This window comes from Pseudoxanthomonas sp., from assembly GCF_027498035.1.
Taxonomy (GTDB): domain Bacteria; phylum Pseudomonadota; class Gammaproteobacteria; order Xanthomonadales; family Xanthomonadaceae; genus Pseudoxanthomonas_A.
Genome location: NZ_CP114978.1, coordinates 4,075,280 through 4,132,950 on the forward strand (window position 1 = coordinate 4,075,280; position 57,671 = coordinate 4,132,950).

The 57,671-nt window shown below is 67.3% G+C and carries 45 protein-coding genes, 1 tRNA gene and 4 pseudogenes (1 of these 50 cut by a window edge); 23 read left to right on the forward strand and 27 right to left on the reverse strand.

The genetic code is table 11. The annotated features are described in order from the left end of the window. The 3 genes from rnc to recO form a co-directional block, all read left to right on the forward strand. On the forward strand, positions 1 to 71 hold the end of the coding sequence (gene rnc, locus O8I58_RS18055) for a ribonuclease III (RefSeq protein WP_298319168.1). 616 nt of this gene lie to the left of the window's left edge; the window shows 71 of its 687 coding nt (coding positions 617-687); its start codon lies off the left edge, out of view; its stop codon occupies positions 69 to 71. Between the two features lie 171 nt (positions 72 to 242). Further along, entirely contained in the window at positions 243 to 1,151 is a 909-nt protein-coding gene (gene era, locus O8I58_RS18060; RefSeq protein WP_298319171.1) for a GTPase Era, read from the forward strand. Between the two features lie 32 nt (positions 1,152 to 1,183). After that, a complete protein-coding gene (recO, locus tag O8I58_RS18065; RefSeq protein WP_298319174.1) occupies positions 1,184 to 1,927 on the forward strand; it encodes a DNA repair protein RecO in 744 nt (247 codons plus the stop codon). Between the two features lie 246 nt (positions 1,928 to 2,173). Here the strand turns inward: recO and O8I58_RS18070 are convergent, their stop codons facing one another. Then, positions 2,174 to 2,869, reverse strand: coding sequence for a response regulator (locus O8I58_RS18070; protein ID WP_298319177.1), 696 nt, complete (start codon positions 2,867 to 2,869; stop codon positions 2,174 to 2,176). 114 nt (positions 2,870 to 2,983) lie between these two features. Between O8I58_RS18070 and rlmD the strand changes: the two genes are divergently transcribed. The 10 genes and pseudogenes from rlmD to O8I58_RS18120 all read left to right on the forward strand — a co-directional run bounded on the left by rlmD (position 2,984) and on the right by O8I58_RS18120 (position 13,548). Continuing rightward, a complete protein-coding gene (rlmD, locus tag O8I58_RS18075) occupies positions 2,984 to 4,324 on the forward strand; it encodes a 23S rRNA (uracil(1939)-C(5))-methyltransferase RlmD (protein WP_298319180.1) in 1,341 nt (446 codons plus the stop codon). 90 nt (positions 4,325 to 4,414) lie between these two features. After that, on the forward strand, positions 4,415 to 4,933 hold the full coding sequence (locus O8I58_RS18080) for a CYTH domain-containing protein (protein WP_298319182.1): 519 nt from the start codon (positions 4,415 to 4,417) through the stop codon (positions 4,931 to 4,933). Between the two features lie 15 nt (positions 4,934 to 4,948). Next, positions 4,949 to 5,950 (forward strand): beta-N-acetylhexosaminidase, encoded by a 1,002-nt coding sequence (nagZ, locus tag O8I58_RS18085; RefSeq protein WP_298319184.1) that lies wholly within the window; start codon positions 4,949 to 4,951, stop codon positions 5,948 to 5,950. Further along, entirely contained in the window at positions 5,950 to 6,516 is a 567-nt protein-coding gene (locus O8I58_RS18090; protein ID WP_298319187.1) for a hypoxanthine-guanine phosphoribosyltransferase, read from the forward strand. The genes nagZ and O8I58_RS18090 overlap by 1 nt, the downstream gene beginning before the upstream one ends. Next, on the forward strand, positions 6,513 to 7,259 hold the full coding sequence (locus O8I58_RS18095; protein ID WP_298319189.1) for an S-methyl-5'-thioinosine phosphorylase: 747 nt from the start codon (positions 6,513 to 6,515) through the stop codon (positions 7,257 to 7,259). Before O8I58_RS18090 ends, O8I58_RS18095 begins: the two co-directional genes overlap by 4 nt. 92 nt (positions 7,260 to 7,351) lie before the next feature. Beyond that, positions 7,352 to 7,561, forward strand: a complete 210-nt coding sequence (locus O8I58_RS18100) for a cold-shock protein (protein WP_298319192.1) — start codon at positions 7,352 to 7,354, stop codon at positions 7,559 to 7,561. A 20-nt stretch (positions 7,562 to 7,581) separates the two neighbouring features. Next, the gene (locus O8I58_RS18105) at positions 7,582 to 7,710 is read left to right on the forward strand and encodes a hypothetical protein (protein WP_298319195.1); all 129 of its coding nucleotides are present in this window, start codon (positions 7,582 to 7,584) and stop codon (positions 7,708 to 7,710) included. 290 nt (positions 7,711 to 8,000) lie between these two features. Continuing rightward, entirely contained in the window at positions 8,001 to 10,967 is a 2,967-nt protein-coding gene (locus tag O8I58_RS18110) for a TonB-dependent receptor (protein ID WP_298319198.1), read from the forward strand. A gap of 73 nt (positions 10,968 to 11,040) precedes the next feature. Then, a complete protein-coding gene (locus O8I58_RS18115) occupies positions 11,041 to 12,603 on the forward strand; it encodes a tetratricopeptide repeat-containing sulfotransferase family protein (protein ID WP_298319201.1) in 1,563 nt (520 codons plus the stop codon). 89 nt (positions 12,604 to 12,692) lie between these two features. Beyond that, positions 12,693 to 13,548: pseudogene (locus tag O8I58_RS18120) on the forward strand (pirin family protein). A gap of 148 nt (positions 13,549 to 13,696) precedes the next feature. Here the strand turns inward: O8I58_RS18120 and O8I58_RS18125 are convergent. The 8 genes and pseudogenes from O8I58_RS18125 to O8I58_RS18160 all read right to left on the reverse strand — a co-directional run bounded on the left by O8I58_RS18125 (position 13,697) and on the right by O8I58_RS18160 (position 20,993). Then, positions 13,697 to 14,158, reverse strand: coding sequence for a hypothetical protein (locus tag O8I58_RS18125; protein WP_298319203.1), 462 nt, complete (start codon positions 14,156 to 14,158; stop codon positions 13,697 to 13,699). 250 nt (positions 14,159 to 14,408) lie between these two features. Further along, a pseudogene (locus O8I58_RS18130) lies at positions 14,409 to 15,271 on the reverse strand (pirin family protein). Between the two features lie 91 nt (positions 15,272 to 15,362). Next, positions 15,363 to 16,064, reverse strand: coding sequence for a deoxyribonuclease V (gene nfi / locus O8I58_RS18135; RefSeq protein ID WP_298319207.1), 702 nt, complete (start codon positions 16,062 to 16,064; stop codon positions 15,363 to 15,365). Then, positions 16,061 to 16,624, reverse strand: coding sequence for a histidine phosphatase family protein (locus O8I58_RS18140; RefSeq protein ID WP_298319210.1), 564 nt, complete (start codon positions 16,622 to 16,624; stop codon positions 16,061 to 16,063). The genes nfi and O8I58_RS18140 overlap by 4 nt, the downstream gene beginning before the upstream one ends. A 225-nt stretch (positions 16,625 to 16,849) precedes the next feature. Beyond that, on the reverse strand, positions 16,850 to 18,643 hold the full coding sequence (locus O8I58_RS18145) for an ABC transporter transmembrane domain-containing protein (RefSeq protein WP_298319212.1): 1,794 nt from the start codon (positions 18,641 to 18,643) through the stop codon (positions 16,850 to 16,852). Positions 18,644 to 18,736: 93 nt separating this feature from the next. After that, entirely contained in the window at positions 18,737 to 19,348 is a 612-nt protein-coding gene (locus O8I58_RS18150; RefSeq protein WP_298319215.1) for an IMPACT family protein, read from the reverse strand. Continuing rightward, on the reverse strand, positions 19,345 to 20,442 hold the full coding sequence (locus O8I58_RS18155) for a hypothetical protein (protein WP_298319218.1): 1,098 nt from the start codon (positions 20,440 to 20,442) through the stop codon (positions 19,345 to 19,347). Before O8I58_RS18155 ends, O8I58_RS18150 begins: the two co-directional genes overlap by 4 nt. Then, positions 20,439 to 20,993, reverse strand: a complete 555-nt coding sequence (locus O8I58_RS18160) for an RNA polymerase sigma factor (protein ID WP_298323179.1) — start codon at positions 20,991 to 20,993, stop codon at positions 20,439 to 20,441. Before O8I58_RS18160 ends, O8I58_RS18155 begins: the two co-directional genes overlap by 4 nt. 248 nt (positions 20,994 to 21,241) lie before the next feature. Between O8I58_RS18160 and O8I58_RS18165 the strand changes: the two are divergent. Then, positions 21,242 to 24,143, forward strand: a pseudogene (locus O8I58_RS18165) (EAL domain-containing protein). 211 nt (positions 24,144 to 24,354) lie between these two features. Here the strand turns inward: O8I58_RS18165 and O8I58_RS18170 are convergent. Then, positions 24,355 to 26,100 carry a vWA domain-containing protein gene (locus O8I58_RS18170; RefSeq protein WP_298319221.1) on the reverse strand — a complete coding sequence of 582 codons (1,746 nt, stop codon included), beginning with the start codon at positions 26,098 to 26,100 and terminating at the stop codon, positions 24,355 to 24,357. A gap of 224 nt (positions 26,101 to 26,324) precedes the next feature. Then, positions 26,325 to 27,659, reverse strand: a complete 1,335-nt coding sequence (xseA, locus tag O8I58_RS18175; RefSeq protein ID WP_298319223.1) for an exodeoxyribonuclease VII large subunit — start codon at positions 27,657 to 27,659, stop codon at positions 26,325 to 26,327. A 152-nt stretch (positions 27,660 to 27,811) separates the two neighbouring features. Here xseA and ispG point away from each other — a divergent pair, with 152 nt between their 5' ends. Then, positions 27,812 to 29,098, forward strand: coding sequence for a flavodoxin-dependent (E)-4-hydroxy-3-methylbut-2-enyl-diphosphate synthase (ispG, locus tag O8I58_RS18180; RefSeq protein WP_298319226.1), 1,287 nt, complete (start codon positions 27,812 to 27,814; stop codon positions 29,096 to 29,098). Then, positions 29,091 to 29,774: a phosphatase PAP2 family protein gene (locus O8I58_RS18185; protein ID WP_298323182.1), complete on the forward strand. Its 684-nt coding sequence runs from the start codon at positions 29,091 to 29,093 to the stop codon at positions 29,772 to 29,774. Before ispG ends, O8I58_RS18185 begins: the two co-directional genes overlap by 8 nt. A gap of 130 nt (positions 29,775 to 29,904) precedes the next feature. On the opposite strand, the gene O8I58_RS18190 is transcribed toward O8I58_RS18185, so the two are convergent. The 15 genes and pseudogenes from O8I58_RS18190 to O8I58_RS18260 form a co-directional block, all read right to left on the reverse strand. After that, positions 29,905 to 30,303 (reverse strand): hypothetical protein, encoded by a 399-nt coding sequence (locus O8I58_RS18190; protein WP_298319229.1) that lies wholly within the window; start codon positions 30,301 to 30,303, stop codon positions 29,905 to 29,907. 41 nt (positions 30,304 to 30,344) lie between these two features. Further along, positions 30,345 to 31,037: an aspartate/glutamate racemase family protein gene (locus O8I58_RS18195; protein WP_298319233.1), complete on the reverse strand. Its 693-nt coding sequence runs from the start codon at positions 31,035 to 31,037 to the stop codon at positions 30,345 to 30,347. Positions 31,038 to 31,076: 39 nt separating this feature from the next. Further along, the gene (locus O8I58_RS18200) at positions 31,077 to 32,180 is read right to left on the reverse strand and encodes a TPM domain-containing protein (protein ID WP_298319235.1); all 1,104 of its coding nucleotides are present in this window, start codon (positions 32,178 to 32,180) and stop codon (positions 31,077 to 31,079) included. A 59-nt stretch (positions 32,181 to 32,239) separates the two neighbouring features. Then, positions 32,240 to 33,127 carry a DMT family transporter gene (locus O8I58_RS18205; protein WP_298323185.1) on the reverse strand — a complete coding sequence of 296 codons (888 nt, stop codon included), beginning with the start codon at positions 33,125 to 33,127 and terminating at the stop codon, positions 32,240 to 32,242. Between the two features lie 20 nt (positions 33,128 to 33,147). Beyond that, positions 33,148 to 34,188 carry a UDP-N-acetylmuramate dehydrogenase gene (gene murB / locus O8I58_RS18210; RefSeq protein WP_298319237.1) on the reverse strand — a complete coding sequence of 347 codons (1,041 nt, stop codon included), beginning with the start codon at positions 34,186 to 34,188 and terminating at the stop codon, positions 33,148 to 33,150. Beyond that, complete coding sequence (locus tag O8I58_RS18215) at positions 34,185 to 35,240, reverse strand: quinone-dependent dihydroorotate dehydrogenase (RefSeq protein ID WP_298319240.1); 1,056 nt, start codon at positions 35,238 to 35,240, stop codon at positions 34,185 to 34,187. The genes murB and O8I58_RS18215 overlap by 4 nt, the downstream gene beginning before the upstream one ends. A 4-nt stretch (positions 35,241 to 35,244) precedes the next feature. Next, a complete protein-coding gene (locus O8I58_RS18220; protein ID WP_298319242.1) occupies positions 35,245 to 35,529 on the reverse strand; it encodes a DUF4190 domain-containing protein in 285 nt (94 codons plus the stop codon). Continuing rightward, positions 35,526 to 36,317, reverse strand: coding sequence for a class I SAM-dependent methyltransferase (locus O8I58_RS18225; protein ID WP_298319244.1), 792 nt, complete (start codon positions 36,315 to 36,317; stop codon positions 35,526 to 35,528). The genes O8I58_RS18220 and O8I58_RS18225 overlap by 4 nt, the downstream gene beginning before the upstream one ends. Positions 36,318 to 36,701: 384 nt before the next feature. Further along, on the reverse strand, positions 36,702 to 38,489 hold the full coding sequence (locus O8I58_RS18230) for a Mur ligase family protein (protein WP_298319248.1): 1,788 nt from the start codon (positions 38,487 to 38,489) through the stop codon (positions 36,702 to 36,704). A 207-nt stretch (positions 38,490 to 38,696) separates the two neighbouring features. Then, on the reverse strand, positions 38,697 to 41,498 hold the full coding sequence (cphA, locus tag O8I58_RS18235; RefSeq protein ID WP_298319251.1) for a cyanophycin synthetase: 2,802 nt from the start codon (positions 41,496 to 41,498) through the stop codon (positions 38,697 to 38,699). 8 nt (positions 41,499 to 41,506) lie between these two features. Then, positions 41,507 to 42,349 carry a cyanophycinase gene (locus tag O8I58_RS18240; RefSeq protein ID WP_298319254.1) on the reverse strand — a complete coding sequence of 281 codons (843 nt, stop codon included), beginning with the start codon at positions 42,347 to 42,349 and terminating at the stop codon, positions 41,507 to 41,509. 207 nt (positions 42,350 to 42,556) lie between these two features. Continuing rightward, positions 42,557 to 45,103 carry a beta-galactosidase GalA gene (galA, locus tag O8I58_RS18245; RefSeq protein ID WP_298319257.1) on the reverse strand — a complete coding sequence of 849 codons (2,547 nt, stop codon included), beginning with the start codon at positions 45,101 to 45,103 and terminating at the stop codon, positions 42,557 to 42,559. Further along, positions 45,100 to 46,158, reverse strand: a pseudogene (locus tag O8I58_RS18250) (arabinogalactan endo-1,4-beta-galactosidase); the annotation flags it as partial. The gene galA and the pseudogene O8I58_RS18250, both read right to left, overlap by 4 nt. A gap of 118 nt (positions 46,159 to 46,276) precedes the next feature. Next, positions 46,277 to 48,910, reverse strand: coding sequence for a TonB-dependent receptor (locus O8I58_RS18255; protein WP_298319259.1), 2,634 nt, complete (start codon positions 48,908 to 48,910; stop codon positions 46,277 to 46,279). Positions 48,911 to 49,209: 299 nt separating this feature from the next. Next, complete coding sequence (locus O8I58_RS18260) at positions 49,210 to 50,154, reverse strand: LysR family transcriptional regulator (protein ID WP_298319261.1); 945 nt, start codon at positions 50,152 to 50,154, stop codon at positions 49,210 to 49,212. Positions 50,155 to 50,463: 309 nt separating this feature from the next. Between O8I58_RS18260 and O8I58_RS18265 the strand changes: the two genes are divergently transcribed. The 7 genes from O8I58_RS18265 to O8I58_RS18295 all read left to right on the forward strand — a co-directional run bounded on the left by O8I58_RS18265 (position 50,464) and on the right by O8I58_RS18295 (position 56,516). After that, positions 50,464 to 51,204, forward strand: coding sequence for an SDR family oxidoreductase (locus tag O8I58_RS18265; RefSeq protein WP_298319263.1), 741 nt, complete (start codon positions 50,464 to 50,466; stop codon positions 51,202 to 51,204). A gap of 5 nt (positions 51,205 to 51,209) precedes the next feature. Beyond that, complete coding sequence (locus O8I58_RS18270) at positions 51,210 to 51,830, forward strand: 2-dehydro-3-deoxy-6-phosphogalactonate aldolase (protein WP_298319265.1); 621 nt, start codon at positions 51,210 to 51,212, stop codon at positions 51,828 to 51,830. Continuing rightward, entirely contained in the window at positions 51,827 to 52,975 is a 1,149-nt protein-coding gene (gene dgoD, locus O8I58_RS18275; protein WP_298319267.1) for a galactonate dehydratase, read from the forward strand. Before O8I58_RS18270 ends, dgoD begins: the two co-directional genes overlap by 4 nt. A 4-nt stretch (positions 52,976 to 52,979) precedes the next feature. Further along, positions 52,980 to 53,879, forward strand: coding sequence for an SMP-30/gluconolactonase/LRE family protein (locus tag O8I58_RS18280; protein WP_298319269.1), 900 nt, complete (start codon positions 52,980 to 52,982; stop codon positions 53,877 to 53,879). Then, positions 53,876 to 54,757: a 2-dehydro-3-deoxygalactonokinase gene (locus O8I58_RS18285; RefSeq protein ID WP_298319271.1), complete on the forward strand. Its 882-nt coding sequence runs from the start codon at positions 53,876 to 53,878 to the stop codon at positions 54,755 to 54,757. The genes O8I58_RS18280 and O8I58_RS18285 overlap by 4 nt, the downstream gene beginning before the upstream one ends. Before the next feature lie 19 nt (positions 54,758 to 54,776). Further along, the gene (locus O8I58_RS18290; protein WP_298319273.1) at positions 54,777 to 56,342 is read left to right on the forward strand and encodes a sodium/sugar symporter; all 1,566 of its coding nucleotides are present in this window, start codon (positions 54,777 to 54,779) and stop codon (positions 56,340 to 56,342) included. A 97-nt stretch (positions 56,343 to 56,439) separates the two neighbouring features. After that, a tRNA-Arg gene (locus O8I58_RS18295) sits at positions 56,440 to 56,516 on the forward strand. Positions 56,517 to 56,611: 95 nt separating this feature from the next. Here O8I58_RS18295 and O8I58_RS18300 read toward each other — a convergent pair. Next, the gene (locus O8I58_RS18300; RefSeq protein ID WP_298319276.1) at positions 56,612 to 57,601 is read right to left on the reverse strand and encodes a tyrosine-type recombinase/integrase; all 990 of its coding nucleotides are present in this window, start codon (positions 57,599 to 57,601) and stop codon (positions 56,612 to 56,614) included. Positions 57,602 to 57,671: the final 70 nt, after the last annotated feature.

A 57,671-nucleotide genomic window follows, 5' to 3' on the forward strand; every position in this document is an offset into this window, starting at 1 on the left:
AGGGCAATTCGCGCAGGGTCGCCGAACAGGCGGCCGCGGCCGGTGTCATCAGCCAGTTGCCACGCAAATAGACCTGCCCCCCGATGCCGATCGCGCGCCCTGTAGAGCGGAGCTTGCTCCGCTGGGGGCATTCCCGGCAAAGCTCCAGCCGAGTCCCCAAAAGGGGATCGCCACAAGCTCGGCTCTACAGGGAAGATCACGATCATTCGCACTCATTCCCCGTACGCTCTAAGCTTCCTGCCATGAATACCCCAGCATCCCACCGCAGCGGCAGCGTTGCGGTCATCGGCCGTCCCAACGTCGGCAAATCCACCCTGACCAATGCGCTGGTCGGGGCCAAGGTGTCCATCACCTCCAGTCGCCCGCAGACTACGCGGCACCGGCTGCTGGGCATCGCGACCTTCCCGGAGGGGCAGATCGTGTTGGTCGATACACCCGGCCTGCACAAGCAGCAGGGCAAGTATTCGGCCTCGGCGATGAGCCGGGTGATGAATCGTGCCGCGCGCGGTGCGCTGGAAGGCGTCGATGCCGGCCTGCTGGTGATCGAAGCCGGCCGCTGGGACGAGACCGACACCCTGGCCTACAACGTCCTCAGCGATACCGGCATCCCGGTGGTGCTGGTGATCAACAAGGTCGACCGGCTCAAGGAAAAATCCGAGCTGCTGCCGTTCCTGGCCCAGATCACCGAAGGCCGCATCTTCGCTGCCGTGCATCCGATCTCGGCATTGAAGAAGAACGGCCTGGAGGCTCTGGTGCGTGACGTGCTGTCGCACCTGCCCGAGGCGCCGGCGATGTTTGGCGAGGACGAAATCACCGACCGCAGCGAACGTTTCCTGGCCGGTGAGCTGATCCGCGAGCAGCTGATGCGCCAGCTCGGCGCCGAGCTTCCATACGCCACGACCACCGAGATCGAAAGCTTCACCGTGGACGGCAACATGCTGCGCATCGGAGCGGTGATCTGGGTCGAGCGCGAAACCCAGAAGGCCATCGTCATCGGCAAGGGCGGCGCCCGCCTGAAGGACATCGGTACCAAGGCGCGCCAGCAGATGGAGCACCTGTTCGACCGCAAGGTGTTCCTGGAAACCTGGGTCCGCGTGCGCGAAGGCTGGTCGGATGACGAAACGGCGCTGAAGGCGTTCGGTTACGAGTGACGTCGTCGGGAGCGCCGAGTTCCGAGCCCCCCATGCAACTCGATGACGTCACTGCCTTCGTCCTGCACACCCGCCCTTGGCGCGAGACCAGCCTGCTGGTGGAAGTGCTGACCGACCAGCATGGTCGGGTCGGGCTGATCGCGCGCGGCGTGCAGGGGCCGAAGCGGCATGTGCTGCGGGCCGCGCTGCAGCCGCTGCAGCACATCCGCCTGAGCGCGCAGCTGCGCGGCGAGCTGGGGCGGCTGGTGTCGGCCGAAGCGCTGGATGCGGCGCCGCGGCTGGAAGGCGAGGCGATGCTCTCGGCTTTCTACGTCAACGAGCTGATGCTGCGGCTGGTGCCGCGCCAGGACCCGCAGCCGGACCTGTTCGTGGCGTATGCGAAAGTGCGCGCGCGGCTGGCGCATGGCGCGGCGCTGGGCTGGACGTTGCGCCGGTTCGAACGCGACCTGCTGGATTCGCTGGGATTCGGCGTCGGCCTGGACATCGATGGCGATGGCGAGCCGATTGATCCAGCGGCGCGCTACCGGCTGGACCCCGAACACGGCGCGCGTCGCTTGCTCAGCGAGCGCGCTGGCGAGCGCCAGTCCGCACCGACCGGGCAGGCGTTGCTGGCACTGGCGAACGACACGCTGCCCGAGCCATCGGATCTTGCCGACCTGCGCCGCGCCATGCGCCAACTGCTCTCGCATCATCTCGGCCCGCGTGGACTGAAGTCCTGGGAAATGTTGGCTGCGCTGCCGCGCGCTCCACGCTTGCCGGACCCGGATGCTGCCTAGCGGGATTGCGCGGGATTGGGATGGATGGACTCGCTCGATGCCTGTAGAGCCGAGCTTGCTCGGCTGAAGCTCCGCCGGGAAGGCCTCAGCCGAGCAAGCTCGGCTCTACAGACGAGCGAGGGCCGCCTGCAAAACGTCTCGCGAGCCCTGGATGCGCCGGGTTTACCCGGGGCTGTGTGCTGAACCGCACGGCCACAGGGGGCGATGTGGCTTTATCGGTCAAGTTCTCGAGCCGATGGCCCGCTCCTACGCGCGGGTCTGCTGCCAGGCGGCCTGGAACGCGGGTTCACCAGAAAGATCGGGCAGGCCGGCGTCCAGGGTCTGGGCTGCGGCCTGCAGCCGTGCGGCACCGACGAAACCGGTGCTCGCGCGCAAGCGATGCAGCTGCTGGTGTGCGGTAGCCCAGTCGCCGCTGGCCAGGGCCGTGATGATGGCCGCAGCCTGCACGTCGAGCTCCTGCAGGAACAGGTCGCGCAGCGTCTGCAGGTGCGTGGCGTTGCCGCCCAGGGCGGCCAGTGCGCTGGCGTCGTCCCAGACCGGCAGGTCATCGCTGCCTGCCTGCACCGCGGCGGTGGGTCGCGGTGCGCGGGATTCCAGTACGCCCAGCGCGGCCTGGCGCAGCGCGGCGGCGGCGACCGGTTTGACCACCACCGCGGCGAAGCCTGCTTCACACAACGTGGCGTGCAGGGCTGGCGAATGATCGGCGGTGTGGGCCAGCGCGGGCAGGCCAGGCTGGCGCGTGCGCAGGCGTTGCAGCAGGTCTTCGCCGCGGCCGTCGGGCAGGTTGGCGTCCACCAGGCACAGGTCGAAGGTCTGCGCCAAACCCAGGGCTTCGGCCTGGCTGCGCGCGGTCTGGACCGTGGCGGGCAGGGCTTCCAGCGCCACGCGCATGAATTCGGCGGTGGTCGGGTCGTCCTCGACCAGCAGGATGCGGGGTGTCATGACCTCATTCCTCCGTGAAAGGGTGCCTGTCGGCGCGCGCTGGAACCGCGCCGGCTGCCGCGCCCGGCGCATCTGCGACAATACGCGATTCCCTGCACGCAGCCAGACCGCCACGTGGCCCGTTCCCCGCGCATCGACAAGACCCCTTTTGAACTCAACGTCCACGACCTGAGCCATGACGGCCGGGGCGTGGCCCGCCGCCCGCCGCTGGTGGAGGGCGAATCCGGCAAGGCCGTGTTCGTCCGTGGCGCCCTGCCGGGCGAGCGCGTGCTGGTCGAACAGACCGCCAGGAGCCGCCATTTCGATGAAGCCCGCACGCTGGAAGTGCTGGAGGCCTCGCCGGACCGGGTGACCCCGCGCTGCCCGCATTTCGGCACCTGCGGTGGCTGCGTGCTGCAGCACCTGGACGAAACCAAGCAGATCGCCGCCAAGCAGCACACGCTGATGGAAAACCTGGAGCGCATCGGCCACGTCAAACCCGAATCGGTGCTGGCGCCGCTGTGCGAAGGCAGCTGGGGTTATCGCCGCAAGGGCCGCTTCTCCGTGCGTCGCGTCGAGAAGAAGGGCAAGACCCTGGTCGGTTTCCGCGAGCAGGATCCGCGCTTCGTCGCCGAGCTGCGCGAATGCCACACGGTGATCCCGGAGATCGGCTTCAAGATCGACGTGCTGGCACAGTTGGTCGACAGCCTGGACGGCCGCGCCGACATCCCGCAGATCGAGTTCATCGCCGGCGACGACGCCATCGCGTTCGTGTTCCGCCACATGAATCCGTTGACGCCCGGCGATATCGAGAAGCTCACTGCGTTCGCACAGGCCGAGAACTTCGCCATCTTCCTGCAGCCCGGTGGCAACCACACCGTGCATCCGCTGTGGCCGGCGGAAGTGCCGCTGTCGTTCCGGTTGGCGCCGTGGGATGTTGAGCTGACGTTCCGGCCACTGGACTTCATCCAGGTCAACGCCAAGCTCAACGAGACGATGATCGCCCACACCTTCAAGCTGCTGGACCTGCAGCCGGGCGAGCGGGTGCTGGACCTGTTCTGCGGGCTGGGCAACTTCACCCTGCCGATGGCGCGACTGGTGGGCGAAGTGGTGGGCGTGGAAGGCGAGGCCGGCCTGGTTGCGCGCGCGCAGGAAAACGCAGTGCGCAACGGGCTGGCCAACGCGCAGTTCTTCGCCGCCGACCTGACCCAGGACCAACGCAACGCGCCTTGGATGAAGCAGGGCTTCGACAAGCTGCTGCTGGACCCGCCGCGCTCGGGCGCGATCGACGTGCTCAAGCAGCTACCGCTGAAGAACTTCAACCGCATCGTCTACGTCAGCTGCCACCCGGGCTCGCTGGCGCGCGACGCCGGCTATCTGGTCAACGAGTGTGGCTTCCGGCTGGTCAGTGCCGGGGTGATGGACATGTTCCCGCACACCGCGCACGTGGAATCGATTGCGTTGTTCGAGCGCTGAAATCTGCTGCTTGGCTAGCGCTCCGGTAACGGGTGCTGGTCTAGGCTATCGGCCCGGCGTTGCCGGGCCTTTCTTCATCTGGTGTCGCACATGGGTCTGGAAATCGAACGCAAATTCCTGCTGGCCAACGAGGCCTGGCGCGCAGCGGCGCACCGGGCCATCCCGATGGCGCAGGGCTACCTCAACGATCTGTCCGTGGTGGCCGGCGGGGCGCAGAAGGCCTCGGTGCGGGTGCGGATCGAAGGTGACACCGCCGCGCTGAACCTGAAATCCCGCGAGACCGGCCACACCCGCCAGGAATTCGAATACCCGATCCCTGTGGCTGATGCACAGGCCCTGCTCAAGCTGTGCGTGGGTGGGCTGGTCGAAAAGACCCGCCACCTGGTCACCGTCGGCGAACATCTGTGGGAAATCGACGAATTCGCCGGTGAAAACGCCGGGCTGGTGGTGGCCGAGATCGAGCTGGGCCACGCCGACGAGGCCTTCGAGCGCCCGGCCTGGCTGGGCCGGCAGGTGACCGACAGCCTGCGCTATTACAATCTCGCCCTGGCCGATCGTCCGTACTCGCAGTGGAGCGAGGACGAACGCCGCGCCGCAGACGTCGCCTAAGAGGATTGCTTTGACATGCTTGTGATCGGCATCGCCGGCACCAAACTGGCCGCCAACGAACGCCACTGGCTGCAGCACGATGCCGTGGCCGGGGTGATCCTGTTCGCACGCAATTTCGCATCGCGCCAGCAGGTGACCCAGCTGGCTGCTTCGATCCGCGAAGCCGCGCCGCGCCCGCTGCTGGTCTGCGTGGACCAGGAAGGCGGCCGCGTGCAGCGCTTCCGCGATGGCTACGCCGCATTGCCGCCGCTGGAAACCTTCGGCGCCCAGTACGCCACCGATCCGAAAGGTGCGCTGGAGCAGGCCCATGACCACGCCTGGCTGATGGCCAGCGAAGTGCGCGCCAGCGGCGTGGACCTGAGTTTCGCGCCGGTGGTGGACCTGGGCCGTGGCAACAAGGCGATCGGCAACCGCGCCTTCCATGCCGATCCGCAGGTCGTGGCCGCGTTCACCCGCGCCTATGTGCGCGGCATGCACGACGCCGACATGGCCGCCACGCTCAAGCACTTCCCCGGGCACGGCACGGTGCTGGAAGACACGCATTTCGACGATGCAACCGATCCGCGTCCGCTGGCCACGTTGCAGGCCGAAGACCTGGTGCCGTTTGCCGCGGGCATCGATGCCGGCGCCGACGCCGTGATGCTGGCGCACGTGGTGTATCCGGCCGTGGCGCCGGAGCCGGCGGGCTATTCGCCGCGCTGGATCAACCTGCTGCGCCAGGACATGGGATTCCGTGGCGTGGTGTTCTCCGACGACATCTCCATGGCGGCCGCCCATTCGGCCGGCGGCGTCGCCCAGCGCGTGGCATTGCACCTGGATGCCGGTTGCGATGTCGTGCTGGCCTGTCACCCTGAAGTCGTCGAGGACGCCCTGCGCGCCGTCGAAGGCCGCAGTCTCAATACCGCCGCGCTGATCGGACTGATCGGCCGCGGCCCACGCGCGTGGGAAGGCCTGCTGGCCGACACGCGTTACGAACCGGCGCTCGCGCGCCTGCCATCCTCCAAGGGAACCGCCTGATGTCTGATACCGCCCCCACCATCCGCCAGGCCCTGGCCAACGCCGACCTGCTGGTGGACCGTCCCACGCTGGATGCCGCCATCGCCGCCATGGCTGACGCTATCGCCGCCGACTACGCCGGCGAAGTGCCGATGTTCCTGACCATCATGCATGGTGGCCTGCAGTTCGCCGGCCAGCTGTCGCTCGAGCTGGGCGCGCGCAACCAGGACCTGCAGTTCGATTACCTGCACGCCACCCGCTACCGCGGCGAGACCGAAGGCGGCGAGCTGGTCTGGAAGCATCGCCCCGCCACCGCGCTGTACGGCCGCCGCGTGCTGCTGGTGGACGACATCCTGGACGAAGGCCACACCCTGATGAACGTGCGTGCCTGGTGCCTGGAGCAGGGCGCGACCGACGTGCGCATCGCCGCGATGACGGTCAAGCAGCATGATCGCTGCGTGCAGGGCATCAAGGCCGACTACGTGGGCGTGACCGTGCCGGACCGCTACGTGTTCGGCTTCGGCATGGACGTGCACGAGTTGCTGCGCAACCTGCCTGCGATCTACGCCATGAAGGAGGACGCGTGAGCCAGCACATCGACCTGGCGATCATCGGCGGCACCGGCGTCTACAAGCTGGCCACGCTGGATGACGTTGACACCCGCCATGTCGAGACGCCCTACGGTGCGCCGTCCGGCCCGGTCCGGGTCGGCACCGTGCTGGGCAAGCGCGTGGCCTTTCTGGCCCGGCATGGCGAAGGCCATTCGCTGCCGCCGCACAAGGTGAACTACCGCGCCAACCTGGCCGCGCTGAAGAGCCTGGGCGCGACCCGCGTGCTGGCGCTGAACACCGTCGGTGGCATCACCGAGCGCTTCGGCCCGCGCGTGCTGGCCTGCCCGGACCAGCTGATCGACTACACCTGGGGACGGATCTCGACCCTGTGCGAGGAGGGCGGCGACGTCCTGCACGTGGACTTCGGCGACCCGTACACGCCAATGCTGCGCCACAAGATCCTGGCCGCCGCGCGCGTCACCGGGGTCAAGGTGGTCGATGGTGGCTGCTATGGCGCCACCCAGGGCCCGCGCCTGGAAACCAAGGCTGAAATCGCCCGCCTGCGCCGCGACGGCTGCGACCTGGTCGGCATGACCGGCATGCCCGAAGCTGGGCTGGCACGCGAGTTGGGGCTGGACTATGCCTGCCTGGCGATCATCGCCAACTGGGCGGCCGGCTGCGGCACCGGCGAGGAGATCACCATGGCCGAAGTGCTGGCCAATGTGGACGCTGCATCGGCCGGCATGGCCGAGCTGGTGGGGGAATTGGCACGCGGGTGATTGTCAACGCGCCCGGGTCTTTGCATACTCGGCCTGGTACGGCTACCCAGCCGTGCCACCACCACCGATCCATTCTGGGGAAACAAAGAGCTATGCCGTACGGTACCGTCAAGTGGTTCAACGATGCGAAGGGCTTCGGATTCATCGCGCCGGAAGATGGCAGCGCCGATGTCTTTGCACATCACACCGCCATCAACGCCAAGGGCTTCCGCACCCTGCTGGAAGGCCAGCGCGTCAGCTATGAAGTGACACAGGGCCCGAAGGGCGCCCAGGCATCGAACATCGCGCCGGTCACTGAATAACTAAAGTCACAAAGATTTCCTTGAACCCCGCTTCGGCGGGGTTTTTTGTTGGTGGGGTGGTGAAGATCGCGCTTCAGGCCCGCGTCCTGATGGCGATGACGGTCGTCGATTGGCTGCTGCGCCTGTGTATGCAGGTTGCCGGAGCATAAAGCCGTTGTGCCGGCGCGGGATCGGAGACGCCATTAGCGACCCGGATTCAAGGTGTCGAATGTTGATCATTTTTGTCATGTGTCAGCGCATGTCGTTGAGCGCCAGCGACATTGGATCGCTAATTTCCCGTTAAGCCTGTGGTGGGAAAGCGTTAAGCCACCGGCGACATCACTGTGTGCCCGGGTGCAACGCCCGGAGTGCAATCAACGATCTTGGGGATACGCGATCAATGAAGAAGAAAGACAACATCCGTCGGAAGATGCTCTGCAAAGCAGTCATTTCGGTTCTGTTGAGTGGCTCCGTGGTACCTGTCACGCTGTATGCGCAGTCGACCACGGGCTCGGTCTATGGTTCGGTGACGGCTGCGCAGGGTGACAACATTCTGATCCAGGGTGCTGGCGTCAATCGCGTGGTTTCCATTGATGCCAGCGGCCGCTACAGCATGGGTTCGCTGCCGGTTGGTACGTACAAGCTGACCCTGCGCAAGGGTGACCAGATCGTTAGTACCCGATCGGATGTGGAGCTGCGCGTCAATACCGGTACCGAGGTGAGCTTTGGCGATGCGGCAGAGCTGGGAACCGTGACCGTCCACGGCACGCGTTCGGCGGCGCTGGATATGAGCAGCGTAAGTAGTAGCTCGGTGGTCACCGCGAGGGAGTTGGCGATTCTGCCGGTCGGTCGCAGTGCCGAAGCGATCGCCCTGCTGGCACCGGGCGCAATCCAGTCTGCAGGTGTGTTCACTGGTCCCACGGGTACCTCGCTGGTCTCCCTGGGTGGTGCGTCCGTCACCGAGAATGCTTACTACATCAATGGGTTGAATACGACTGATCCCATCAGCGGTTTCGGTGGTATTACCCTGCCGTATGGCGCCATCGACCAGCAGGAAGTCCTGACCGGCGGCTACGGTGCCCAATACGGCCGCGCCGACGGTGGCGTGATCAGCCAGGTCGGTAAACGCGGTACAGACGAGTGGCACTACGGCTTCAGTGCCGAATGGACGCCGGCTTCCCTGCGCAGCGATCAGACCGATATCTATTACCCGAACAATGGCCGCACCACCGATGGCAAGATCTATCAGCGCCGTTCGGGAAGCAGCAATTATCAGACTCGCTACAGCGCCTATGCGGGTGGTCCGCTGATCGCAGATCGCTTGTACTTCTTTGGCGCCATCGAAGGCGCACGGCAGGCAGGCAACAGCGTCGCTTCGACCAGTTACGGATACAACACCGAATACGCCTACACGGATCCGAAGGCTTATGTGAAGCTCGATTGGCACATCAACGACAACAATCTTCTTGAGTTCACTGGCATCAAGAACAAGCATCAGTACAGCGGTATCCAGTACGATTATGATTCCACGACCGGGACGACGGGGGATTTCCTGGCCTACGACACACACACCAAGGTCAACGCGACCGACTGGGTGTCAAAGTGGACCAGCTACCTGACTGATGATTTGACCTTTACTGCTCAGTACGGTCGCCAGCGTGTCAACTATGCGTCGGTGACACCGGGCCTGGATAACTCGCTGACCTACGTCTCGAACATTACCAATCAGAATCTTGCACTGACCCCGGACGGTGAGTACGTCAGTTCGGCACAGACCTCCGCGTACGCCGACAACACCAGCAAGGTGGCGGGCGTCAAGGATCTGCGCCTTGAGTTGAACTGGAAGCTTGGCAACCACGACATCACCGTCGGTATCGACAACCACGACACCTACGACTACAACGATGGCGATACCTACAGTGGCAGCGGCTACATCTGGTCGTATGGCTACGACACGTCAGGTGCCTATCTGGTGGGTGATGACAGCAGCTCGACGGTATGGGTGGATCCGGTACCGGCAAGCGCCAATGGCTATTACGTAAGCAAGGTCACCTACAGCACCAGTGCCTCGGTCGAGGTGAGGCAGCGCGCGCAGTACATCCAGGACAATTGGCAGTTCACCGACAACCTGCTGCTGAGCCTGGGCCTGCGCAATGACCAGTTCACTAACTACAACAGCGACGGGCAGGCATATGTCCGCCTGACCACGCCACAGTGGGCGCCGCGCCTGGGCTTCAGCTGGGACGTCAAGGGTGACCAGTCCATGCGCATCTACGGTAATGCCGGTCGCTACTACCTGGCCATGCCCACCAGTGTTGCGTTGCGCGGCGCGTCTGGCTCGCTGTACACCACCGAATACTTCACCTACACGGGCATTGACTCCAACGGCATTCCGACTGGTCTGACGGCTATCGATTCAAGTACGGGTGGTGCGGTTTCGGCCAACAATGAGTACGGTCAGGCCCCGGATGCGGCGACGGTGGCTGCTTCCAGCCTGGAAGCGCAATACCAGGACGAGTACATGTTGGGCTTTGGCAGCAAGCTGGGTGACACCAGCTGGGTCTATGGTGCCAAGGCCACCTATCGCCAGCTGAAGAACGCGATCGAAGACACCTGCGACATGACCACCCTGAGTGCGGTGGCCACCGAGAAGCTGGGCTATGACGTCGACCTGGCCGCGGACGGCTACGGTTGCCTGCTGTTCAACCCGGGCAAGACCAACACTTTCCGCGTCGCCAACAGTTCGGGTGGTTACGACAGTTTCACCGTGACCAGCGACGAATTGGGCATGGGCAAGGCCAAGCGCAACTACAAGGCGCTGGAGTTGTTCCTTGAGCGTCCGTTCGACGGCAAGTGGTATGCCAAGGTCGACTATGTGTGGTCCAAGTTGCAGGGCAACACCGAGGGTCAGGTCAACAGCAACACCGGGCAGGACGACGTCAGCATGACGGTCGATTTTGACTACGCACGCCTGATGGAGTACTCCAATGGTTATCTGGCGAATGATCGTCGTCACACCCTGAAGGCATACGGTTCCTACCAGCTGACCGACGAGTGGTTGCTGGGTGCAAACCTGACCGTGGCATCTGGTACTCCCAAGACCTGCCTGGGTTATTACGGTACCGACCAGAGTGCGGCCGAATACGGTACGTACTATCACTGGTGCGCCGGCAAGCCTTCACCGACGGGTAGCGCGGGTCGCTTCCCGTGGTCGGAGATCCTGAGCCTGAGTGCGGAGTATCGTCCGGAGTGGGGCAAGAAGCGCTTGGCGTTCACTGGGATGGTCTATAACGTGCTCGACCAGCAGCGTGTGACTCGCTGGTACCCCTACTACGGGACCAGCAGTTCGGTCAATGCCAGCTACGGGAGGACGATGGCGACCACCGCCCCGCGTTATTTCCGTTTTGGCGTGCAGTACGACTTCTAAGCGATCAGGAAGTCCGGTTGTGTAGTCTGGATGGCCGCCTTTGGGCGGCCATCCTTTTGATGGAGGTGTGGTATTGGGCGTCACGACATTTCTTCAACAGGCTCAGGCTGCGGTGACGCGCCAGGATTGGGGGCACGCGCGGCAGCTTTATCAGGCCGCCATGGCGCTGCAGCCGGATGAGCCCGGACTGCTGTTGCAGTACTCGCAGATGGAGTCCCGGGCGGGTCGTTACACGTCGGCGCGCGACAGCACGCTGAAGGCTGCGCTTTCCCCCGGGGGCGATCCGGGGCTGGCTTTGGCAGTGGCGTCCCGATTGCGCATGTTCAATGAAGGGCCAGCGCTGTTGATCTACCTGCAGCGCTTCTTGCCTGTGCAGCGCATGCCGTTGCCCTTGTTGCTAGGCTTCGCGGCACAGTTGAGCTATCTGAACTTGCAGGAGCGCGCCCTGGAGTTGCTGGACGAAGCATGGCGCGCGGACCCTGATTACCCTCCCACGCTGGTATCGCGGGCCCAGGTCCTGATTTATCTGGGGCGTTTCGACACGGCGCGCACGGCTCTTCAACACTGCGTGCGTCGAGCGCCGGAACTGGCTCAGGCCTGGTGGCTTCTGGCACAGATTTCCGCAAAGGAAGAGGCGTCCGCGCAAATCGGGGCGATACGCCGGGTCATGGCCAAAGGTCACTGGCAAGCGCGGGACGCGGCGTTTTTCCAGTATGCACTGCATCACCACCTGGATCGGTTGGGCGACCACGAGGCCGCCTGGTCGGCCCTTCAGGGTGCCTGCATGGCCATGCGGGCGCAGGTCGCATATGACCCGGCGCAGACGCACGATCTGTTCCGTGCACTCATGGCTCGTTCTCCACGGACGACACCTGGTGCGGCGGATACCAGGCGGACTCCCATCTTTATCGTCGGACTGCACCGGTCGGGCACGACGCTGCTGGAACAGTTGCTGGATGGCCATGATGGCGTTCGGGGCATTGGCGAGCTTTACGACTTCACCAGCCAATTGCGTCTGGCAACTGATCACCACTGTCGTGGGGTCCTGGATACGCGCGTGATCCAGCTCAGCCAGGAAGCCGACCTTGGCGCGGTGGGCCATGGCTATCTCCAAGGGTTGGCATGGAGGTTGGGTGACGCGCGCCATTTCACCGACAAGTTGCCGTCGAATTTGCTCAATGTCGGATTGATTTGCGAGGCGCTGCCGCAGGCGAAGATCCTGCGCATGGTGAGAGACCCGGTGGAAACATGTTTTTCCAATCTGCGCGAGGTGTTTTCCGATACGAACCCATGGTCGTACGACCCCTTGGAAATGGCCAATTACCATCGCTGGTCGGACACACTGGCGATGCACTGGAAACTGGCTTATCCGGGACGTGTGCTGGATGTCGACTACGCCGCATTGACCCGGAGTCCTGAGCGCGTACTAAGGGAGGTCGTCGCATTTTGTGGGCTGGATTACCAGGCCGGCATGCTGGACATCGGACGGCGCACCCGGGCGGTGGCGACTGCAAGCGCGGTGCAGGCCAGGCAGGGTGTCAGGTCTTTGGAAGTGCCCAAATGGGCACCGTACCAGCACCATTTGGCTCCCATGATCGAGATCCTGCAGCGGGAAATGCCTGGAATGGCGCTGTGACATTCTCCTGGAACGGATAGTTGCGACCGGCGGCGCTTTTGGTGCCGCCAGCGTGGTGCCATGTTGTACGCAGTTAACGGAGTCATCCCATGAATACCCAAGCCAGTTCCGCACGCATCCTGCGTACCGTGCGTGGCCAGCCGACCTCTGATGGGGCTGGCGTCAAGCTCACCCGTGTCATCGGCACCCAGCAGTTGCCTGACCTGGACCCGTTCCTGATGCTGGACGAGTTCGGCACCGACAAGGCCGAGGACTACCTGGCCGGTTTCCCGGAGCATCCACATCGCGGGTTCGAGACGGTGACCTACATGCTGGACGGGCGCATGCGCCATCGCGACAACCACGGCAACGAAGGTCTGCTCACGCCGGGCAGCGTGCAGTGGATGACCGCCGGCCGCGGCCTGGTCCATTCGGAGATGCCCGAGCAGGAGTCCGGCCGCATGCGCGGGTTCCAGCTGTGGGTGAACCTGCCGGCCAAGGACAAGATGACCGACCCGAAGTACCAGGAATTCGCACCCGACAGCATCCCCGTGGCAACCCCTGCGCCGGGCGTGCAGGTCAAGGTGATCGCCGGTGCGGTAGGCGAAGTGCTCGGCCCCATCGTGCAGCCGGCGACCGATCCGGTGTACCTGGACATCACCCTGGATGCTGGAGCCAGCTGGGAATACGCGCTGCCGGAAGGGCACAACGTGTTCGCCTACGCCTACGAAGGTGCGGTCACGGTGGGCGAGGGCGACGCTGCGCGCGCGCTGGAAACGCAGACCCTGGCGGTGCTGGGCGGTGGCGAGCAATTGCAGCTGCGTGCCGGGCCAGGCGGGCACGCGCATGATCCTGGTGGCGGGCCGTCCGCTGCGTGAGCCGGTGGCGCGCTATGGGCCGTTCGTGATGAACACCAAGCAGGAGCTGATGCAGGCGTTCACCGATTTCCAGGAAGGTCGCTTCTAGGGGCATCGTTAGGGCTGCATCGGACGAGAAAGGCCGCCCATGGGCGGCCTTCAGGTTCTTCCATGTCCGGGTGCGCGCCACTTCATGTCGGGGACTGACCGGTAGCGCCGAGCAGCCGGGCAAGCGCAGCGTACAGACAGCAGGTGCCTCAATCTGTGCTGTGGTTGTCGGCGACCGGGCGGTCGCCGTCGAACTGCAGGTTCCTGGCGATGGACATCGCCGCTTCCAGCACGTCGTCCGAAGGTGCGTCGATCCAGATCTGCGCGTAGCGGTCGTCATCCAGTTCGACCACCGCCATGCGGGTCTTGGCATCCGGGCGATTGGCAATCGACGAGCGATACCAGCGGACCTTGTGGCCGTCGATCTTGCCTTTCTCCTCGCGCGCGCCGCTGGGCTTGTCTGGCTCCTTGCTGGTCAACATGACGCCGAAGGCCTGCACGCCCTGCGGGTCGAAGGCCTTGCAGATCACCAGGCTCGACGAGCCGCTCTGCTCCCACTGCAGGTTGGTGCCGGTCGGCAGGATGGGGCAACCGCTGGCGGTCTGGGCCAGGCTGAGGGGTGTGGCCAGTGACAGCAACAGGCCAGCGACGGCAACAAGGCAGGCTTTCATCGAACGATTCCCCAATCGTGCAGCGCCGGCCAACCGGCGGTGCGGAATGATGTGTGGACGCAACGGCCGGGAGCGCCTGCTTTCCCCGAATCCCCTGCAGGCGCTGATGCGTCACTCCGGCCGACGCGTGGTGCTGGGCGGCGCATCGCGACGTGCGGACACGTCACGGTTACCCCGCGCCGCACCATAAGGCATGACACAGCAGGGTGACAAATCCGGGACAGTCCAGCCTTGTGGACTGTGCGCTGGTTCAATGTTCCGGCAGGGGGATGAATTCCGGGTCGCCTTCGATCTTGCCGAAGCGGCCTTCCAGCCAATCCTGCTTGGCCTGTTCCAGGCGCTCCTTCGAACTGGACACGAAGTTCCACCACAGATGGCGCGGGCCATCCAGTGGTTCGCCGCCCAGCAGCATCGCCTTGAGCGGCGTCTTGGCGCGCAGCACCGGCCGGGTGCCGCGGTCCAGCACGATCAAGTGGCGGTTGGGGATGTCGACGCCATCCAGCTGGGCCTCGCCTTCCAGGATGTAGAGCGCACGCTCCACGGCGCGATCGTCGATGGCCAGCTCGGCCTCGGGCAGCAGATCTAGGGCGACGTTGAAGGTGTCGGCGAACACGCGCACCGGTGACTCATGGTTCCAGGCACGGCCGGCGATCACGCGCAGGGTCGCGCCGCCCTGCTGCCAGTGCGGCAGGGTGTCGGCGGCGTGGTGGTGGAACTCCGGCGCGATCTCTTCATCCGGCTTGGGCAATGCGCCACCCAGGTCTGCATGCCGTGCAGCGGCGCGTGGTCCACGCGTTCCAGCGCCGGCGTGCGTTCGGAGTGGGCGATGCCGCGGCCGGCGGTCATCCAGTTCACATCGCCGGGGCGGATCACGGTGTCCGAGCCCAGCGTGTCGCGATGGCCGATGGCGCCAGCCCACAGGAAGGTCACCGTCGCCAGGCCGATGTGCGGGTGCGGGCGCACGTCGATGCCCTTGCCGGCATCGAACTCGGCCGGACCCATGTGGTCGACGAAGACGAACGGCCCGACGCTGCGCGCCTGGATGCTGGGGACGGCGCGGCGGACCTGGAACCCGCCCAGGTCATGGACGCGGGGAGCGATCACGGTGGTCATGGCGAAGATCCTGCTGTGACGAAGGCGCGCAGGATCGCATGGGGGCGGCGCGTGGTCGTACGCGCCCGGCACAACGGATTGTTGCAATCGCTCAGCACGGGAGCGGGTCGCCACGCTGGGGCATCGGCCCGCGCCGCGACGCCAGCCGGTCGGCCAGGCGCGTGGGCTCGGGCAGGCGATAGCCGCGCAGCAGCGCCATGACGATGCCGACGGCATGGTCCATCGACACGCGGTGGCCCGGTGACACGACCAGCGGATTGCAGCGCAGCTTGCTGCGCAGCATCCAGGCGATCTGCTCGCCCTGATGGATCAGCGGCGTGCGCGCGCCGACTTCAGGACCCGGTGGCGCGAAGCGGCCGCACAGGACCTTCTTGGCTACGCCGATCGTTGGCAGGCCCGTGACCACGCCGAAGTGCGCGGCGATGCCCAGCCGACGCGGATGGGCAATGCCCTGGCCATCGACCACCACCAGCTCAGGCGTCGCCGGCAGGCGTTCCAGCGCCAGCAGCAGTGCTGGCAGCTCGCGGAAGCTCAGCAAACCGGGGACATACGGCATCGTGGTCGGGGTGCGCTCGACCACCGAATCCAGCAGCTGCAGCGTCGCGCCATCCAGCAGGACGGCGGCCGCACGCGTGGTGGCGCCGTCGTCTTCGAAACCGACATCGAAGCCGGCGATGGTGCGCGGCGACGCGGAAACTTCATCGACCAGGCTGACCTGTGCGGCCAGTTGGCTCTGCAGGGCGCGTGCGCCTGCGATGCTGCCATCCCAGTCGCCGAACGCGACCGGGTTCATGGCAGCTGCCCGCCGTAACGCCCATCGTCTGCATGCGGACTGCCGGCCGCCACGCGATCGACGCGGATCAGCCGGTCCGTTTCGTCGGCGCGCAACGGTCGAACCCGGCAGTCGCACAGCGTGTCGGCCAGCGGTGCGATGGAGGCTGGCTCGCCGACCACCAGCACGGTGCCGGTGTCGAAACGCTGCAGCCATTGCCGTGCGGTCTCGTCCAGCGGGCCACGCGAGAAATAGCGCTGCGGTGTCAGCCCGGGTCTGGCTTCCAATGTGGGAAGCACGGTGTCCTGGGTGGCGCGGAACTCGTCGACGTAGACCGCGGCCAGGTCACGACCGGCCAGCATTGCGTTAAGTGCCTGCGCACGCTGCTGGCCAGCGCTGGACAGTGGCGGGTCGTCGAGCAGGTCATCCATGGTGTCGGCGTGCGGCACCAGGATGAAGGTCAGGGTCGCCGACTGTTTGGCCGGGGCTTCGGGCGGCAGCGACGCGCAGGCGCCCAGCAGCAGGCAGGACACTGCGACCAGCAGCCTGCAGATTCCATTGCGCGTGCGCTGGAGGGTCATCGTCGTCTCAGGGTCTGCTCACGATCTTCTCGTCGAGTTTTGTAGCGCCGAGCTTGCTCGGCTGGGGACTTCCCCGGTAAAGCCCCAGCCGAGCAAGCTCGGCGCTACACGACTGCGCCATCTGGTCGTCAGGGAGGCGGGATTCCGATGCGTTGCTCATGGCGGGGGCTTGTCCAGGGTCTGCGCCCAGCCTGCGAAACGGCGCCGTAAAGCCGTGTGACCGGCTCAGTCGATGAACTGCAGGCGTGCCAATTCTGCGTACAGGCCGCCTTCGGCCATGAGTGCTTCGTGCGTGCCCTGGGCGACGATCCGGCCGCGGTCCATCACCACGATCCGGTCCGCCTTGAGTACGGTGGCCAGGCGATGGGCGATGACCAGCGTGGTGCGGCCGGCCATCAGCCGTTCCAGCGCGCTCTGCACGGCACGTTCGCTTTGTGCGTCCAGTGCGCTGGTGGCTTCGTCCAGCAGCAGGATCGGCGCGTCCTTGAGCAGCGCCCGGGCAATGGCGATGCGCTGCTGCTGGCCGCCGGACAGGCGCGCGCCGCGCTCGCCCAGCTGGCTGCCGTAGCCCTCGGGCAGTTCGCGCAGGAAGCCGTCGGCCTCGGCCGCCACTGCGGCGGCTTCAAGCTGTTGCGGCGTGGCATCCAGGCGGCCGTAGCGGATGTTCTCGGCGGCGCTGGCGGCGAAGATCGTCGGCGCCTGTGGCACCAGCGCGATCTGTTCGCGCAGCTGGGCCATGTCCAGCTGGCGCAGGTCCAGGCCGTCCACCCGGATCGCACCGGACTGCACGTCGTGGAAGCGCAGCAGCATCGACAGCACGGTGCTCTTGCCGGCGCCGGACGGGCCGACCAGCGCCACGGTTTCGCCAGGTTCGATCGACAGGGTGAAGTCGTCCAGCGCCGCCATGTCCGGGCGCGTGGGGTAGCGGAACGCCACATGGTCGAAGCGGATCTGGCCGCGCACCGGCAGCGGCAGGGCAAGCGTCTGCGCAGGTGTCTGCACCTGCGGGGTCTCGTCGAGCAACTCGCCGATGCGGCCCATGCCGCCGGCCGCGCGCTGCAGCTCGTTCCACACCTCGGCCAGCGAACCGACCGAGCCACCGCCGATCAGCGCATACAACACGAACTGGCCGAGCGTGCCGGCGCTCATGCCGCCGGTGATCACGTCGTGCGCGCCCGACCACAACACCAGCACGATCGCGCCGAACACCAGCGTGATCGCACCGGCAGTGACGAAGGACTGCGCGCGGATGCGCTTGCGTGCGGTTTCGACCGAAATGTTGACCGCGGTTTCGAAGCGCGCGCGCTCGTAGGGTTCGCGCGCATGCGCCTGTACCGTGCGCACCGCACCCAGGCTTTCGCCGGCCAGGGTGTTGGCATCGGCCACGCGGTCCTGGCTGGCACGCGAGATTTTCCCGAGCTTGCGCGCGCCCAGGATGATCGGCACCACCGCCAGCGGAATGCCGACCAGCGCGAACGAGGCCAGGCGCGGGCTGGCGATGAACATCATCACCACCGAGCCGATCACCGTGACCGAGCTGCGCACCGCCACCGACATCGCGCTGCCAACCACGCTGCGCAGCAACTCGCTGTCGGCCGACAGGCGCGAGACCAGCTCGCCGCTGCGATTGCGGTCATGGAACTGCGCGTCCAGTTCCAGCAGGTGGGCGTAGAGCTTGCGGCGCAGGTCGGCGACCACGCGTTCGCCCAGCAGCGAGACGAAATAGAAGCGCGCCGCGCTGGCCAGGGCCAGCACCACGGCCACGCCGAACAGGCCCAGGAACGCCTTGTCGATATTGGCGCCGCTGCTGAAGCCATGGTCGATCATTTGCTTGACCGCATACGGCAGGCTCAGCGTCGCGGCGGAGGCTACGGCCAGGGCGACGATCCAGCATACGAACAGCCCCATGTGCCGGCGCACGAACGGCCACAGCGCGCGCAGGCTGCCCAGCTTCGGTTTGGGGCGCGTTGCCTCGGTGGCGCCGCTGGCGGGGAGCGTGCTGGCTTCGGGGGAGTTCATGGGTATTCCGGCAGGAGGAGAGAGCATTGCAGCGGGGACATCGACCGTCGCCAGCCGTGCAGGTTCCCGGAACGGGCGCCTGCCGGGCCAGGATCAATCCCGGGCAACAGGGACGGCATCGGCTGGGCCAGCGCATCGCACCCGGTCACGGGTGGCGTCGCGCAGATGGTTTTTCAAGGCTTGGGCCTGGTCGGCGGGCAGGCGCAGACGCAGATGTGCGCCGTCGGCGTCGAAGCCTTCGTCCAGTTTCTCAGCCGAAAAAGCGGCCAGTGCGGCATGGACGTGGCCCAGGTCGTCGAAGCCGCAGGTGATCTCCAGTTCGACCAGCGCCAGCAGCGGCACGCACGCTGTCTCGCGCAGGGCGCTGGCGGTGCAGCCTCCATAAGCGCGGACCAGTCCACCCACGCCAAGCTTGATCCCGCCATACCAGCGGGTGACGACCACGGCGATCTGGTCGAAGCCGGCGCCGTCGATGGCGGCCAGGATCGGCCGGCCGGCGCTGCCGCCGGGTTCGCCATCGTCGCTGGAACGGAACGCTTCGCCCACGCGCCAGGCCCAGCAGTTGTGGGTGGCGCCGGCTTCGCTGGCATCAGCGATGAAGGCCATGGCGGCCTCAGGCGAGGCCACTGGTCCGGCATGGACGATGAAGCGGCTGTGCTTGATCAGGGTTTCCTGCCGGAGCACGCCGGCCAGGGTGTCGCTCATGGCAGCAGCGGACGCAGGTCCTCGGGGATCGCCACGTCTGGATGCGTTTGCTGGAACACCTGCAGGCTGGCGCGGGCCAGCGCGCCATGGCCTTCGAAGCGATGCTTGCGGATGCGCCGCAGCCATTGGTCCGGCGGCAGCTGGCTGTCTTCCGCAACGGCCGCCTGTTCGGCCGTCGCCGCTGCTGCTTGGCTTTCGGTGTACGCCAACACCGTGGGCGCCGATGGTGCGGCGTAAAGCACGGCACGGCGTTCGCTGCGGTGCTGGGTTTCTTTCGATTGATCCATCTGCACCTTGCGTGCCGCGACGGCCTCACGGTCCGCCCCCAGATCGGGCATGGGCGTCGGTGCTGGAGGCTGCGGTGGCGGCGCGTAGCGCTGGAACGCATCAGCGACGGGCGCGGGCGGAGCCGGAGGCGCTGGCGGTGTGTAGGTCTTCGCCTGGCGAGGTGCCGGTGCCGGGGCGGGCGCGATGCCTGCAGGCGCCTGTGCTTCGGCACGCGCGGCTTGTGCCGGCGCATCAGGGGCATACGTCGCCGGTGGTGGTGCGGCTTCCATCACCGGTGCTTCGGGCGGTGGCGGCAATGGCTGGCGCTTGGGTGATGCCGGTGCTGGCTGCATGGCGGGTGCCATCGCGACCGGGGGCGGCGGTGGCATGGCCGCTGCAGCGTGGTTGGCGTCGGCGCCAACGTTATCGGCGGCGACGGCCTCCGGCGCGGCTGCTTCCGGAGCCTGCGCGGTTTCGTACACAAGCCCTGTCGTGCGCTGTGGACGCAGCTGCCAGCTGATGGTCACGGCCAGCAGCACCGAAGCGGCCACGCCCAGGCCCAGCGTCCAGCGGCGCGTGCGCGGGCGACGGCTCTGCGCGGCGGGCGTGCTCGATGGGGAAGTGGAGGCTGCCGCCATGATCGGTGCAACGGGCTCGATCGGCTTGGCGTCCTGCGCAGGCGCGGTGTCGGCCGCCACGGCTTCGCGCGCCGCACCCAGGATGAGCGCATCCAGCGCCGGGCCTGGCTCACGCGGGCCCGGCGCATGCGCCAGCCGCTGCGCCAGGGCGCGTTCTTCCGGGGTCAGGGGTTCGCGGGGCGTGGTCATTGGCCGATCCCCGCGCGCAGTTTGTCCATGGCATAGCGCAGCCGCGACTTCACCGTTTCCCGGCCGACGCCAGTGATCTGGCCGATCTCCTCCAGGGTCAGTTCCTGTTCCAGCCGCAGCACAAGGACCTCGCGTTGGTCTTCCGGCAGTGCGTCCAGGGCGCGCTGCAGGTCGCGGCGCTGCTCGAACTCGGACAGCTGCCGCTCGGGGGTTTCAGGGTCGGCCATGCGCGCGGTGCGCGCGTCGGCGTCGTCGGGCGCGGCGGGGCGGTGCTTCTGCGCGCGCCAATGGTCGTTCAGCCGGTTGTGTGCGATCCGGAACAGCCAGGTGGAAAACGCCGCATCAGGCTGCCAGCTGGCACGCGCGGCGATCACCCGCTGCCAGACATCCTGGAACAGCTCGTCGGCCAGTGCGGTATTGCGCAGCTGGCGCATCAGGAACCGGTACAACGGCCCGCGGTGACGCCCATAAAGCTGCTCGAACGCGCGCACGTCACCGGCGGCATAGGCCAGCATCAGCAGATCGTCGGTGGGCTCTGCCGCGTCGTTCACGGCCGCAAGCCTACGTTGTGCCGCGTCGGTCTCAAAGCCGTGCGGGCGCGGCTTGCGGGTTGCCGGGATGGATTTTCCGTGATAGCCGGGTGCGTATACTTGCCACGTGGGGAGGGTGCCGTGTGCCATGCATGTGGGAACGTACACCCGCCCATCCCGGGGTCGATATCGCAGCCGGTTCGTTCAGAACCAGCGCGTGCCGGTGTCTGCGACCGCCCCGGGCGTGCCGGTTGAAAGGGGGAAATCGAATGTCAGGCCAGACCGCTCCTGCCAGTGTGCAGACCGGTGTCAACGCCGTGGCGACTGACGCCGTGGCGCAGGTGCTGTGTGGCCTGCTGCCGGAGGGTGGCCATGTGGTGGCGTGCTGGCGCGACTGGGCCATCGGCGCAGGCGGGGCGACCACGCTCGCTGCCCCGGGCGTGCTGCGGCGCCTTGCCGAACAGGCGCTGTGGGACGGCCAGCCGATCACCCCCGACGATCCGTCCATCCTGCTGCTGGCCTGGTCCAACCAGGAAGGCAACGCCCGCATGTCGGTGGCGGCCAGCCTGTCCACGCCGCTGACGCCTGCCCAGGTGCAGGCCTGGCAGGACACGGCGCGGGCCTTGATCGGCGCCACCATGGAAGCCGGGCGTGCCCAGGCCCGGGTGGTGTCGCTGGAAAAGTCCAAGCGCCTCCAGCAGGCCCTGTACGAGATCGCCGACGTCGCCAGCGCCGACCTGGAAATGCGCGAGATGCTGCGCCGAATCCATGCGGTCGTGGGCACGCTGATGTATGCGGAGAACTGCTACATCGTGCTGTACGACGACGTGCGCCGCATGGTCCGGTTCCTGTATTTCGCCGATCTGCTCGATCCGTACGTGGCCGAACCAGACCGCGAGTTCAGCGAGGAGGAAATGCACAACAGCATGACCACCGCGCTGCTCCAGCACGGCCAGCCGCTGCGCGGGCCTTCAGCCATGGTGCGCCAGCGCCTGGGCGTGACCCGCGATGTCAGCCATGGCCCGGACAGCCTGGACTGGCTGGGCGTGCCGATGCGCCGCGACGACCGGGTCTGCGGGGCGATCGTGGTGCAGAGCTACGACACCCAGGCCAGCTATACCGACGAAGACCGCGCGCTGCTGGTCTACGTGGCCCAGCACATCCTGACGGCGATGGACCGCCGGCATGCACACGAGGAACTGGAAAGCCGCATCGCGGAGCGCACCGGCGAACTGCAACTGGCCAACCGCGAGCTGCAGGCCGAAGTCATCGAGCGCAAGCGCGCCGAGAAACTGCAGGGTGCGCTGTTCCGCATCACCGACATGGCCAATACCTCGGCCACGCTGGAACATTTCTACGCCGCCGTGCATGGGGTGGTGGACGAGCTGATCGTCGCGCGCAACTTCTATATCGCGCTGCTGGACGATGACGGCCAGACCCCTGCATTTCCCGTATTCCATCGATGAGCGCGACCCGGTGCGCCAGTCGCGGCGGGCCAGCCATGGCCTGACCGAATACGTGATCGACAGTGGCGCGCCACTGCTGGCCGATCCGGGCGTGATCGCCGCGCTGACGGTGGATGAAAAAGTCATCCAGCACGGCCCACCGGCGTACAGCTGGCTGGGCGTGCCATTGCAGCAGGCCGGCGAGAATCGCGGCTGCGTGGTGGTGCAGAGCTATTCGCCGGAAGTGCGCTACACCGCGCATGACCAGAACCTGCTGTCGTTCGTCGCCCACCACATCGGCAATGGGCTGGCGCGCCAACGCGCCCGCGAATCATTGCGGGCCGCGCACCTGGAGCTTGAACAGCGGGTCGAGGAGCGCACCTTCGAACTGGCCGAGGTCAACGCCAAGCTGATGGCGCAGATGGGCGAGCGCCTGCGCGCAGAGCAGCGCCTGACCTACCAGGCCACGCACGACGCACTGACCGGGTTGCCCAACCGGGCCTTCCTGCTGGCCAACCTGGCCGCGTCGATTACCCGCGCGCAGGGCGAGCAGGACGGCGATTTCGCCGTGTTGTTCATGGACCTGGACCGCTTCAAGCTGGTCAACGATTCCATCGGCCATGCCGCCGGTGACGAGCTGCTGATCGAAGTGGCCCGGCGCATCACCTCGCAGCTGCGCGAGGGCGACCTGGTCGCGCGCCTGGGCGGCGACGAGTTCGCCATGGTCATGCACTATCGCGCCGACATGCAGGAAGTCGTGGACTTCGCCACGCATCTGCTGGAAGCGCTGAACCAGCCGATGTGGGTGGCCGGGCGCGAACTGTTTCCTGCCGCCAGCATCGGGATCGCGGCCTGGCATCCGCGTTACCAGAGCGGCGAAGAACTGCTGCGTGACGCCGATGCGGCGATGTACCGCGCCAAGGCCCAGGGCCGTGACCGCAGCGCGGTGTTCGATGAAGCGATGCGCGAAGCCGCGATGCGCAGCCTGGACCTGGAAGCCGACCTGCGCCGGGCCATCAACGGTCGCGATTTCACTTCGTTCTACCAGCCCATCGTGCGCCTGGAGGATGGCCAGGTCATCGGCCACGAAGCGCTGCTGCGCTGGCATCACGAGCGCCGCGGCCTGCTGCTGCCGGCCGAGTTCATTGCCCTGGGCGAGGACAGCGGCCTGATCGAACAGGTCGACTGGCTGCTCTACGAACAGATCGCCTTGCGCATCGCCAACGGCGTAGAAGGCTACATCTCGGTCAACGTCTCGCCACGGCATTTCCGCTCGCCCGATTTCGCCGAGCGCCTGCTGGCGCTGTTCAACAACGCAGGCGCCAATCCAGCGCAGCTGCGCGTGGAAATTACCGAGATGGCGTTGCTGGACGATGCGCCGCGCACGTTGCGCATGCTGCAGCTGTTGCGCGAGAACGGCGTGCTGGCGCAGCTGGACGATTTCGGGACCGGGTTTTCGGCGCTGTCGTACCTGCACCGCTTCCCGATTTCGGCGCTGAAGATCGACCGCAGTTTCGTGTCCGGCATTTCCAGCGCCGACCGGCCGGAAAGCGTCGGCCTGGTCCGCGCGATCCTGGCGCTGGCCAGCACCCTGGGCATCGAAACCATTGCCGAGGGCGTGGAGACCGAAGCCCAGCTGCAGGCACTGCGGAACCTGGGCTGCAGCTATGCGCAAGGGTATTTGCTGGGGCGCCCGGGACCGGTGCTGGGCGAACGCGTTGCGTAAGCGGCCGACGTACTTGTAGCGCCCGGCCAGTGTGCTTCGACACCAGCATCGCGATCACCTCGCCCGGACAAGGCCACGGGCCGCATCCGGGGATCTTTGCCACGGGCCTCACGGTCCATGGCAAAGATCCGGGCGTCCCGGGTGCGCTTTGCCTGCCCGGGCGACGTTGCTGGACGCCGACGATGTTGCAGTGTCTCGTTCGACGTCGGACTCAATCGATGCGCGGGGCCACGGCTACTTCACCCTGGCCCGGGTCGATCAGGCGGCGCGCCTGCCCGACCAATCCCACGAATTCGGCCCGCAGTCCGTCGCGGTCGCTTCCCCTGGCGCCTTGCGCGGTGACCAGCACCTGGTCCCAGCCCCAGCCGTCGAAGCGACGGCCGCCGCGCAGCAGGTCCGCGTAGCCGGCCACCGCGCTGGCGAAGCGCAGGGTCTGGCTGGGCTGCTGCTGCAGCGACGCGGCCAGGATCGGTGTGTCGATCAGGGTGCTGGTGTCGCTGCCGGGCCGCTTGTAGCGCAGGCGCAGGTCGGCCACTTCGCGCGCATCGCCAGCCGCGATCTGCTTGCCGCCGTAGCGCAGCGGCTGGGTGCGCTGGGCGGTCGAGGCCACCGGGGTCAGTTCGTACAGGGCGGTGACTTCGTGGCCGGCGCCGATGTCGCCGGCATCGACCTTGTCGTTGGCGAAATCCTCGCGACGCAGGGCGCGGTTCTCGTAGCCGATCAAACGGTATTCGGCGACCGCGGTTGGGTTGAATTCCACCTGGATCTTGACGTCGCGGGCGATGGTCAGCAGCGTGCCCTGCATCTGCTGGACCAGCACCTTGCGTGCCTCCTTGTCCGAGTCGATGTAGGCGTGGTTGCCGTCGCCAACGTCGGCCAGGCGTTCGGCCAGCTGGTCGTTGTAATTACCCTGGCCGAAGCCGAGCGTGGTTAGCGCGATGCCAGAGCTGCGGGCATCGCTGACCAGGGTTTCCAGCGCGTCCTGGCTGACCGTACCGACGTTGAAATCGCCATCGGTGGCCAGGATCACGCGGTTGCTGCCGCGCTTGATGAAGGCCTGGCGCGCCATCGCGTAGGCCAGCCGGATGCCGTCACCGCCGTTGGTGCTGCCGCCGGCTTCCAGCTGGTCCAGCGCCGCCAGGATGCGGGCGTGCTGGTTACCCGGCGTCGGCGGCAGGACCAGTCCGGCCGAACCGGCGTAGACCACGATCGACACGCGATCCTGCGCGCGCAGTTGCGGCACCAGCATCGCCAGCGACTGCTTGAGCAACGGCAGCTTGTCAGGCGTGTTCATCGAACCGGAGGTATCCAGCAGGAACACCAGGTTGGAGGGTGGCAGCTCCCGCTTGGGCAGCTCGTAGCCCTTGATGCCGATCATCAGCAGCTGGCGCTGGCTGTTCCAGGGGGCGGGCGCCAGTTCGGTGGTGACCCGGAACGGCGTTGCGCGGGTGTCGGGCGCGGCATGGTGGTAGTCGAAGTAGTTGATGAACTCCTCGGCCCGCACCGCATCGGCGGGTGGACGCTGGCCCTGTTCGACCATGCGCCGCATGTTGCTGTAGCTGCCGGTGTCCACGTCGATGGAGAAGGTGGACACCGGCTGCTCGGCGGTGCGCTGGAGTGGGTTGTCATCCTGGTGGGCATAGCGCTCGGTGTTGGCCGGCAGCGGTGCAGGCATCGGCGCGATGCTGGCTGGCGCTGCGTAGTACGCGCCCATGTCCGGCATCGGGGCCGGCGGCGCAGGTGGCGCCGGCGGGGTGTAGCTCTCCATCCTGCGCTCGGTCTGGGCCAGTGATCGGGCGGCCTGGACCTTGGCCTTGGCGGCCTGCGCATCGGCAGCACCGACCTGCGGTGCCTCGGGTGACGGCGGAGCGACGGCCTGTTGCGGTGGTGCGGACGAACACGCCGCCAGCACGGCGACGGCGAGCAGGGTCAGAGCAGGGCGAGACAGGTGCGACATGGTGGCAACTCCCGTGATGGACGGAGGCTGCAAACGCCTGGGTCAGGGAAACGGGGTTGCCAGCATCCCGGTTGCGTGGGAGCCGCGCGTTCCCTGTAGAGCCGAGCTTGCTCGGCTGTTCCTCGGTCAGAGCGCGGGAAAGCTGCAGCGGAGTCCCCAAGATGGGATTGCCACAAGCCCTGCTCTACACGGTGTCTCCGCGTGACCGCGGTTTGTGGATCGCGCTATTCGACCCGCAGCTTCAGCGTGCCATCGGCCAGGCGTGCCTGGACCGCGTCGCCGGTCGCGACCTGGCTGGTCGAACGCACCAGCGATCCATCGTCCTCGCGGGTGACCAGGGCGTAGCCTCGGGCGACCGTGGCCAGTGGGCTGACCGCTTCCAGCGAGCGCACCAGGCCGCGCAGGCGCAGCGTTTCGCGCTGCAGCTGGCGGGCGATGGCCGCCTGCGGGCGCGGTTGAAGCGCGGCCAGGCGTTCGGCCAGTACCGCAAGCCGACGTTGCGGCGAATGCGCGCGCAGCACGCTTGTCGCATGGCGCAGGCGCGCGCGGCGGCTGTCCAGCTGCACCTGCCATTGCGCCTGCAGGCGGCGCAGGGCTTCGGTGTGGCGGCGGCGCATCAGTTCGACGCGCGCCTGCGGCCCCTGTGCCTGCAGGCGCAGCCAGGCGCGGTCGAGGCGCTGCATGGTGCGGTCCATGCGATGGGTCTGCAGCGTGTGCAGGCGCCGGCCCAGGCCGCGCAGGCGCGTGGCCAGGTCGGTGAGCGAAGGCACCAGCAGTTCGGCGGCGGCCGAGGGCGTGGGTGCGCGCAGGTCGGCGGCAAAGTCGCACAGGGTGAAGTCGGTTTCGTGGCCCACGGCCGAGACCACCGGCACCGCGCAATCGGCGACCGCGCGCACCAGGATTTCCTCGTTGAAGGCCCACAGGTCTTCGATCGAACCACCGCCACGGGTGACCAGCACTGCGTCGTAGCGGTCGCTGTCGCCGGCCTTGCGCACCAGCGCGGCGATCTGCGCGGCGGCCGTCGCGCCCTGGACCTGCGTCGGCAGCACATCGACCTGCAGCAGCGGGAAACGCCGGCCCAGCACGCTGATCACATCGCGCACCGCCGCGCCGCTGGGCGAGGTGATCACCGCCAGCCGTTGCGGGAATTCGGGCAGCGGCCGCTTGCGTTCGGGATCGAACAGGCCTTCGGCCGCCAGCCTGGCCTTGAGCTGGTCGAACGCGCGCCGCAACGCGCCTTCGCCGGCTTCCTCCATGTGGTCCAGCACCAACTGGTAGTCGCCGCGCGCTTCGTACAGGGTCAGCCGGCCGCGGGCCAGTACGCGCAGGCCCTCGCGCGGGGCGAACTTCAGCCAGCTGCTCTTGGGCTTGAACATGGCGCAGCGGATCTGCGCGCGGGCGTCCTTCAGGGTGAAGTACAGGTGCCCGGAGGCCGGTCGGGTGACGTTGCCCAGTTCGGCCTCGACCCAGACCGCCGGGAAGCTGCCTTCCAGCAGGTCGCGGGCCAGGGTATTGAGCTGGGTGGGGGTGAGGATGTCGCGGGCGGGCAGGTCGTTCATCAGCGCGGCAGTGTACCGGGCCGGTGGAAGCCGCTTCAGCGGCGCCTGGCCCACCGGGAAAGCCTTGGTGCTGCTGAAGCGGCTCCTATTGGCCAGGTCGTTGATGACCGCCGGACCGGCCGGTCGCCTCCCGGTCACCCGTGCCCGGTAAAATGGGCCGCATGAACGCCATTCCCACGCCGCTCCCGACCCCCGAATTCACGCCCGTCGCCGCCGGCGGCCAGCCGCGCCGCATCACCCACGGGGTGCGCATCGGCAACGTGCAGCTGGGCGGGGGCGCGCCGGTGGTGGTGCAGTCGATGACCAATACCGATACCGCCGACATCGCCGGCACGGTCAAGCAGGTCGCCGACCTGTGGCGCGCCGGGTCGGAAATGGTCCGCGTGACCGTCAACAATCCCGAGTCCGCCGCGGCCGTGCCGCGCATCGTCGAGAAGCTGGCGATGATGGGGATCGAGGTCCCGATCATCGGCGACTTCCACTACAACGGGCATCAGCTGCTGGCGGGCGAACCGGCCTGTGCCGAAGCGCTGGGCAAGTACCGCATCAACCCGGGCAATGTCGGCTTCGGCAAGAAGAAGGACACCCAGTTCGCGCAGCTGATCGAGTTCGCGATCCAGTACAACAAGCCGGTGCGGATCGGTGCCAACTGGGGTTCGCTGGACCAGTCGCTGGCCGCGGCACTGATGGACGAAAACGCCAAGCGCGCCCAGCCATGGGACGCCACCGCGGTACTGCGCGAGGCGCTGATCCGCTCGGCGCTGGATTCGGCCCATCGGGCGGTGGAGATCGGCCTGCCAGCCGACCGCATCGTGCTGTCGGCCAAAGTCTCCGGCGTGCAGGAACTGATCGCGGTCTATCGCGACCTGGCCCGTCGCAGCGAGTTCGCACTGCATCTTGGTTTGACCGAAGCCGGCATCGGCAGCAAGGGCATCGTCGCCTCGTCGGCGGCGCTGGCGGTGCTGCTGCAGGAAGGCATCGGCGACACCATCCGCATCTCGCTGACGCCCGAGCCGGGCGCTTCGCGTACGCAGGAAGTCATCGTTGCCCAGGAGCTGTTGCAGACCACCGGCCTGCGCGCGTTCACGCCGATGGTTACCGCCTGCCCGGGCTGCGGCCGTACGACTTCAGAGTTCTTCCAGGAGCTGGCCAAGGTCGTGCAGGAACACGTGCGCGGCAAGATGCCCGAATGGAAGATCACCCGTCCCGGCGCCGAGCACATGACCCTGGCGGTGATGGGCTGCGTGGTCAACGGACCGGGCGAATCGCGCCACGCCAACATCGGCATCTCGCTGCCGGGCACGGGCGAAGCGCCGTCGGCGCCGGTGTTCATCGATGGCGAAAAAAGCATCACCCTGCGTGGCGAGAACATCGCCTATGAGTTCGTCGCGCTGATCGACGAATACGTCGACAAACACTATTCGCGCAGTGCTGCCTGAGGCGGCAGCGGCCGGCACCAGTGTCGTCGGCCGCGTCCTGCGGCGGATCGGCTGGCGCACGGCCCTGCTGTTCACCGCGATCCTGCTGCCGCTGTGGGGCTTTGCCGAGCTTGGCGAGGACGTGCACAAGGCGGAAAGCTTCGTGTTCGACGATCCCCTGCTGCTGCACGCCAAGGCTGCGTCCGGGCCATGGCTGGACCAGGCGTTCCTGGGCATCAGCTGGGCGGGCTACCAGGGCATCATCGTTTTCGACTTGATCCTGGTCGTGGTGCTGTTGGCACGGCGACGCTGGCGCGAGGCGACCTTTGCCAGCGTCGCGCTGATCGGCTCGGCGCTGTTGAACCTGATGACCAAGCAGCTGTTCGCACGGGCGCGGCCGAGCCTGTGGGAATCGATCTCGCCGCAGGACACCTTCAGTTTTCCCAGCGGCCACGCGATGGGCTCGATGAGCCTGGTGACGGTGCTGATCCTGCTGGCCTGGGGCACGCGCTGGCGTTGGCCGGTGCTGGTGGTCGCTGCCCTGTTCGGCCTGGCGGTAGGTGCCGCGCGGATCTACCTGGGCGTGCATTACCCGTCCGATATCCTCGGCGGCTGGGCCGCGGCCATCGCCTGGGTCGTCGGTGTCTATGCGGCTGTGTTCTACGGCGCGCGTCGGCCGTGGCGCGCGCTTCGTTGATCGCAGCATCCGGCGCGCGGCGTGCAGGTTTCAACCCCATGGACATCGAGGGCGAGCCTGGCGTGGTTGACCTTTGCCTGGACCTTTCGGATTTGCCGTGGCCTTCATTCGGGCGGTCGAGCCACCTGGGTCAGTCCTGTTCGAAGCGGACGCTTGTGACCTGCGGGGGCAGCTTGGCGAACGTGAAGCGCGAGTCGTACTCGCAGATGCAGGCTGCGACCTCGCCGCTTGCGGGCGTGCGGATCGAGTAAGCGAGCGTGAGCGTGAGCGTGTCGAGCGAAAGGGTATAGCGTGGATCGAAGACCTCCATGCCACACGTCACTGGATCCTGGACGAAGTAAGAGGGATGCGCTGCAGGCTCCTTCCTGACGATGGCTTCGATAGGCAGATCGTCCGGCCAGTCTCCGCGGCAATCGAGCAGTTCGAACCGCATGCCATAGGGATCTTGCGCGTCCGGCTGCTGCCACTTGGTGCAACCGGCAAGCGTCAACAGCAAAGGTGCAAGGGAGGCGAAGAGCAAGTGGCGCATAAGACATCCGTGTCCGATCGAGGGCGCTGACGTTGGTTTGATCAGTTTTCGAGTGACCGCAGCGCTGCGGCACGCGCATGCAGGGCGGTCGTGTCGAACAATGGCACGCTGGCGTCGCGTTGGTCGACCAGCAGCGAGATCTCGGTGCAGCCCAGGATGATGCCTTGCGCGCCGGTATCGGCCAGCTTCGACATGACCTGGCGATAGGTGCTGCGTGAGTCGTCGCGGATCACGCCCTGGCAGAGTTCGTCGTAGATGATCCGGTGCACGTCGCTGCGATCCCGCGCATCGGGAATCACCACTTCGAAGCCGCGCGCTTCCAGCCGTTTGCGATAGAAATCCTGTTCCATGGTGAAGCGGGTGCCGAGCAGGCCGACGCGGGTGATGCCGGCCGCGGCCAGCGCATCGGCGGTGCCATCGGCGATGTGCAGCAGCGGCAAGGGTGTGGCCGCGGTGATGGCATCGGCGACCTTGTGCATGGTGTTGGTGCACAGCACGATGAAGTCGGCGCCGCCGGCCTGCAGCGAACGCGCGGCGGCGGCCATCGCCTGGCCTGCGCCATCCCAGTCACCGGCGTGCTGCAGGGCTTCGATCTCGTGGAAGTCCACGCTGTGCAGCAGCACCTTGGCCGAGTGCAGGCCGCCGAGCGTGTCGCGCACGGTTTCATTGAGGATGCGGTAATAGGGCAGGGTGGATTCCCAGCTCATGCCGCCAATCAATCCGATGGTTTTCATGTTGTCGCCCGTGTCGTGGTCACTGTGCCATAGCGGCGGCTACCAGCTCGAACTGGCGCCACCGCCGCCCGAACTGCCGCCGCCGGAAGACGACGAACTGCCGGAATCACTGGACGAGGACGAGGAGGCTGCATGCTGGCTGGCGTGGTAGGCAGCGGTATAGGCATAGCCACCGGCATCGGTCTTGATGACGTGGCCCCTGCGGATCAGCGCGTTGCGTTTGCGATCCTGCGACTTGAGGAAGCTGCGGAAGCGTTCAGGTGAGCGGTACCGGCGGCCGGACATCCAGAGCGTCAGCCCGAAGACCAGCACTTCCAGGCCGATCGAGACCATGAAGGCAGGTGCGAACAGGGCCGAGAGGATCAGGACGAAGATGCCGGGATTGAGCGTCGCGAACAGTTGCAGGAACAGGCCGCCGGAGAAGCCGCGCTTGCGCTTGCGCTCGGGCGTGGCGATTTCCTCGGTCTTTTTCTTCAGTGAAGGGTCCTGGCGCAGCAAGCGGTCGCGCAGGCGCCGCGTCCACCATCGCTGGACCGGAGGGAGTAGCCAGACCACGACCAGCAGTCCCGCCCAGGCCAGGAATCCCCGGAGCATGTCGGTCGGACGCTTGGCGCCCTCCGCGTTGGTCTGCTTGGCCAACGCCTCGATCGTGGCCGGGTCCTTCGCTGCGACCCGCGCCATGAAGCCGAACGCATCGATGATGGCGGCGGCGGTATCGCCCTGGCGCATCCTCGGTGCCAGCGCCTCATCCAGTGCGTGCTTGGCGGCGATGTCGGGCAGGCTGCCTTCCAGGCCGTAGCCGACCTCGAACCGCGAGCGCCGCTCCTGGATCGCCAGCACCAGCAGCAGGCCGTTGTCGGCGCCGTGCTGGCCCAGCCCCCACTGCTTGAAGGCGCGCGCTGACAGCGCGTCGATGTCGTCCTGCTCCAGCGAAGGAACGATGTAGACCGCACCCCAGATGTGCTGGTCGTCGCGCAGTTGCTGCAGGGCCTGGTTCACACGCCGGGTGTCCTCGGGGCCAAGGACGTGGCCGGGATCGACGACATTGGGTGTGTAGGCGGGGATCACGACGGCCGCCGCTTGTGGCGTGGCTGCCAGCAACAGAACGAACAGCGCGACGGCGAGCAATTGCAGGAAGCGCATCGGCATCCTTCTGGAAATGATCAGCTGCCTAGTATGGCGTTGGCTCCATCCGCGGGTCATCATTCCCCGGGCTTGGCGCCTTCCACCGGGGCGTGGGTGGCCGCGCGCCGGGCCAGCGTGGCTTCGCGGTGGGCGATGTAGCCGGTCGAGCCCAGGATGATGCCGGCGCCGAGCGCGGTCCAGCCGTCCAGGCGTTCGCCGAACAGCCACCAGCCCAGCACGATCACCAGCGGCAGCTGCATGAAACTGATCGGCTGCAGTGCCGAGACTTCGCCCAGCTTGAGCGCACGCGTCCACAGCAGCTGGCCGCCGGTGCCGAAGATGCCGGTGCACACCAGCCACAGCCAGGTGATGCCCTCGGGCCAACGCCACTGGAACAGCGCCGGCAGCAGCGACATCGGCACCCAGAACAGGTAGGTGTAGAACACGACGGTGTCCGGCGCGTCGATGCGCGAGAGCTGTTTGATCTGGATGGCGACAATGGCGCTGATCACCGCGGCGGCCACCGCGACCAGCAGTTCGGGCGAGAATGCCTGCGAGCCTGGCCGCAGGATCACCAGCACGCCGACGAAGCCGGTCGCCACCGCCAGCCAGCGACGCAGGTGGACCTTCTCGCCCAGCCAGAACACCGCGGCGATGGTCACGAACAATGGCGTCGAATACGACAGCGAGATCGCCTGCGACAGCGGCAGGTGGCCGATGGCCCAGAACCCGCACAGCATCGAGGCCAGCCCGATCACGGTGCGGACCAGGTAGCGCGGCAGGTGGCGGGTGCGTGGCAGCGGCTTGCCCGGGCGCAGCACCAGCGGCAGCAGCGCCAGCAGGCCGAAGGCGTTGCGGAAGAGGGCAACCTCGGTGGTTTCCAGTGATTGCGACGCCAACCGGATGTTGATCGCCATCAGGCCGAAGGACACGGTGCTGGCCAGCATCAGCAAGGCCGCACGCATCGGTGCGACCGGGGTGGGGATCACCAGTGGTCCCCGACGATGCGTGGCTCCGGTTCGATGGCCACGCCGAAACGCGCCTGGACCGATGTGGCGATGTCACGCGCCAGCGCCAGGACCTGCGCGCCGCGGGCATGGCCGTAATTGACCAGGACCAGCGCGTGATCGGGCGACACACCGGCATCGCCGTCGCGGTGGCCCTTCCAGCCAGCCTGTTCGATCAGCCAGGCGGCGGAGAGCTTGCGGTTGTCGGCGGCATCGCCACTGAACACCGGCAGGCCGGGGAATTCCGATTCCAGCCGGTCGGCCAGGCTCGCGGCCACGATCGGGTTCTTGAAGAAACTGCCGGCGTTGCCCAGCACCGAGGGATCGGGCAGCTTGCGGCTGCGCACGCGGATCACCGCCTCGGCCACGTCGCGTGCGCCCGGATGTTCGACGCCCATCTCGGCCAGTTCGTTGCGCAGGCCGGCGTAATCCATGCGCAGGCTCGGCGTGCGCGACAGGGCGAAGGTCACCGCGGTGATGATCCAGCGCCCGGCCTGGCGCTTGAACACGCTGTCGCGATAGCCGAACGCGCACGCGGCGCGGTCCAGCTGGCACGGCGCACCGGTATGCAGGTCGAAGGCTTCGACGCGCTCGATCAGCTCGCCCACTTCCACGCCATAGGCGCCGATGTTCTGGATCGGGCAGGCGCCGGCGGTGCCGGGGATCAGGGCCAGGTTTTCCATCCCGCACAGGCCCTGGCCCAGGGTCCACAGCACCAGCTCGTGCCAGGGCAGGCCGGCTTCGGCGCGGACCAGCACGCGCTCGCCGTCGTCGGCCACGATGGCGACGCCACGTGCTTCGAATGACAGCGCCACGCCGTCCAGGTCACCGGCCAGCAGCAGGTTGCTGCCGGCGCCCAACGGCAGCCACGGCAGGGACGCCAGTGCCGGCAATGCCAGAGCCGCGGGCAGGGCGTCGAGGTCGTGCAGCTCCAGCAGCCAGCGCGCGGACGCGTCGACGCCGAGGGTGTTGCGGGAGCGGAGCGGGGCGTGTTCCGTCAGGCGCCAGGCGGCGCTCATACCGGGGCGACCGCGCCGCGGCTGGGCTGCTCGCGGCGACGACGGATGGCTTCCACGCAGTCATACACCAGCGACGGGCCCTGGTAGACCAGGCCCGAATAGACCTGGGTCAACGCGGCACCGGCGGACATCTTGGCCACCGCATCGGCGCCGGAGGTGATGCCGCCCACGCCAATGATCGGAATGTTGTCCGGCAGGCGCGCGCGCATGCGCCGCAGCACCATGGTCGACTGCGCCAGCAGCGGTGCGCCGGACAAGCCACCCGCCTGGCCGGCATGCGGATGCGCCTGGACCAGGCCGCGGTCGATGGTGGTGTTGGTGGCGATCACGCCATCGACCGACAGATCGGTCAGCACCCGGCAGACCGCGTCGATGTCCGCATCGGACAGGTCCGGTGCGACCTTGACCAGCATCGGCACGCGCTTGCCGTGCTTGGCGCCCAGGGCTTCCTGCGCCTCGCGCAGGGTGCCGATCAGCTGGCGCAGCGCCTGTTCTTCCTGCAGTTCGCGCAGGCCGGCGGTGTTGGGCGAGGAAATGTTGACGGTGATGTAGTCGGCCAGCGGGTACACGCGTTCCAGGCAGAACAGGTAATCGTCGGCCGCCGACTCGTTGGGCGTGTCCTTGTTCTTGCCGATGTTGATGCCGAGCAGGCCGCCGCTGCGGCGCGCGCGCTGCACGTTGCGCACCAGCACATCGACGCCATCATTGTTGAAGCCCAGCCGGTTGATCACCGCCTTGTGCTGCGGCAGGCGGAACATGCGCGGCTGCGGATTGCCGGCCTGCGGGCGCGGGGTAACGGTGCCGACTTCAACGAAGCCGAAGCCCAGCGCCAGCAGCGCGTCGATGTGCGCGCCGTTCTTGTCCAGGCCCGCGGCCAGGCCGACCGGGTTGGGGAATTCCAGGCCGAAGACCTTGGTCGGCATCGGCCTGGGCCGGCGCGTCAGCAGGCCGGAAGTGCCGGTGCGATACGCAGCTTCGATCGCGCGCAGGCCGGCGCCGTGGGCGCGTTCGGCGTCCATGGCGAACAGGAAGGGGCGGGCAAGTCCATACATCGGTTCAATGGCTCAGTGCAGCGATGGCGGCAATGCCGCCGAAAAAGAGGAGGAAGGCCGCCACGCTGGCAATCGCCAGGCCGATCGCCAGCCAGCCCAGGATCAGTCCGGCCACGGCCATGCCGTCGCCTTCGATCTGGCCGCCGCTGCGGCGGATTTCCGCGCGGGCCATGTGCCCGGTGATGACGGCGGCGATGGCGCCGATGGCGGGCAGGAAGGTCCAGCCCAGGATGCCGAAGACCAGCGACACCACGGACAGGCTGCTGGTAGGGCGTGCGATGGCGTTCATGGGCGTTCCCCTGTGGAATTCACCTCGACAAGGGTACCGGCAAAGGCGCGGGTGTCGTAGTCGAAACCGACCTTGCCGTCGATGGCGGTCGCATCGAACAGCACCTGCAGCGCGGCCAGCATCGGCGCGTAGCGGGGATGGCCTTCCTGCGGGGCGTAGGACGAGGACAGCAGCCGGCCGCGCAGGGCGTCGAAATCCAGCTGCTGGCCGTGGTCGAAGCGGGCCATGCCGCGCAGGCCGCCGTCGAACCAGGCTTCCATCGATGCATCGTCGTTGTAGCGTTCGGACACGCTGGAATAATCCAGCCCGTAGTCCAGCAGCAGTTGTTCGTAGCCTTCCAGGAACGGCGTGCCGGCCAGCCGGCGCGAATTCCAGAACACCACCGCCAGCCCGCCCGGGCGCAGGATGCGCCGCCACTCGGCCTTGACTGCCTGCTGGTCGAACCAGTGGAACGCCTGTGCCGCGGTCACCAGGTCCACGCTGGCATCGGCCAGGCTGGTGGCTTCAGCCGTACCGGCGGCGGTGGCGAAGCGTGCATCGCCGCCCAGCCAGTCTTCCGCAGCCGCGCGCATGGCGGCGTTGGGTTCGACCGCAGTCACCGGATGGCCGGCATCCAGGAACAGCTTGCAGGAAATGCCGGTGCCGGCGCCGATGTCGGCCACGGAAGCATGAGCGGGCACTTGCAGCTCGCGGTGCAGCCAATCCACCAGGGCGGTCGGATAGTCGGGTCGATAGCGCACGTAATCGGCCACGCGCGAGGTGAAGCGTTCAGTGGAGTTCAGCGCCATGTGGGGTTCCTTCGCAGCTGTCCCGCGAAAAGCGCAGGCCTGAGGCGATGGGGGCGCGCAGGTAGGGCTTTCCGGGATGCCGCAGACAGGGGGGGGCACGGCATGGCCGGCGATTTTAACAGGCGGAGTCGCTCCGTCGTTGCCGCGCGCTACGCAATGGGCCGATCCTCTGTAGAGCGGAGCTTGCTCCGCTGGGCTCTCCCGTGATCCGCCCGATATAGAGCGGAGCTTGTGGCAATCCCCTTTTGGGGACTCCGCCGGGGCTCTCCCCCGTGCTCTGGATGAAAGGAGGTCCTGTAGAGCGGAGCTTGCTCCGCTGGGGCTCTCCTGTGATCCAACCGAAAGCAGCGGAGTCCCAAAAAAGGAATTGCCACAAGCTCCGCTCTACAGGTTTTCGTCTGCTTCGGCAGGTGGCGGGGCCGGCACCGGCTCCCCCGGTCGCCAGCCGGTTTCGACCATCTGGTCCAGCAGGGCGACCACGCGTTCGCGCGCATCCAGTTCGTGCACGGGCAGGACCAGCAGGTCGCCTTCGCGTGCCCAGGTCAGCGGCGCACGCGCGGCTTCGACTTCATCCATGCGCAGGGCAATCGTGCCCAGGGCGATCCCGTCGGCCAGCAGCTGGGCGTGCATGAGCCCGGCCACCTCGCCCGGCGCGCGGCCACGCGCATAGCCCGGCAGGTCCTTGAGGACCAGCAGCTCGGGCCGGTAGGCCGCGGCAATGCTGGCCACCGCGCGCAGGTCGGCGTCCTCGCGGTTGCCGGCGCCGCCCAGCACGATCGCCAGCCGGCCGTCGCGTTCGCCGGCGCCGACGGCATCGAGCAGGCCGCGCAGGCCGTCCGGGTTGTGCGCGTAGTCCAGGTACACCTGGACATCGCCGAAGGCCCAATGCTGCAGGCGGCCGGGGTTGTCGTGCGGGTCATGGCCGAAGCGCGCCAGGACCTGCGCGATCGTGGCCGGGGCGATGCCCAGTGCGCTGGCTGCCAGCGCAGCGCCCGCCAGGTTCTCGATGTTGTAACCGGCGCGATTGCCCAGGCTCAGCGGCATGTCGGCGGTGGCGCCCAGGTCGTGGTCTTCGCCCGCAAGCGACAGCCAAAGATGGCCCTCGCGCACGCCGCAGGCGGGCTGGTGGCCGGCCCGCTGCGCGACCAGCAGCGGATGGTCGAAATCCCGCGAATGCCAGGCCAGCGGACACGACAGCGCACCGGCCTGCGCGCGCAGCAGCGCATCGTCGGCGTTCAGCACCAGCCGTCCGCCTACGCCAATCGCACGCGCCACGGTCAGCTTCACCGCGGCCAGGTCGTCGAGTCCATGCACGCCGTACTCGCCGAAATGGTCGGCGGCGACATTGGTGACCACTGCGACGTTGGCGCGGCAGGTCGCAAGGCCACGGCGCAGCATGCCGCCGCGCGCGGTTTCCAGCACGGCGGCCTGCGCACGACCCTGGCGCAATGCGGTGCGGGCACCGGTCGGGCCGGAGAAATCACCGGTTTCCAGTGCCTGCCCGCTGAAAAACACGCCATCGGTACAGCTGTGCGCGGTGCGCCAGCCGTGCGCTTCGCACAGCGCGGCCAGCAGGCGCACGGTGGTGGTCTTGCCGTTGGAGCCGGTGACCAGCGCGGTGGGTACCCCGTGCAGGCGCGGCCACGGGATATCGGCAGGGTCGGGGAGTTCGTCCAGGAACCAGCTGCGCGCGCCATCGCCGCTGCCCAGGGTCAGTTCGTCCTCGTCCAGCAGGAAGGGCAGGTCATGCGCGTCGGCCTCGGCCTGCAGCGCGGCCAGCTGCGGCATGGCTTCGGCGGCGGCGGATGCACGTAGCGTCCGCAGGGCCGATTCGACATCCCACACCGCCGCATGGCCGGGTGCGTGGAAGCGCTCGGCTTCGCTGCCGGTGGCCTGCCACCAGGCCCACTCGTTGACCTCGGTGGCGGTGTAGAGCTGATCCAGCGGCGCGGCAAACGCCAGGGTCACGCCGCTGGCATGCACGCGCTGGTGCACGGCATCGTCGGGCCAGCCGAGCGCGCGCCGCATCTGTCGCACCAGGCCGCGCCAGCGCGTGGGCGCGATGCTGTCGAAGGCCAGCCCTTCGGCGGACTCCAGCGCCGCGCCGGTGCCGGCGAAATAGACGTTGCAGCCGGTCAGGCGGCGGGAATCCTGGAACGGCTCAGCAAGCATGCAGATCCTTTTGCGTACGACCAGGGCGAGGCGCCGCTGCTTGTCCTGCGCGCATCAAGATGCTGGCGTCATCCCCCCGAACGCGGGGACCGAGCGCCTCTGCTTCGCGGAACGAAGGACGCCGGATGACCAGCCGTTCGGCTGTTGTAGAGCACTTCGCCGCCTTCGCGGGAATGACGGCTTCCGGGGCATGCGTGGGCTGCTGCATTAATCGCTCTGCTCATCCACGCGTTCGAACACCAGGCCGCGCTCGTCGCGGACCATGCCTTCCAGCATCGCGGCCAGGGTGTCGTCGATGTCCTGATCCTGCGTGATCGGCGTTTCGATCACGGGTGCACTGACGCGCGCTGCGTCGCCAACCGGTTTGAACTTGGTGATCTGCTTCCAGGTGCGCGCCAGTGCGTCGGCGAAGATCAGCAGCAGGTCGCCGGGCTGGCCCATGTGCAGCGCAGCGTCGACGGCTTGTTGTTCGTCCGGGATGACGGTGATCGCATCGCTGGCGACGCCGGCGTCCTGCAGCGCCCTGGCGACGATGCGCGGCACTTCGTCGCCATCGCGGCCGCGCAGCGAATCGTCGCGGCGCACCACGTAATGGTCGAAGCGACCCGCGACCGCATTGGCGATTTCCGCCAGGTCCTCGTCGCGGCGGTCGCCCGGCCCGGTGACCACCACGATGCGCCGTCCGGGCACGTCCATGCGCTGGGCCAGGTCGGCCATCACCCCCACCGCGTGCGCGTTGTGGGCGTAGTCCATCAGCACCTTGAAGGGATGCTCGGCGAACAGGTTCATGCGGCCCGGCGCCTGGTAGAAAGTCGTGTCGAAGGTGCGCAGGCCCTGGCGGATCGCTTCCAGCTTGATGCCCAGCGAAAACGCCATCGACGCGGCGAACATCGCGTTCTGCACGTTGTGCAGGGCGCGGCCTTCCAACGTCGCCGGGACCAGGTGCGTCCACATCAGCGGGATGTGGCTGCCCTTGTCGTAGAGCGTGATCATCTGGCCGTTGACGCCGCCTTCCAGGGCGCAGGCGCGGCCACCGGCGCGGATGTGTTCGCGCACCAGCGGATGCGAGGGGTTGGTGGTGACGTAGCAGATGGTGCGCGCGTCGGTGTAGGCCGACATCTTGATCACGTTGGCATCGTCGGCGTTGAGCACCGCGCAGTCGCGCGCCACTTCCACCACGATGCGCTTGACCTCGGCCAGCTGCTCTAGCGTGTCGATGCCCTTCAATCCCAGGTGATCGGAGGCGACGTTGAGCACCGCGCCGACGTTGACTTCCGGCACGCCCATGCCGGCCCGCAGCAGGCCGCCGCGCGCGGTTTCCAGGATTGCGATGTCGATCTGCGGATCGCCCAGCACCATGCGCGCGGACACCGGCCCGGTCATGTCGCCTTCCACCGTGCGCTGGCCGTCGATGTAGACGCCGTCGGTGGTGGTCATGCCCGGCGTGTAGCCGGCCATCTTGGTGATGTGCGCCAGCATGCGCGAGGTGGTGGTCTTGCCGTTGGTGCCGGTGACGGCGGCGACCGGCACGCGCGCCGGCGTGCCCGGCGGGAACAACATGTCGATCACCGGCCCGGCGGCGTCGCGCGGCGTGCCTTCGCTGGGCGCCACGTGCATGCGGAAGCCCGGCGCAGCATTGACCTCGCAGATCGCCCCGCCGATGGTCTTGTAGCTTTCGGCGATGTTGGGGCTGATGAAGTCCACGCCGCCCACGTCCAGGCCGATCGCGCGCACCGCGCGCACGGCCATGTCGCGGTTGTCCGGGTGGATGATGTCGGTGACATCGGTGGCAGTGCCGCCGGTGGACAGGTTGGCGGTGGAACGCAGGAACACCACTTCACCCTCGGCCGGCACCGAGAAGTGGGAATAGCCCACGCGATCCAGCATCAGGTCGGCCTGTTCGTCCAGTTCCAGCTGGGTCAGCACTTTCTCGTGGCCGATGCCGCGGCGTGGATCGGCGTTGACCCGGTCGACCAGCTCGGCGATGTCGGCGATGCCATCGCCGACCACGTGGCCGGGCGTGCGCCGGGTCGCGGCGATCAGTTCGCCATTGACCACCAGCAGGCGATGGTCGTCGCCGGCAATGAAGGTTTCCACGATCACCGAACGCGAATGCTCGCGCGCGGATTCGAACCCGGCGCGCACTTCGTCATCGCTGGAAATATTGATGGTGATGCCGCGGCCGTGGTTGCCGTTGTACGGCTTGGTCACCACCGTGCCGCCCAGCCGTTTGGCCGCGCGCACCGCGCCGCTGGCCTCACTGACCAGCAACTGGCGCGGCACTGGAAGGCCAAGCCCGCCGAGGATGTTGTTGGTTTCTTCCTTGTCGCTGGCCAGCTCCACCGCGATGTGCGGCGTCTTGCCGGTCACCGTGGCCTGGATGCGCTGCTGGTACTTGCCGTGGCCGAACTGCACCAGCGACTGGTTGTTGAGGCGGAACCACGGGATGCCGCGGTCTTCGGCCGCCTTGACCAGCGATGCCGTGGACGGTCCGAGCGCACGCCGCTGCGCATAGCGGATGAATTCCACCCGCGCGGTGTCCCAGTCCCAGTCTTCGGCCAGCTTCTCGCTGCCGCGCAGTTCGGCCGGCACCAGCGAGGTCAGCAGCTTCACCGCCAGTTCGCCGGCGGCGATGCCTTCCTCGCGCTGGACGTATTCGTAGACCACGTTGTAGACGCCGCGGCGGTTGTCGCCCACACCGCGGGTCTTGCCGAAGGTGACGTCCTCACCGGCGATGTTCTGCAGCTCGATGGCGACATGTTCCAGCACATGGCCCAGCCAGGTGCCTTCGCCTTCGCGCATGCGCCGGATCAGGCCGCCGGGTTCGCGGTACGAGCAGCCATGTTCGGCCAGGCCGGGCAGGGCCGCGACCAGGCCATCGACGAATGCGCTCCCAAGCCTTGCGGTGGGCCAGTCTTCCAGCGCCTCCAGGTCCAGCTCGAGCTTGATGACCGGGAAGTGCGCGTACAGCGAGGGACCGACGTAAACCGAACGCTCAAGGACGCGCATGCACTACCTCATGTCTTGGAAGGGGAGAGCGAGCCTGCCGACGCCTTGCGGGTGGCCAGGTTGAAGGTGGCACCGGCCAGCAGGATGTGCATGGTCATGCCCAGCATGCACACCGGCTGGTTCTCGCTGGCATCGGCCATCGAGGAAAAGCTCAGGTCGCCGGCATCGACCACGGTGACCGAGCCGGAGCCTTCGACTTCCAGCGTGTTGTCCGGGCCGATGAAGGCCGCGGTGTCCTCGTCCAGGCCGATGCCGATGGCGAACGGGTTGTAGGCCAGCGCCGCGATCAGCCGGCCCAGGCGATCGCGCTGGCGGAAGTGCTGGTCGATCACGAAACGGTTGGTCAGGCCCAGCCCCGGCGCCAGGCGCACCGAATCGGCCTGCGGCGCCGAGCCTTCCTTGCCGAACGCAATCATGTGTTCGGACAGGATGCTGGCCCCGGCGCTGGTGCCGCCGACGGTGACCCCGGCCGCATTGCAGGCGCGGATCATCTGCGCGGCGGGTGTGCCGCCCAGGATGGTGGACAGGCGCAACTGGTTGCCGCCGGTGAAGAAGATCGCGCTGGCGCGTTCGATCCGGTCCAGCCGGCCGCTGTCCTGGCAGTCGCGGCGGGTGTCGAAATCGACCACGTCCACCTTGCGCGCGCCCAGTTCGCCGAACAGGCGCTCGTAGCGCGGCCCGGTGTCGCGCAGCTGGCTGGCGGTGGGAATGACTACGATCTCGGCCTGGTCGCCGCCGGAGACCTCGACGAACCGTTTCAGGATGCGCGGGCTTTCACCCTTGTTTTCAGCGCCCCCGATGGGGACGATCCAGCCTCGTTCGTCGCCCTGGGCGACCTTGCTCGGACACATGACGGCTTGTTGAACTCCAGCGGAAAGGACAGAGCCGGTTGCGCGCCTTGGGCAGCGCCGGGACGCCGGCGCCATGGGCGCGACGACCCTGGCCGGCACGGTAGCACGCAGCCGCGCTGGCCCCGCGTCGGGCCAACGGCAGGAAGGAAAAAGAAACGGCGAAGTTGCCCGCGCCGTGGTGTCAGCCGGTGTCCGCAGTGCGATGGCCTAGCTGGCCGATGTGACCGGCAGCGTATGGCTGGCTGCGCGCAGACCGCGCACGGTGGCACGGATCTGGACGGTGCCGGTCCCGGCCTTGCTCTGCAGCACGGCCATGCACAGGCCGTTGAAGGTCCTGCGCTGAGTGGCCTTGTCGGCCTCGTGGCTGGAGGGGTCGCCATTGCCTACGCCGATCACCTGCGCAGGGCCGCTGACGGCGAAGGACACCAGATGCGCCGCGTCGGGCACCTGGATGCCCTTTGCATCGACCACCTCGGCCACCAGGATCGCCACGTCGCGGCCATCCCCGCGCAGCGCACCGCTGTCGGTGCGCAGGACCACGGCTGCTGCGGGCCCGGCGGTGTGGCGCTGCTGGCGCAGGACCTGCACCCCGCCGCGGAAGCCGCGGGCTTCGATCTGGCCCGGGACATATCGCACGCGCCATTCGACATGCCCATGCCGTGGCACCTCGCGCCGGCCCATGCTGACGCCGTTGACCAGCAGTTCGACCTGTTCCAGGTTGCTGTGGCACCACACATCCACCATGCCGTTGGCGACCTCCGGCAGGGCGTCCCAGTTCCAGTGCGGGAACAGGTGCAGCACCGGTTCGTCAGTCCACTGCGCGCGGTAATACCAGTAGTTGTCCTTGGGAAAGCCGCAGCTGTCGAGCACGCCGAACTGCGAGGCCACGTTGGGCCAGCGGTTGTAGGGCGTGGGCTCGCCGCGATAGTCGAAACCGGTCCAGATGAAGCCGCCGGACACGTACGGGCGCTCGGCCACGAACGCCCACCACGCCTCGGAGGTGGATGCCCACCACGGGTGGTCCATGTCGTAGGCGCGTGCGTAGCCGCGCTCGGTGTCGGCGAAGTAGTTGCCGCGCGTGGATACGGTGCTGGCCGTCTCGCTGCCGTACACCGGGATCTCGGGATAGCGCGCGTGGAAGGCGTCGAGCTGGTTGGTGCGGTAATTGAAGCCCACCACGTCCACTACCTGGCTGACGCCTTCGCCAAAGCCCTTGTCCATGGCGAAGGTGGTCGGGCGGGTCGGATCGAGCCGCCGCACCAGTCCCTGCATGGTGCCCACGATGCGCACGCCACGCTCGGTGACCATCTGCGGTTCTTCGTTGCCCAGTGACCAGGCAATCAGACTGGGCCGGTTGCGGTCGCGCAGCAGCAGGCGGCGCAGTTCGTCCATTGCCTCCGGGTCGGAGGACATGCGTCGGGTTTCCTCGATCACCAAAACGCCCAGCTGGTCGCACAGGTCCATCAACTCCGGCGTGGCCGGGTTGTGCGAGGTGCGGATCGCGTTGCAGCCCATCTGGCGCAGCTGTTGCAGGCGCCAGGCCTGCAAGGCATCGGGAATGGCCGCGCCCACGCCTGCGTGGTCCTGGTGGTTGCAGGTGCCCTTGAGCTTGAGCGGCTGGCCGTTGAGCAGGAAACCGCGCTGCGCGTCGAAGGCGATGTTGCGCACGCCGAAGGGCGTGTGCACCGTATCGCGCAGCACGCCGCCCACGCGCACCTCGGTCACCAGCTGGTACAGGTGCGGGGTCTGGGTCGACCACAGCCGTGGGGCGGGGAAGGCCAGGGTCTGGCTCAGTGTGGCTTGGGTGCCCGCCGGCAGCAGGACGGCAGGCAGGGTGGCTTGGGCAACTTGGCGCTGGTCCTGGTCCAGCACGCGCACGCTGGCCACAGCGTTGGCCGGCTGGGCGCCGTCGTTGCACACGGTGATGTCCACCGGGCCGCGCGCCTGTCCCTGGTCGGGCTGGCAGCGCACGGCGATGCCGCCGAAGGGCACGTGGACTGGATCGTGCTTGCGTAGCCACACGTGGCGGTAGATGCCGGCGCCTTCGTAGAACCAGCCTTCGCCCAGCGTGGCGTCCACGCGCACGGCGATGACGTTACGCTGGCCGTAGTCCAGCACGTCGGTCAGGTCGACCTCGAAGCCGGCATAGCCGCTGGCATTGGCGCCCACCACGTGCCCGTTGCAGAACACCAGGCAGTCGCGGAACACGCCGTCGAACTCCAGCACGATGCGGCGGCCGGCGTCCTGCGCCGGGATGTCCAGCGTGGTGCGATACCAGCCCACGCTGGTCTCGGGATAGTTGCGGCCCAGCGGCCGGTAGCCGTGCGCGGCGGCCGGGTCATCGCCGGTGGCCGGCGCGTCGGGGTTGGGCACCAGCGGCAGCTCCACCGCCCAGTCGTGCGGCAGGCTTACCGCGCGCCAGTCGCTGTCGTCGAAGGCGGCCATCGCCGCCTCGGCGGTGTCCTTGCCAGCCTTGGCGTAGGTGCGCTGGTAGGTACCAAAGCCGAAGTCACGCGCCGCGTCGTTGGCGTGTCCCAGGTGGAAGCGCCAGCCATCGTCGAACGCGTGCCGCTCGCGCTTGCCGGGCGTTGCGGTGCCGGCTGCCGCCGCACCGGCCAGTGCGCCGGCCGTCACCGTGACACCGGGCGGCTGCGGTGCGGACAGCCCCATGGCGCGGCCGGTCGCGGGCAGTGCGGCGGCCACGCTGCCGGCCATCACCGAGAGCAGTACCTCCCGTCGCGTCAGCTCGGTCACGGCGTCGTGCCGGTCGGCAGGCGATACGGGTGGCGCAGGAAATTGATGCCCGGCAGCAGTTCGTTGCCGTGGTTGAAGTCGAAGAACGTGGCGTTCTCCCACGACGAACCGGTGCCCCAACGGGTCTTGCAGCGGCTGCTGGTCCAGTCAGGCGCCCAGTAGATCACCCCGCTGCCGCCGGTATCGGCCACCAGTTGGGTCAGGTCGGTCAGGTAGTGCAGCTGGCCATCGGGCGTGGCCGGATAGCCGGGGATCAACGAGTCTTCACCCAGCAGGTTGCCCGAGGCATCGCCAAAGGCCAGGGTCCACGGATAGGACGTCTCGGCGATCACCACGTCCTTGTCCGGATAGGTTTTGCGCAAGCGCTCGATGGTCTGGCCCAGCTCGGCCATCGTCCGGCTGGACCACTTGCGGTAGTAGCTGATGCCGATGATGTCGTAGCCGGTCACGCCGGCCTGGGTGGCTGCGGCAAACCAAGGCTCCACGTTCTCCGGCTGGGCGATGTGCAGCATGACCCGCGGCTTGATCTTCGACTCGGTCGCGGCGTCGTGCACGGCGCGGATGCCAGCGTTGAACAGCGCCGCATTGCGCGTCCAGTTGATGCGGTCCTTGGCCTTGTCCCAGACCTTGCTGCTCATCAGTTCGGGGTTGGTCTCGTTGCCCACCTGCACCATTTCGGGCATCAGGCCTTCACGGTCCAGCGTCCTGAGCGTGTCGTAGGTGTAGTTGTAGAAGGTCTGGGCCAGCTCGGCGGTGTTGGGCACCTCGGCCCAGGCCTTGGGGATGTACTGCTTGTCGCCGTCGGCCCAGTCATCGGAGTAGTGGAAGTCCAGCAGCACTTCCATGCCCTGTTCGCGTGCGCGGCGGATGGTCTTGCGCACGTCGGACAGGTCGCTGTAACGGGTCCAGCGGGCGTCGTTCCAGAGCCGCACGCGGACCAGGTTGGCGCCATGCTGCCGGAACAGGCCGTAGACATCCTGCGGCTTGCCGTTTTCGCGGTAGACCACGCCGCAGTCTTCCATCTCGTTGGCAAAGGACAGGTCCACGCCCAGGTAGAACGGGTGGGCGGCCTGCTGGGCCATCGCCGGGGCGGCCCACATCGCCGCCGCCAGCACGGCGGCCCATCGCCAACTACGCTTGATCGTCACGAATCGCACCTCTTGGGTCTGCTGCTCAGAACTTGAACGTCACGTCCAGCGCGATGCGCCGGCCGTAGAGCTGGTAGCCGCCGTCATCCATGTTGGCCAGCCGATAGGGCCGGTTGTCGGTGTATGCGCGCATGGGCTCGTTGGTCAGGTTGCTGCCCTGCAGCTTCACGCTCCAGTGGTCATTGAACTGCCAGCCGATGCTGGCGTCCCAGCTGCCCATGCTGTCCAGGCGCACCAGGCTGGCTGCGTTCCAGCCGTACACGGTGGTGTAGGGGCTGTGGTAGCTGTAGCCCACGCGTGTTTCCAGCTTGCCGTTGCTGTACCACAGGTCGATGTTGCCGGTCCTGCGGGCCAGGCCGCTGAGCGGCAGCGGGTTGTCGGACGGGGCGAATTCCTTGAGGTTGGAATCCACCAGCGAGAAGTTGGAGTACACGCCGAAGTTCTCCATCCCCGGGATGAACCAGAATGGGGTCTGGAAGGTCAGCTCCACGCCGTTGATGTACCCGCCGCCGCCGTTGTATGGGCCGCTGATCAAGTAGTCGTTGCCGTTGATGGTTTCGTGCTCGGTGCGGTAGCCGATGCTCGAGTCGACCCACTTGCGGTACAGCGCCAGGGCGGCCATCGATTCCTTGCGGAAGTACCACTCGTAGGACAGGTCCAGCTGGGTGGCGCGGAACGGATCGAGCTGCGGATTGCCGCCGTTGCCGGTGAGCTGGCCGCTGACGGTTGCGGGGTTGTCCAGGAAGCGGCCGGTGCGCAGTTCGTCCAGCGGCGGGCGCGCGACCACCTTGGCCACCGACACGCGCAGGATCTTGTCCTCGGCCAGCAGGAAGTTGGCCGTGGCGCTGGGCAGCACGTCGGTGTAGTGCTTGCTGGCGTGGCTTGGCGCGTAGGTGCTGCCGTCCTGGGTGTCGTAGCCGTCACTGGTGGTACGGGTGTTGACCAGACGCACGCCGGCGTTGCCGGTGACATCCACGCCAAACCAGGTGGAACTGAAGACTGCCTTGGCGAAGGCTTCCTGCACTTTTTCACGCACTTCCCAGTGGTCGAGCATCTGCTCGGCCAGCAGCGAGGGCGCAAAGCCGCCAAAGCCGACCGCGGCGATGGCATCGACGTCGCCGGAGTAGACCGGCGGCACGTTCAGGCCCGGGATTTCTGCTGCCTGGTACAGGCCGTCGTAGGCGGAGATCGGCTGGTCGAAGCCGCTGTAGTTGGCCAGCCAGTGGCGGTTTTCCTTGACCCGGTCCGAGGCGCGCGCGCCGAACTCGATCCGGCTGATGACGCCGTCCAGCTGGCGGCTGGCGTTGATGGCAAGCGCGGCGATGCGGTCGCGCAGTTCCTGTGGCTCGTCACTGCCGGAAATGCCCCAGGTCGGCGTGGACGAGCTGACCGCGATCCACGGGGCGTGGCCGGGTGCGAAGTCCCAGGAGATGCTGTCCGGGTTAAGGCCGAATTGCACCGAGCGCCAGCGGTTGGTGCGCTTGGCCTGCGAGGCGGACAGGTCGGTGTCGATGGTCCAGGTCTCGCCGCTCCAGCGCCCGTTGAGGCCGCCGGCGGTGAGGGTCTTGACCTCGTCGTACTTGGCGATGACCTGGTCCATTTCCAGCGGGGTGCCCCACTCGGAATTGACCATCCTGCCGCCGACCACGTTGTTGTCGATGATGTGCACCGACGAGCCGGGCTGGGCGTACTGGTTCCACCACGAGCCGCTGCTGTAGTCCCAGTTGCGGAACCAGCTCTGCATCTGGTCCTCGTCGATGCGCACGCGCGAGTACAGCGCATCGGCCTTCAGTTCGAAGTTGCCACGCCGCCATTGCAGGCTTGCCATCGCGCCGGTGCGCACCTGGTCGACCAGCTTGAGCTGGTCGGCCGCGCCCCACGGCGTGGCATCGGCATCGCCGTCGCCATCCACGTCGCGCGCAGTGGCCTGGTCGGTGTAGCCCCAGCTGCCGATCAGCGAGTTGGCGTTCTTCTGCTTCTGGTAGGTCGCGCCGATGGCAATGGCCAGATCGTCGTTGATCTTGTGCACCCAGCTGGCGCCAAAGCGGTTGCCCCACGGGCTGTAGCCGTCCACGTCCTTGCCCTGGTCGTAGAAGACCGGGCCGGCGGTGCCGACGAACTGCGGGCCGGTGTAGTCCAGCGGGCTGATGGTGGAGATGTCCACCGTGGCGGCGATGCCGCCGGCGATCAGGTCGGCCGAGGGCGACTTGTACACCTTGACCGTGGAGACGATCTCGGTGGGGAACACTTCCCAACGCACCGCGCGGTCCGGCTCGGAGGAGGCGATCTCGCGCCCGTTGACCGTCCCCATGGTCATGCGCGGACCCAGTCCGCGCACCGTCGCCAGGCTCGCGTTGCCGCGGTCCAGCGTGGCGCTGACGCCGGGCAGGCGCGCCAGTGCCTCGGCCACGGTCACGTTGGGCATCTGGCCCATGTTGTCGGCGGAAATGACTTCCACCACGTGATCGTCGACCTGCTTGACCGACAGCGCCTTGTCCAGCGCGGCGCGCTGGCCGGTGACCTTGACGCTGTCCAGGGTGGTGGGCGAGGTGACCTGGTCAGTCGTAGCCGGCGTGTTGGCTTCCTGCGCCAGGGTCTGGGCCGCGGTGGCAGACAGCGCCAGCGCGATGGCCACCGGCAGCAGGTGACGTGCGGACATCATGGAACGGCCCCGGTTGCACGAGGCGCGTGGAGAATGCTGAGGCATGTTTGTTCCCTCCCAAGGACAAAGCCGGCCCGTCTGATCTGGTTGTGTGTTTCAGGGCGGCCTGTGTGCCGTCCAATGCGCCTGATCCACCCGGATGCTTCCGGGGGGCGTCCATGCCGCACGCAGGTCCGGGTCAGCGCACGCGGCGCGGTCCGGGCATCGCGGCGGAAGGCGATCGGGGGCGAGCATAGGAAGTGGAGACATGTCCCACAAATGAAATATTCACCGTGATCTATTCCTGGGCGAGATAGCTAGCGGCGCGCCCTGCCGGCGCCGCGCGGCGCAGGGCCATACAGATCGCGCGCTGTTTCGCGCAGCGCAGCCAGGACATGCGCTGCGGCGGGCGAGAGCGGGTGGTGGCGGCGCCGGACGATGCCGAAGTCTTCCATCCGCACGTCCAGGTCGATGGGCAGGATCTGCAACAGGCCGGCCTCGACGTGGGCCGAGATCGAGCGTGCGGGCAGCACGGTCAGGAAGTCGCTCTCGATCAGCAGTGCGGTGATCACCGGCAACGCCGAGGTCTCGATGACGTTGTCCGGCCAGGCAATGTCGTGCTCCATGAAGGCCGTGCCCATCCGCGCGCGCAGGATGCTCGACTCCGGCGGCACCACCCAGCCGTGGTCGGCCAGGTCAGCGTGGGTCAGTGCGCCCTTGCTGCCCAATGGATGGCCGGCGCGCGCGATGACCGCATGGGGTTCGTCGGCCAGTCGCTCGAACTGCAGGACGTCGGCCAGCTCGGCATCCATGATCCGGCCGATGACGATATCCAGCTGGCCATCGAGCAGGCGCGCGACCAGCGGCCGGCTGTAATCCATTTCCACCCGCACCAGGATGCTGGGAAACGCGGTCTTGACCCGCGCCACCGCCAACGGCACCAGGTTGGTTCCCGGATTGACCACCGTGCCCACGGCAGCCTGTCCGAGACGTCCGTCGCGCAGTGCGCCGATCTCGTCCTCGGCCCGGGTCAGTTCGGACAATGCGGCGCGCGCGTGTCGCGCCAGCACGTCGCCATACATGGTCGGTTCGATGCCGCGCGCATGGCGCTGGAACAACGGCGCGCCAACCAGATACTCCATTTCGGCCAGCAGCTTGGAAGCGGCCGGCTGGGTCATGCTGGCCGCCTCGGCCGCGCGCAGGACCGAGCGCTTCTCGTGCAGGTGCAACAGCAGCAGCAGGTGGCGTGTCTTGAGCAGCATCGGCAGTTCCAGCGGCGCGACGGATCGGCGAGCCTAACCTATTCCTGGTTGGGATAGGTCTGGCTAAAAATTTCATTTGATGAATATATCTGGCTTGAGAATAATCGCCCCAACCGCGTGGATGGCCGTTGGCCTCCCCCGGACATCCGCGGGAGGCGCGCCGCACAGACGATGGCCACCACGGATGCACCACTACACGCATCGTGATCTACCTGAGGAGGGGTCGATGACGTCATACATGAAGCCTTGCGCGGCAGCCTGCCGTGCGGGCACGCAAGGGCTGCCTGGTCCGATCTGCCGAGGTACCCTATGAGCGCGCGATTGGCGGGCAAAGTGGCGCTGGTCACTGGCGCGGCCAGTGGCATCGGCGCAGCGATCGCGGCGCTGTTCGTGGAGGAGGGCGCGCAGGTCATCGGCCTGGACCGCAATGCAGCGGCCGAGGCCGTGCCGGGCGTGGAACTCCTGCAGGTGGACATCACCGACACCGCGTCGGTGGACGCGGCGGTCGCACACGCCCTGCAGCACCACGGCAGGATCGATGTGCTGGTGAACAACGCCGGGGCGGACGTGTTTTCCGATCCGCTGGCGCTGGAGGACCACGACTGGCAGCGCTGCCTGGACCTCAACCTCAAGGGTGCCTGGAACCTGGCCAAGCGCGTGCTGCCGTCCATGCTGGCCCAGCAGGCCGGCAGCATCGTCAACATCGCCTCGGTGCATGGCCACCGCATCATTCCCCATGCCTTTCCCTACCCGGTGGCCAAGCACGGTCTGATCGGCCTGTCGCGCGCGCTCGGCATCGAGTACGCCGCGCACGGCGTGCGGGTTAACTCGATCTCGCCCGGCCTGATCCTGGTGCCACGCATCGAGGCCTGGTTCGAACGCGAGCCCGAGGCACGTGCGCGCCAGACCGCGTTGCTACCGCCCAAGCGCATCGGGACGCCGCGCGAGGTGGCCTACACCGCGCTGTTCCTCGCCAGCGACGAAGCCCGCTTCATCAACGCCACCGACATCCTGATCGACGGTGGCCGCTCGCAGCTCTACCACGACTGATGCCCATGTCCGCGCCCCTTCCCTTTGCCTTGCCCCTCATCGCCATCCTGCGCGGCATCACGCCAGCAGAGGCGCCCGCGCATCTGGATGCCCTGGTCGAAGAGGGCTGGGACGCCATCGAGATCCCGCTCAATTCGCCCGACTGGCAGGAGAGCATCGGCGCGGCCGTCCGCCGTCACGGTGCGGACCGCTGGATCGGCGGCGGCACGGTGCTGCAGGCCACGCAGGTCGACGCGCTGGCCGGCCTGGGCGCCAGGCTGATGGTCACGCCCAACATCGCGCCGGCGCTGATCAGCCATGCCGTGCGTGCGGGGCTGACCGTGGCGGCCGGTTTCGCCACGGCCACCGAGGCGTTCGCCGCGATCGACGCGGGTGCGCAGATGCTCAAGCTGTTCCCGGCCACGACCTATGGCCCGGCGCATGTCAGTGCCTTGCGCGCAGTGCTGCCGCCGGTACCACTGCTGGTCGTCGGCGGGGTGACGCCCGACAACCTCGGCACGTTCCTGGCCGCCGGCGCGGTCGGCGCCGGACTGGGCGGAGACCTGTATCGCCCCGGCCAGCCGGTCGCGCGCACCCGCGACCAGGCCCGCGGCTTCAAGCATGCCTATCAGGAGGCCACCCGATGAAGATCACCCGCCTGACGACCTATCACGCCGCGCCACGCTGGCTGTTCCTCAAGGTGGAAACCGACGAAGGCATCGTTGGCTGGGGCGAGCCGGTGATCGAAGGCCGCGCGCGCAGCGTCGAGGCCGCCGTCCACGAGTTGTCGCAGTACGTGATCGGCAAGGATCCGGCGCGCATCAACGACCTGTGGCAGACCCTGTACCGCGCGGGCTTCTATCGCGGCGGGGCCATCCTGATGAGCGCCATCGCTGGCATCGACCAGGCGCTGTGGGACATCAAGGGCAAGGCGCTGGGCGTGCCGGTGTACGAGTTGCTCGGCGGCCTGGTGCGCGACCGGATGAAGACCTATCGCTGGGTCGGCGGTGATCGTCCTGCGGACATCGTGGCGCAGATGCGTGCATACATGGCCCAGGGTTACGACACCTTCAAGCTCAATGGCTGCGAGGAGATGCAGCTGATCGACAGTCCGCGCGCGGTCGACGCAGCGGTGGCCAAGATCGCCAGCATCCGTGAGGCGCTGGGTGACAGCGTGGATTTTGGCATCGATTTCCATGGGCGCGTCGGCGTGCCGATGGCCAAGCCGCTGCTGCGCGCGCTGGAGCCGTTTCGCCCCTTGTTCGTCGAAGAGCCGGTGCTGGCCGAGCAGTACGAGCACTACGCGCGCCTGGCCGACAGCACTTCGATCCCGCTGGCCGCCGGCGAGCGCATGTATTCGCGCTTCGAGTTCAAGCACGTGCTGGCCGGTGGCGGCCTGGCGATGCTGCAGCCGGACCTGTCTCATGCCGGTGGCATCACCGAGTGCGTCAAGATCGCGGCGATGGCGGAAGCCCACGACGTGGCGCTGGCCCCGCATTGCCCGCTGGGGCCGGTGGCGCTGGCCGCGTGCCTGCAGGTGGACTTCGTCTCGCACAACGCGGTCCTGCAGGAACAGAGCATCGGCATCCACTACAACCAGGGCGCCGACCTGCTGGACTATCTGGTCAATCGCGAGGATTTCGCCTGCGTGGACGGCTACATCGCCGCGCTGCCGCTGCCCGGCCTGGGTGTGGAAGTAAACGAGGACATGCTGATCCGCGCCAATGCGCAGCCGCCGGACTGGGCCAATCCGGTGTGGCGCCATGCCGACGGCAGCATCGCCGAGTGGTAAAGCGATGAACGACGCCTCGCACGCCGCGCTGGTGCTGGACAGCCGTTGCACGCATGGCGAAGGCCTGCTGTGGTGCGACCGTCGCCAATGCCTGTTCTGGGTGGACATCAGCGCCTGCCGCGTCTGGCGCTACAGCCCGGTTACCGGCCAGTCGCATGCCTGGTCGGTACCGGATCGGCCCGGTTGCCTGGGACTGCTGGACGATGGCCGGCTGCTGGTGGTGCTGGCCAAGTCGGTGTGCGTGGCGGACCCGGACGCAACGTCCAGCCAGCTGGCGCTGGAGGTCCTGACGCAGTTTGAAGCCGAACAGCCGCTCACACGCAGCAATGATGGTCGTGCCGACCGCCACGGGCGTTTCGTGTTCGGCACGATGGACGAACATGCGCAGAAGGCCGGGCGCGGCGCGTTCTACCAGTTCTCGTTGCGGCACGGGTTGCGCCCGCTGGCGTTGGGCGAGGTGTCGATCCCCAATGCGATCTGTTTTTCACCGGACGGGCGCACGTTGTATTTCTGCGATTCGGTGACGCCGCGCATCCTGTGCTGCGACTACGCCTCGGACAGTGCCGGCGTGTCCAACGTGCGCGTGTTCGCCCAGCTCGACCAGCCGGGCGCGGAGCCGGACGGCGCCATCGTCGATGCGCAGGGTGGGGTCTGGAACGCGCAATGGCGCGCATGGCAGGTCGTGCGCTATGGCGTCGATGGCCAGGTGGATCGCGTGCTGCCGTTGCCGGTGATGCATCCCACATGTCCTGCACTGGGAGGAGCTGCACTGGACCGGCTGTACGTCGTCAGTTCGCAGCTGGACCACACCGAGCAGGCGCGCGCGCGCGGTCCGCTTGCCGGCGGCCTGTTCGCCGCGCAGGTGGACATCGCCGGCCTGCCCGAAGGGCGGGTGTACGCATGATCGCGGTGGACTGGGGCAGCAGCAGCCTGCGCGCCTGGCGCCTGGATGATGCAGGCATCGTGCTGGAGCGCCGGCGCGCCGACCTGGGCGCGTTGGCGCCGGCCGGGACGCACGCGGCCGTGCTGGCCGGGCAACTGGACGGATGGGACGACGCACGGATCCTGATCTGCGGCATGGCCGGTGCGCGTGGCGGCTGGGTGGAAGCGCCGTACGTGCCATGCCCGGCCAATGCCCAGCAGATCGCACGGTCGCTGGTGCGTCCATCGCTGGACGGGACTGGGCTTCAGGGCCGCGATGTGCACATCGTGCCCGGGGTCTCGGACCGGACTTCGCACGTGCCCGACGTGATGCGCGGCGAGGAGACGCAGGTGATGGGCTTGCTGGCCACCCGGCCGCAGGCCGCCTTGCTGTGCCTGCCGGGCACGCACAGCAAATGGATCGCGTGCCAGGACGGCGTCATCACCGGGCTGAGCACGGCGATGACCGGCGAGACGTATGCCCTGTTCCGCCACCACAGCATGCTGGCGCGGACCATGCCCGAGCGCGATGGCAGCTGGGATGCGGACGCTTTTGATGCTGGCGTGGCGCGCAGCCGCGAGCCCGGCGGCATGCTGCACCATCTATTCGGCTTGCGTGCGCTGGCGCTGGCCGATGCCCTGGCCCCCGAGCAGGCGCCGGCCTATCTCTCCGGCCTGCTGGTCGGGCATGAGATCGGCGCACGCCAGCCACCGCCCGGACAGGTCATCCACCTGATCGGCGGGAGCCATCTGGTCGCGCCCTACCAGCGCGCGCTGCAGGCCTTTGGCCTGGTCGCCGACATCCACCACGAAGACCTCTCCGCCGCAGGGTTGTCCCTGCTGGCGCGATTGGCGCCCTGATCGTCCAGGAACCAAAACCATGCATCTGTCCACACTCGATATCTGCATCGTCGTGCTCTACGCGGTGTTCATTTTTTCACTGGCGCAATGGGTGTCCAGGGACAAGAGCGGCAGCGGCGAACGCAGTGCGCAGGACTACTTCCTGGCCAGTCGGTCGCTGCCGTGGTGGGCCATCGGCTGCTCGCTGATCGCAGCCAACATCTCGGCCGAACAGATCATCGGCATGTCCGGATCGGGGTACGTGATCGGGCTGGGCATCGCCTCCTATGAATGGATGGCAGCGCTGACCCTGATTCTGGTGGGCAAGTATTTCCTGCCGATCTTCCTCAAGAACGGCATCTACACCATGCCCGAGTTTCTGGAGAAGCGGTACAGCCCCACGGTGCGTACGGTGATGGCGCTGTTCTGGTTGGGCGTGTACGTGTTCGTCAACCTCACCTCGATCCTGTGGCTGGGGGCCACCGCGGTCAACACCGTGGCCGGCGTGGACCTGGATGTGGCGCTCGTGGCGCTGGGCGTGTTCGCCGGTGCGTATGCCCTGTACGGCGGGCTCAAAGCCGTGGCCCTGACTGACATCGTGCAGGTCTCGCTGCTGATGCTGGGCGGCCTGATGATTACCTGGATCGCGCTGGACAAGGTGTCCGACGGCGCGGGCGTGTGGACCGGACTCCAGGTGCTGATGGAGCGCGCGCCGGACAAGTTCCACATGATCCTCTCGGCCGACAACCCGCACTACAAGGACCTGCCGGGCCTGTCGGTGCTGCTGGGCGGGCTGTGGGTGATGAACGTGTCCTACTGGGGCTTCAACCAGTACATCATCCAGCGTGCGCTGGCCGCCAAGGACCTGGCCGAGGCGCAGAAGGGCATCGTGCTGGCCGCGTTCCTCAAGCTGCTCATGCCGCTGATCATCGTGGTGCCGGGCATTGCTGCGGTAGTGCTGGCGCCCGACCTGGGGCGGCCGGATGCGGCTTATCCGCACCTGATGAGCCTGCTGCCTTCCGGCATCCTGGGCGTGGTGTTCTCGGCGCTGGTCGCCGCGATCATTGCCTCGCTGGGGTCCAAGATCAATTCGATCGCCACCATCTTCACCATGGACATCTACCGGCCCATGCGCCCGGGAACCAGCCAGGCGCGCCTGGTACTGATCGGCCGCATCGCCGCGGCGGTGGCGCTGGTGGTGGCGGTGCTGACGGCGCGTCCGCTGCTGGGCAGCTTCGATCAGGCGTTCCAGTTCATCCAGGAATTCACCGGCTTCTTCACCCCCGGCATCTGCGTGATCTTCCTGCTGGGCATGTTCTGGAAGCGCACCACCTCGGCCGCCGCCCTGATCGCCGCGGTGTTCTCCGCGGTGCTGTCGCTGGTGCTCAAGCTGGTGGTGCCGGAGTTGCCGTTCATGGACCGCGTCGGATTGACCTTCCTCGCATGTCTGGTGGTCGCGGTGGTGGTGAGCTTGGCCCAGCGCCTGCCGCCGACCGAGTACCGCATCGATCTGGATGGCGCAGGCTTCGCCACCAGCCGTTCTTTCAACGTCGCCTCGCTGGCCATCGTCGCGGTGCTGGTCGTGCTGTATTCGGTCTTCTGGTAGCTGCCCGCCGCTACGGCGTGCCGAACTGCACACGCCTGTCCGCGTCCGGCCACCCGGTAGGCCACGCGCGATGCCAGCGGGTACAATCCCCGCGCTTGGCCCCGTAGCTCAGCTGGATAGAGCGTCCCCCTCCTAAGGGGAAGGCCAGTGGTTCGAATCCACTCGGGGTCACCAATAGCAATGCGTTCAGCGCTTGGCACGTTTCGTGGGGGTGCCATATTCCGCCTTTATCCACAGGCTGTGGTCACAGTGGTCACAGCAGCCCGCCCTTAGAACCTGAGCTTCCGCACCGCGCCGTCGTCGCCTTCGGGTGTCAGGTGGGCGTAATACTTCTCCGTCGTGGCGTAATCGGCATGGCCGGCCAGGATCTGCACCCGTCGCAGCGGCACGCCTCCGATGACCATGTGGGCGCAGAATGTGTGCCGTAGGCGGTGCAGGCTGCCTCCAATCTTGGCCTTGGCCGCATCGTTCCGGAACCAGTTCGATACGGTGTCCATGTGGACGCTGGTGATCGGGTCGGGGAGCCGGCGCAGCGCCCAGCGGGCGTAGCGGTTCAGCGGCACCTCGCGCCATCGGCCTGACTTGGTGCGGCCCGCGCCCGTCTCGTCGGGTTCGCTTTCGACCTGCAGCCGACCGTTCACCACGGCCGATTTTCTCAGGCGGACAACCTCGCCGCGCCGTAGGCCGGTGTGGGCCAGGAATAGCCACAAGGGCGCCCGGTCAGGATTGGCCCGGTAGAGCTTGCGCATCGCGGCACGGTCATAGAACCGCACGGCAACACTGCGGACCCCGCGCGGAGCCTTGGTGGCCTCCATGGGGTTCATGTCCAGTTCCTTCCATTCCACGCCGCGGCGAAAGGCTGCCTGCAAGCGACGGATCTCTTTGCCTACGGTCTCGGGCGCCGCCTTGTCGCCAATCAGCCGGTCGCGCTTGTAGCCTTCGATCTCCATCGGTCGCAGCGTGTCGATCGGCCGGTGCCCGAACTTCTGGATGAAGCGCTTGACCTCGCTCCTGGCCTTGCCGGCGGTGGTCGGATGCTCGGCCTCGTACCAGTCCAGATACCATCGCAGGTAGGCGCGCACGGTCGGAAGGCGCGCCAGGATGCGAACGCCGTGGGTCAGCTCCGCTTCTTTCGCTGCTCGTATTTCCTCAGCTTCTCGTTTGCCGAGCTTGCCGATTGAGGGGCGAAACCGCTGGCCGCCTTCGCGCCAGTTGAGATAGGCGGCGTCGCCGCGCCAAAAGAGGGTGACCCTTGCCATGCCTGTGCACCGTAGATCGCGGCATAGAGCGCCGACTTTTCGTAGAGCTGCCTGCCCATGAACCTCCGGG

Coding starts and splice junctions, on each gene's coding strand:
- era (WP_298319171.1), top strand. CDS start 243: ATGAATACCCCAGCATCCCACCGCAGCGGCAGCGTTGCGGTCATCGGC.
- recO (WP_298319174.1), top strand. CDS start 1,184: ATGCAACTCGATGACGTCACTGCCTTCGTCCTGCACACCCGCCCTTGG.
- O8I58_RS18070 (WP_298319177.1), bottom strand. CDS start 2,869: ATGACACCCCGCATCCTGCTGGTCGAGGACGACCCGACCACCGCCGAA.
- O8I58_RS18080 (WP_298319182.1), top strand. CDS start 4,415: ATGGGTCTGGAAATCGAACGCAAATTCCTGCTGGCCAACGAGGCCTGG.
- nagZ (WP_298319184.1), top strand. CDS start 4,949: ATGCTTGTGATCGGCATCGCCGGCACCAAACTGGCCGCCAACGAACGC.
- O8I58_RS18090 (WP_298319187.1), top strand. CDS start 5,950: ATGTCTGATACCGCCCCCACCATCCGCCAGGCCCTGGCCAACGCCGAC.
- O8I58_RS18100 (WP_298319192.1), top strand. CDS start 7,352: ATGCCGTACGGTACCGTCAAGTGGTTCAACGATGCGAAGGGCTTCGGA.
- O8I58_RS18125 (WP_298319203.1), bottom strand. CDS start 14,158: ATGAAAGCCTGCCTTGTTGCCGTCGCTGGCCTGTTGCTGTCACTGGCC.
- nfi (WP_298319207.1), bottom strand. CDS start 16,064: ATGAACCCGGTCGCGTTCGGCGACTGGGATGGCAGCATCGCAGGCGCA.
- O8I58_RS18140 (WP_298319210.1), bottom strand. CDS start 16,624: ATGACCCTCCAGCGCACGCGCAATGGAATCTGCAGGCTGCTGGTCGCA.
- O8I58_RS18145 (WP_298319212.1), bottom strand. CDS start 18,643: ATGAACTCCCCCGAAGCCAGCACGCTCCCCGCCAGCGGCGCCACCGAG.
- O8I58_RS18150 (WP_298319215.1), bottom strand. CDS start 19,348: ATGAGCGACACCCTGGCCGGCGTGCTCCGGCAGGAAACCCTGATCAAG.
- O8I58_RS18155 (WP_298319218.1), bottom strand. CDS start 20,442: ATGACCACGCCCCGCGAACCCCTGACCCCGGAAGAACGCGCCCTGGCG.
- O8I58_RS18170 (WP_298319221.1), bottom strand. CDS start 26,100: ATGTCGCACCTGTCTCGCCCTGCTCTGACCCTGCTCGCCGTCGCCGTG.
- xseA (WP_298319223.1), bottom strand. CDS start 27,659: ATGAACGACCTGCCCGCCCGCGACATCCTCACCCCCACCCAGCTCAAT.
- ispG (WP_298319226.1), top strand. CDS start 27,812: ATGGGCCGCATGAACGCCATTCCCACGCCGCTCCCGACCCCCGAATTC.
- O8I58_RS18190 (WP_298319229.1), bottom strand. CDS start 30,303: ATGCGCCACTTGCTCTTCGCCTCCCTTGCACCTTTGCTGTTGACGCTT.
- O8I58_RS18195 (WP_298319233.1), bottom strand. CDS start 31,037: ATGAAAACCATCGGATTGATTGGCGGCATGAGCTGGGAATCCACCCTG.
- O8I58_RS18200 (WP_298319235.1), bottom strand. CDS start 32,180: ATGCGCTTCCTGCAATTGCTCGCCGTCGCGCTGTTCGTTCTGTTGCTG.
- O8I58_RS18205 (WP_298323185.1), bottom strand. CDS start 33,127: ATGCGTGCGGCCTTGCTGATGCTGGCCAGCACCGTGTCCTTCGGCCTG.
- murB (WP_298319237.1), bottom strand. CDS start 34,188: ATGAGCGCCGCCTGGCGCCTGACGGAACACGCCCCGCTCCGCTCCCGC.
- O8I58_RS18215 (WP_298319240.1), bottom strand. CDS start 35,240: ATGTATGGACTTGCCCGCCCCTTCCTGTTCGCCATGGACGCCGAACGC.
- O8I58_RS18220 (WP_298319242.1), bottom strand. CDS start 35,529: ATGAACGCCATCGCACGCCCTACCAGCAGCCTGTCCGTGGTGTCGCTG.
- O8I58_RS18225 (WP_298319244.1), bottom strand. CDS start 36,317: ATGGCGCTGAACTCCACTGAACGCTTCACCTCGCGCGTGGCCGATTAC.
- O8I58_RS18230 (WP_298319248.1), bottom strand. CDS start 38,489: ATGCTTGCTGAGCCGTTCCAGGATTCCCGCCGCCTGACCGGCTGCAAC.
- cphA (WP_298319251.1), bottom strand. CDS start 41,498: ATGCGCGTCCTTGAGCGTTCGGTTTACGTCGGTCCCTCGCTGTACGCG.
- O8I58_RS18240 (WP_298319254.1), bottom strand. CDS start 42,349: ATGTGTCCGAGCAAGGTCGCCCAGGGCGACGAACGAGGCTGGATCGTC.
- O8I58_RS18255 (WP_298319259.1), bottom strand. CDS start 48,910: ATGTCCGCACGTCACCTGCTGCCGGTGGCCATCGCGCTGGCGCTGTCT.
- O8I58_RS18260 (WP_298319261.1), bottom strand. CDS start 50,154: ATGCTGCTCAAGACACGCCACCTGCTGCTGCTGTTGCACCTGCACGAG.
- O8I58_RS18265 (WP_298319263.1), top strand. CDS start 50,464: ATGAGCGCGCGATTGGCGGGCAAAGTGGCGCTGGTCACTGGCGCGGCC.
- O8I58_RS18270 (WP_298319265.1), top strand. CDS start 51,210: ATGTCCGCGCCCCTTCCCTTTGCCTTGCCCCTCATCGCCATCCTGCGC.
- dgoD (WP_298319267.1), top strand. CDS start 51,827: ATGAAGATCACCCGCCTGACGACCTATCACGCCGCGCCACGCTGGCTG.
- O8I58_RS18280 (WP_298319269.1), top strand. CDS start 52,980: ATGAACGACGCCTCGCACGCCGCGCTGGTGCTGGACAGCCGTTGCACG.
- O8I58_RS18285 (WP_298319271.1), top strand. CDS start 53,876: ATGATCGCGGTGGACTGGGGCAGCAGCAGCCTGCGCGCCTGGCGCCTG.
- O8I58_RS18290 (WP_298319273.1), top strand. CDS start 54,777: ATGCATCTGTCCACACTCGATATCTGCATCGTCGTGCTCTACGCGGTG.
- O8I58_RS18300 (WP_298319276.1), bottom strand. CDS start 57,601: ATGGCAAGGGTCACCCTCTTTTGGCGCGGCGACGCCGCCTATCTCAAC.